This window comes from Macrococcoides goetzii, from assembly GCF_002742385.2.
In the GTDB taxonomy this organism is placed as follows: Bacteria; Bacillota; Bacilli; order Staphylococcales; family Staphylococcaceae; genus Macrococcoides; species Macrococcoides goetzii.
The window spans coordinates 1-57,671 of the sequence record NZ_MJBI02000007.1 but is presented as its reverse complement, the minus strand read 5'-3'; the positions used below and the strand labels follow the sequence as shown (position 1 = coordinate 57,671).

Below are 57,671 nucleotides of genomic sequence, written 5' to 3'. Positions count from 1 at the left end.
TTCTGAAATAATAGGGGCAGTAATCTTCTCATTAATAAAATGATTATGCCATTCAATATGCTCATTTTCATCTAAAAGAATGACACCGATGGGTAATTCACTAATTGCATAACGTTTTCCCTTATCAATAGATGTTGATAAATTTGCAATATAAGATTCATTGTGTCTGATACCATATCTTAAATAGAAAAGACTGATGCACGTGATGACAAAAAGTATGCCGAATGTAACCATCGCTGTCATAGGATGTACCGTATAAAGTATTCCTGTAACAATAAAAGCTGCGAGACACATAACAATAAATGGCATAATTAATGTTTGCTTATTGTACTTCCTATTCATTGTGACACCTCATTAAATTATTTATTACTTAAACTTTTTCGGCACTCTTTTCTTTAAGTTTACCATCAAATCAATAATTCCGAAAAGTTGCGTAATGGGCGCGTATAAAAACGCGATAAAGAATATAAAAGCTTTGACAATCGGATGAATCTTTCTCATCTTTGTAAAATAGCTGTATAAAGATAATCCTTGAATGAATAACATCCACTCTAATACATATCTTAAGTTTATCACGATTCCGAGTGGAACATAATCAGTTTCTGATATTCCAAAATGCGCTAATAGTACAAATAAATAAATAATTAATAGCACTTTCGGCATCTGCCACGTAGATAACGGTCTAAAGTTAGGTGTTGCAATCTTAAACTGGCGTAATGCAGGTAAAGTTATCACCAATTGTAATAAGGCTAATAAAAATAGCGAGAAAATAACAATTCCTGGTACTTGTTTAATCACTTCATTCATACTTGTATTAAACATTTCTAACTGATAAGCAGGAATTGTGCCTTCTTTAACACCTTTAGACAAGTATTCATTATAAATATCAATTGTTGGCTTAAACCACGTCTGTACTTTAGGTAAATAGTCAGTTACCTGAAGGAAGATAATCGATACAAGTGTATACATACTATAAAAAACTGTAAGGATATATAGCATGCGTTCTTTTGATGTACGTTCTATCAATAATTGACCTATGATATACCCGGCAAATATAGATCCCATTATGACCTGCATCGTAAATATCGACATAAAAATAGTAATAAGTATTACGATTAAGCTCATGATATAAAAACTATTACGCGACCTGCAGAACAAATATACAGTCGGTAAAAGCAAAAACGGTGCGATAATAAATGCCATAAATGGCAGGAAATTTATCAGTAACGTTGCCAACATCATAATCATCGTAACGATAATTGTCTTACTTAAATCAAACTTCAACATAAATTCTCACTTTCTAAAAAATATTTCTATAACTATTCTATTTTACAACTTTACTTAAAATACCTCAATGTATGTACATTTTTATTAAAAATACAAAAAAAGACCACCTAATAATTAGGCAGTCTAAAAATTATTAATTAACCTTCGATTGAGAATTCCGCACCAACTTCAAATTTAACGTCTTTACCAACCATAACGCCGCCAGTTTCTAACGCTTGGTTCCAAGTTAAACCATATTTTTCACGGTTAATTGATCCTGATACTACTAAACCAGTCACATCTCCACCAGTCATTGGGTTTTTGTGAACTCCGTTGAATTCTAAATCAAATGTTTCTTCATTTGTTACATCTTTGATTGTTAAGTCACCTGTAATTGTGTTGTTTGTTAATGATTTAGATACGAAAGTGATTTCTGGGTATTGTTCTACATTGAAGAAATCTCCAGATTTTAAATGACCATCACGATCAGCATTGTTTGTATCAATTGAATCAACTTTAACTGATGCTTTAACATTTAAAGAAGATAAATCATTGATATCACCAGTAACTGTTGCATCGAAATCTGTAAATTCTCCCTTAACTTTTGAAACCATCATGTGTTTAATTGAAAAGTCAATTCCTGAGTGTGTTTTGTCTAAATTAAAGTTTGTCATTGTTAAATTACCTCTTTCGTTATTTGTTTTAGTTTTTGTTGCTTTGTCTTTACCAAAAAGCTTTTTAAACATGTGTAATCATTCCTTATTTCTAACTTATATATTTAATATATCAGATATATTAAATATATGCAAGTATAAAAAATATATTATTTTGTTTTTTTTTTTATTTTTTCGATTACCTTATGTTTAAAACAAAAAGACAAGATACCTCTTTTACAGATACCTTGTCTAAATTATTTTAAACAATTTATTTTTTTATCCAGATTATTTAATAACTGTTTGTCCGCCCATGTAAGGAACAAGTACTTCCGGAACAGTAATTGAACCATCTTCATTTTGATAGTTTTCAACAACTGCTGCAAATGTACGACCTACAGCAAGCCCTGATCCGTTTAATGTATTCACAAATTCAGCTTTCGCATCTTTATCACGTTTGAAGCGAATGTTTGCACGTCTTGCCTGGAAATCAGTCATATTTGAACAAGAACTAATTTCTTTATATGCGTTATAGCTTGGTAACCAAACTTCAACATCATATGTTTTTGCTGCTCCAAATCCAATATCACCAGAACATAAATTAATCGTACGATATGGGATTTGTAATTTTTCTAATATTGCTTCTGCATGACGTGTCATCTCTTCTAATGCTGCAAATGAATTTTCAGGTGTTTCAAAACGAACCATCTCAACTTTGTTGAATTGGTGCATACGAATTAATCCACGTGTATCACGACCCGCTGATCCCGCTTCACTACGGAAACAAGCTGTCATCGCAGTAAATTTAGTCGGTAACATATCAGATGTCATAATTTCATTGCGATAAAAGTTTGTTAATGGCACTTCTGAAGTAGGGATAGTATATAATCCTTCTTTTTCAACTTTAAATAAGTCATCTTCAAACTTCGGTAATTGACCCGTACCGAACATAGAATCAGCATTTACAAGTTGCGGTGTCACCATCTCCTGATAGCCATTTTCACGATGAGTATCCAGCATAAAGTTCATTAAAGCACGCTCTAGACGCGCACCATCTTTAGTTAGGAACGCAAATCGTGCACCAGATACTTTAGCTGCACGTTCAAAATCAGCCATTTTTAAATCTTCAACGATATCCCAGTGTGCTTTCGCTTCGAAATCAAACTCACGTGGTGTACCCCATTTACGTACTTCTACATTATCATCTTCATCTTTACCGAAAGGTGTTTCATCACTTACCAAGTTAGGTAAACGTACTAATTTATCACGTAAATCTGTAGATACTGTATTTAATTCTGCATCGATCGTTTTAATCTCATCACCAACTGCGCGCATTGCTTCGATTGCATCATCTGCATTTTCTTTATTACGTTTTTTAAGTGCGATTTCTTCACTTGCTTTATTACGTTTCGCTTTTAATTCCTCAGTCTGTGCAGTCAATTCACGTGTTTTAGAATCTAAATTTAATATTTCATCGACGATTGACGTATCAATACCACGCATTTCTAATTTTTTCTTAACAAACTCAGCATCATTTCTAAATAATTTAATGTCTAACATGTTGATTGCCTCCTAATTTTATTTTTGGGTACAAAAAAATACCACATCCCAAAAAGGGACGTGGTATTTACGCGTTGCCACCCTAATTAATAGTTAAAACTTTCGTCTCAACTATTCTCTCCATTACATAACGGCTCATCACCGGTTTGCCAAACTTTAATTATGGGTAGAATTTCATGTATGTAGTATCATAGCTTTCACCAACCGCTATGTCTCTAAAAATTACCTCAACATTACTTATCCCAAATGACAAATTTATTATCTAATTTGATAATATAGTATCATATGGATATAAGAATGACAACTATTTATGTCATTCTATAGCGAATAAGGATATCACATTATAAGGAGAATGATCATGCAAATTATTGAGTCTATCAGCATTCCAAAACGCAAAGTACTTACACATAAAGGGGATTATGGTCGCATATTGCTCATCGGTGGCAACCAGAATATGGGTGGATCTATTATGATGGCAGCTCGTGCTTGTGTATACAGTGGTGGCGGACTCACAACAGTTGCTACGCACAATACAAATCATACAGCATTGCATTCAAGATGTCCTGAAGCAATGGTGTCTGACATTAATGATATAAAACGTCTGACAAAACTAATAGACAATGCAGATAGTATTTTAATCGGCCCTGGACTTGGTCTGGATTTCCAGGGTAATAATGTTTTAACATTATTATTTCAACACATTCAGGAACATCAAACGTTAATTATAGATGGTGATGCTATTACTATATTAAGCAAATTAAAACATCCATTACCGAAATGTAACGTTATCTTCACACCCCACCAAATGGAGTGGGAACGATTAAGCGGCATTCCTATTGCAGAACAGACACCTGAACGTAACCGTGCTAAAGCTGATGAACTAGGTGCACATGTTATATTAAAGAAACATGAAACAGAATTATATTTAAAAAGCGGTGATTATAAAATTACTGTCGGTAATGCAGCAATGGCGTCAGGCGGTATGGGAGATGCATTAGCAGGTATTATTGCAAGTTTCCTAGGTCAATTCGATACGGAAGAAGCAATTAAACAAGCTGTATTTATTCATAGCTTAATTGGAGATCAATTAGCTCAGGAAATGTATGTTGTACCAGCAAGCCGTATTATCGATGAATTACCATATATGATGAAGAAGTTAGAAGCATAGGAAAGAGGGCTAAGACTTATGTCTTACCCTCTTTTCTATTCGCTTGCTTCAATATCTTTAAGCATTTCCGGATCATTCAAATCATTTTCACGATAATGATTGGTATCCGGCATTTTTAAGATAAAATCTTCCTGCAAGGCAAGTTCAACTTTCACGTCTTCAATCTCATAATCAAATACATGACCACCTTGTGTCTCATCATCACTTAAATAATGTACATGATAACCGCCAACACCAATACCCATTATAAAATGGGGTGTATAAAATCCAAACAACGTCCCTTCTGTATCTTGAATATCAAAATAGCCCTGTTCTTTCACTGCTTCGACTAGTTTTGGATAGGGTTGTTGTTGTTTCTTCACTGATCTTGCTTTAATCAATTTAAATTTACCTGTAATCTTTACTGCATGAAAATAGTTCATACCCTGCATTGCTTTTAATATTTCTTCGTCTAACTGTTCTTTATTTAAACTACCTTTAAAAGTTAATGTCTTTGTCGGATTAAAGTCCATCATACTTGCAAAAGGTGTTGTTTCTTCAGGTGATACAACGCGTACTTTCCCTGTACTTTCGATTAAATATGGTGTGCCGTCCAAAACAATCAGTTCACCATTTAAGCCATCCATTGTTCCGATACCATAATTTCCTGTTGAAAGTAAATCTGACATTTTAAATGTACCTTCAAACATACCTCCTACAAGTGCACCCATTGTTGAATATTGATATAAGTTATTCATCGTTATCCTCCTAGTTTGTAGCGTCTGGTAATAAATCTTCCATTAATTTTGCATTGTTGCTATAATCTACAGGAATATCTACGATAACTGGCCCTTCTTCTGCCATTGCTTTCTTCAGTACATCTTCTAACTCACTAGAGTGATTCACTTTATATCCTTTTGCACCCATAGATTCTGCATATTTAACATAATCAACAGGACCTAAGTCAACTGCTGCACCTTTACCATATTTACTTACCTGCTGGAATTTAACCATATCATAATGGCCATCATTCCAAATAAGTTGTACGATTGGCGCTTTAAGTCTTACTGCAGTTTCAAGTTCCTGACCTGAGAATAAGAAACCTCCATCTCCCGCCATAGAAACGATTTTTTTACCTGGTCGGACAATTGATGCTGCAATCGCCCAAGGCAGTGCTACACCTAATGTCTGCATCCCATTTGAGAACAAGAGATGACGTGGTGCATAACTTCTAAAATAACGTGCCATATAAATATATAAAGATCCTACATCTACAGTCACTGTCGTTTCATCATCAATTAATTCACGTACTGCTTTAACGATATGTTTAGGATTTACTTTCTCAGCATTCATGTAATCTTCAGGTAATTCATATTTCTTTTGAATCATATTTGCAATATTTAATAATATTTTTTGAGCATTTTCATCAAGCTGTATATCACCTGGCTCTAATTTTTCATCTAATCGTTGAATTGTGAGCGCAGTATTACCGATCAATTCTGTTACCGGTGCATAATGATTGTCAATATCACTTTGCACTTCATCAATATGAATAATTGTTTTTTCATTCTCTTTATTCCAAATCACCGGATCATACTCAATTGGATCATAACCTACTGATATTACTAAATCGGCATGTTTTAATAATTCATCACCGGGTTGATTTCTAAATAATCCAATACGTCCGAAGAAATGCTCTTCTAATTCTCTTGAAATAATACCAGAACCCTGGAAGGTTTCTACAACAGGTATCGCATTATTCATCATAAATTTTCTTATTGCTGCAGTATTTTCTTCAGATGATGCACGCATACCAAGTAAAAATACTGGTAACTTGGCTTGTTTAATTCTTTCAGCTAAAGTATCAATTTCAAAATTAGGTGCCGGTCCTAAAACAGGTGGTTCTTTTACTTCTATCGCATCTACCTCCACGTTTTCTGCAGATATAACATCTTGAGGTATACTTACAAAAGCTGCACCTTTACGTCCTTCAACACTGGCACGGAATGCATTTGTAACTGCTTCAGAAATACTGTTTGCATCCTGAACTTCAACTGAATATTTAGAAACGTGACTCATCAGACCAGCGTTATCTAAAGATTGATGTGTACGTTTTAAACTGTCTTCTCGTTTAACATTACCCCCAATCGCAACAACCGGGTCACTTTCAGAGTTTGCGGTCACTAATCCTGTCGCTAAATTGGTTACCCCAGGGCCACTTGTTACAAGCACAACACCAGGTTTACCTGTGATACGACCGATACCTTGTGCAATAAGTGCCGCATTTTGTTCATGACGTGTCACAATGACTTCGGGACCTCTATCTTCTAAAACATCAAATGCTTTATCGATTTTCGCTCCAGGTACTCCAAATACATGTGTCACACCATGATTAATTAATGTATCAACGAATAAATCTCCACCAGATTTTTTCATAATATTAACGCTCCTAATTAAAATTATATTTTTTTACAATTTAAATGCTAGTACGAATGCATGCTTACTTCAAATGATACGCCTTTAAAATACATATAAAACGTTTTCAGTAATATTGAAGCTATTTCAATATTACTTGGGAAATAAAAAGACTAAAGCACAACTTAAAAATTGGCTTTAGTCTTTTTAAATTATTCTGTTTCTTCTTCGTCTTCAAAAATATCATCAAAAGATGAACTTTCTAAAATATCTTTTGGAGCATCGTCTTCTTCATCGTCTACTGTACCGACAACATGACCATCTTCAGCTTCTATATCTTCATTGTTATCTTCTAATGCTTCTTCTGTTAATGTCGTTTCTTGTTTGGCTATCACTTCACCGGGCAACTTATCTTCGTCAATTACATCGACGTCTTCTTCTTTCTCTACTTTTGCAACGGTCGCAACAAGTTGTCCTTCACCTAACTTAATTAATCGTACACCTTGTGCTGAACGACCATTTTGAGAGAATTCCGCAACATCTAAACGAATGATTACACCTTGATTCGTCACTAACATAATATCTTCGTCACCGTTAACTGTTGTGATACAAACAAGATTACCATTCTTCTCAGTAATACTTGCTGTTTTAATCCCTTTACCACCTCGGTTAGAAATACGGTATTCCGCTTCACCCGTACGTTTACCATAACCATTTTCAGTCACGATCAATACTTCATGTTCACCATTAGATTCAATAACATCAAGTCCTATTACTTCATCGCCCTCGCGTAATGAAATACCTTTTACACCAGCAGCTGTTCTTCCGAGTGGACGCAGTTTTTCTTCTTCGAAACGGATGAGTGATGCATTTTTTGTACCGATAATTAGCTGTTTATTACCATCTGTTAAACGTACAGCAATCAGTTCATCGTCTTCTCTAAAGTTAATTGCAATCTTACCGTTTTTATTAATACGCGCAAAATGAGAAAGATTCGTACGTTTAATAATACCTTGTTTCGTCGCAAATATAATAAATGCATCTTCACGTTCTAAGTCTTTCACCGCAATCATCGTACTAATCTTTTCATCTTTTTCCAGTTCTAATACGTTAACGATTGGGATTCCTTTTGATTGACGAGATAGTTCAGGAATTTCATAACCCTTAACTTTATATACACGTCCCATATTCGTAAAGAATAATACATTATCATGAGTTGACGTCGTTACCATTTGACTAACAAAGTCTTCGTCCAAAGTATTCATACCTTGAACACCACGTCCACCACGATGTTGTGTACGGTATGTTGATGCGGGTAAACGTTTAATATAGTTATTATGGCTTAATGTAATAACGATATTTTCTTCATCGATTAAATCTTCATCTTCTAAATGATCAAATCCACCTGCAGTAATTTCTGTACGACGTTCATCGCCATATTTTTCACGAATTTCAATTAATTCTTCACGAATAATTTCCAGTAATTTTTCTTCATCTGCTAAGATGGCTCTCAATTCATCGATATATTTCAGTAATTCCTGGTATTCTTCTTCAATTTTATCACGTTCAAGTCCTGTTAATCGGCGCAGACGCATATCTAAAATTGCTTGTGCCTGACGCTCAGAAAGCTTAAATTGTTCCATTAAGCCTGCCATCGCTTCAGCATCATTTTTTGAACCACGAATTAAAGCAATAATTTCGTCGATATGATCTAATGCAATACGTAATCCTTCTAAAATATGTGCACGATCTTCAGCTTTCTTCAAGTTATATTGCGTTCTACGACGAACTACTACTTTTTGGTGCTCTAAATAATGATAGATTGCTTGTTTGATATTTAAAACTTTCGGTTGTCCATCAACAAGCGCTAACATATTCACACCGAAAGATGTTTGTAGCGGTGTTAATTTATATAAATTATTTAAGATCACATTGGCATTCGCATCACGACGAACATCAATAACGATACGCACACCTTCTTTTAAACTTGTCTCATCACGTAAATCTGTAATACCATCAATCTTTTTATCACGCGCAAGTTCCGCTATCTTCTCTACTAAACGTGCTTTATTCACCTGATAAGGAATTTCTGTTACGATAATTGTTTCTTTACCATTTGGACGTGTTTCAATTAAAGTTTTAGCACGCATAATGACCGATCCACGACCTGTCTCATAAGCACGGCGGATGCCACTGCGTCCTAATATTAAGCCTGCAGTAGGAAAATCAGGACCTTGAATAAATTCCATTAATTCAGGAATCGAAATGTCAGGATTTTTACTTAACTCTAACACACCGTTAATCACTTCTGTTAAGTTGTGCGGAGGAATATTCGTTGCCATACCAACCGCAATTCCTGAAGCACCATTAACAAGCAGGTTAGGAAATCTAGAAGGTAGCACGACTGGTTCACGTTCGTTACCATCGTAGTTATCTGTAAAATCAATCGTATCTTTGTTGATATCACGCATTAATTCCATTGCAATCTTAGACATACGCGCCTCAGTATAACGCATCGCAGCTGCACCATCGCCGTCCATAGAACCAAAGTTTCCTTGTCCATCAACGAGCATATAACGATAGCTGAAGTCTTGTGCCATACGAACCATTGCCTCATAAATTGAAGAGTCACCATGTGGATGATACTTACCCATGACATCTCCTACGATACGTGCAGACTTCTTATATGGTTTATCTGGCGTCATGCCTTGATTATTCATTCCATATAATATACGACGATGTACAGGTTTCATACCATCACGTACATCCGGTAACGCACGAGAAACGATTACACTCATCGCATAGTCAAGAAACGAATCCTTCATCTCTTTGACAATATTCTGGTCTTGTAGTTTTGAATCGTGCTCTAAAGCCATAAATGGCGCCTCCTTAAAATACTATCTTTATACATCAACATTTGCATAAACGGCGTTTTCTTCGATAAATGTACGACGATGTTCAACAACATCACCCATTAACATTTCAAAAACTTCATCCGCTTCTATCGCATCACCTAAAGTTACTTGCAACATCGAACGGTTCTCAGGATTCATTGTTGTCTCCCATAACTGGTCAGCATTCATCTCACCCAAACCTTTATATCGTGCTAATTGCCACTTCGGTGTAGCTGGTAATTCTTCTCTTAATTTATTTAATTCACGTTCATTATAGACGTAATATTTTTTCTTTCCTTGCTCCACTTTAAATAATGGTGGCTGTGCAATATAAATATATCCTGCTTCAAGTAAGGGTCTCATAAAACGATAGAAGAAAGTAAGCAATAGTGTTCTAATGTGCGCACCATCAACATCTGCATCGGTCATAATAACAATCTTATGATACCTTGCTTTAGAAATATCAAATTCTCCACCTATACCAGTACCCATCGCAGTAATCATAGAACGGATTTCATTATTTCCTAAAATACGATCTAATCGCGCTTTTTCAACGTTTAAAATCTTACCACGTAATGGAAGAATTGCCTGTGTCTTAGAATCGCGACCAGACTTCGCTGATCCACCGGCAGAATCTCCCTCAACGATATACAATTCGCTGATAGATGGATCCTTACTTGAACAGTCTGCAAGTTTACCTGGAAGACTAGAAATTTCCAGGCCAGATTTACGTCGCGTTACTTCACGTGCTTTCTTCGCAGCAAGACGCGCACGAGATGCTATGATACCTTTTTCAACGATAATGCGAGCAACTGGTGGATTCTCCATCAAGAATCTTTCAAAGTTTTCCGCAAATAGATTATCTGTAATTTGACGTACTTCTGTATTGCCTAGTTTCGTCTTCGTTTGTCCTTCAAACTGAGGATCACCATGTTTAATAGACACTACCGCAGTAATTCCTTCACGTACATCTTCACCTGATAATTTCTCATCGTTTTCTTTAATCAGTTTATTTTTAGCACCATAGTTATTAATGACACGTGTTAATGCACGTTTAAAGCCATCCTCATGTGTTCCACCTTCATATGTATGAATGTTATTTGCATAACTTAAGAGGTTTGTTGAGTAACCATTGTTATATTGTATTGAAATTTCTACTTCAATATCATCACGCGTGTCATGAATATAAATCGGTTCAGGGAATAATACTTCTTTAGATTTATTTAACAATTCAACGTAAGACTTAATACCACCTTCATAATGGTATTCATCTTCAATCACTTCTTCTTCACGTTCATCACGCACTGTAATCTTAATACCTTTGTTTAAGAAAGCAAGTTCACGTATACGCTTTTGTAAAATCTCGTATTCGTACACTGTTGTTTCCGTAAATATTTCCGGATCTGCTTTAAAGCGTATTTCAGTTCCAGTTTTATCTGTCTCACCAATAACTTTCAAATCGAAAGCGGGTACACCTTGATGATACGCCTGATGATGAATTTGTCCGTCTTTATGTACATATACTTCTAAAGTCGATGATAGGGCGTTAACAACTGAAGAACCTACACCATGTAATCCCCCAGAAACTTTATATCCACCACCGCCGAATTTACCTCCGGCATGCAGTACTGTTAAGATAACTTCTACAGCAGGACGACCCATTTTCTTATGCATTTCAACAGGAATACCACGCCCGTTATCTGTAACTTTAATCCAGTCATCTTTTTCTATCACTACTTCAATTTCATCTGCATATCCTGCTAATGCTTCGTCGATACTATTATCAACGATTTCCCATACTAAATGGTGTAAACCACGTGATGCAGTAGAACCGATATACATCCCTGGTCTTTTTCTAACTGCTTCTAATCCTTCTAATACTTGTATCTGGTCAGCACCATATTGATCTAAATTTTGTTCCAAGATTGTCACCTAGCCTTCAATTAGTCGAAATATGTCCATCAGAAACATTAAATAATTTCGCTCTGTTGATTGTTTCATGTTCAATACCATCCACTGATGTTGTTGTTACAAATGTTTGAACTTTATGTTGAATTGTAGTAAGTAAATGTGTCTGCCTTAAATCATCCAGCTCGCTTAATACATCATCCAGCAATAGAATCGGATATTCTCCCACTTCCAGATTAATCAATTCTATTTCAGCAAGCTTCACTGATAAAGCTGTCGTTCTCTGTTGACCTTGTGATCCGTACGTTTGCACGTCAATATCATTGATGGCAAAAGTAATATCATCACGATGTGGGCCAAATAAACTTTGTGCACGTTCTATCTCACGTTTACTTTCTTTATTTAGCAATGTAAGACAGGCTTCAATCATGGCCTGTGCGTCATCAATATATTCAAGACTTGATACATACTGTAATTTTAAGTTTTCTTTTTGTTTTGTAATGCCTTGATGAATAGGGAGGGCAAGTTCCTCCAGTTTTTCAATGAATGATTTACGTCGCTGCGTAAGTTTTACCGCATATTCCGCAAATTGTTCATTCAATACTTCAAGCATCGTTGTATCAGTATTGCCTGATAATTTAAGTTGTTTCAGATGATGATTCTTTTGTTTGAGTATTCTCTGAAAGTTTGATAAATCATTGAGGTAAACAGCGGAAATCTGGCCGATTTCCATATCGATGAAGCGGCGTCTTATTTGTGGACTACCCTTAACTAAATTTAAGTCTTCCGGCGCAAATAAAACGACATTCATATGGCCGATGTATTCAGTCAGTCGCTTTTGTTCTAAATGATTCACTTTCGCTTTTTTACCTTTTGATGAAATTGTGAGTGATAATGGGATGACGCCATGTCGATATGCTAAGTCACCTTCAATATGACTAAATTGTTCACCCCAGGTAATTAATTCTTTATCATTTGAAGTTCTGTGACTTTTAGCCATCGCTAAACAATATATCGCTTCTAAAAGATTTGTCTTTCCTTGTGCATTAATACCTATCAAAATATTTACTTCATCGCTAAAGTCTAATTTGACGGAATCATAATTACGATAATGCGATAAGGATAATGATTTTAACTTCATTATGCTTCCGTGTAAGTAATCTTGTAAGTTTCGCCTTCAACTTCTAAAAGATCATTCTGATGAAGCTTCTTACCACGTCTGTTTTCTTCTTCTCCGTTCAACATTACCGGGTTATCCTGCAGATACCATTTCGCTTGTCCGCCCGTTGAGATAATCCCTTCTGCTTTTAGAAATTGACCTAACGTAATCTCACTATTTAGTTCGACTATATTTACCATTCACGGTTCACTCCTATTCCATGTCAGTCATTATATAATTATACCTTTAATCTTTAAAAATTGCATGTCTTTTCACATAAATAAAAACGCTGAATGCTTATCATTCAACGTTTTTATTTATGAACATTACATATTGTTTTTAAAATCCTTTATTTTGCATCTGCATTTGATTTTCTAACGAGTAGCATCATCACTGTAATCAACAAAAATGCTGTTCCCGCTAAAAACGGAATTGTGATAAAACCAAAGTAATTCACATACTGTGTACTACACGGGACACCACCAACACAAGGTTTGATTGGTGCAAAGCCAGGAATCTTCTGTTCCATATAGTGAATAACTGAAATGCAAAACCCAATAACTGAGAATGTCATAATCAAATATTTATAGTGATATGCATTTGTAAATGCTGCAAAACCAGCAATAATCACTAAAGGATACATTAAAATCCTTTGATACCAGCATTTTTCACAAGGTACATAATGCATGATTTCTGAAAAATATAAACTACCTAACATCGCCACAAGTGCAATTACCCAGGAAATATAAAAATATTTAGTGTTTTTCATTATTTTAAAGCCTTATCAATAGCTTCTGAAACCGCATCGATATTCATCGGATCAGCAAGTGCTTTACCGTTAACAATGATTGTTGGTGTAGAAGTGATATTGTGTTTTTGATATAAATCGATATCTTTTTGAACAGCAGCTTTCTCACTGTTCGCTTTAATTGCATCAACTATTTTCGCTTCGTCTTTTACACCTGCTGTTTTAAGTGCTTTCTTAACTGCAGACATTGTTAACCATTTATCTTGAGAACCATTATGCGTTTGTAATTTAAATAATGCATCATGGAATGCCCAATATTTATCAGGATCATTTTTTAGTACTGTTTCACCAGCAAGTCCGCCTAAAATTGATTGTTCGGCATGGAACGGTGTATGAATAAAGTAGTAGTTTGCTTTACCTGTATCAAAGTATTTTTTCTTGAGTTCAGGTTTCATGTTGCTATCAAAATACTTACATGCTGGACATTTAAAATCTCCAAATTCAATGACTGTAACTTTCGCATCTTTTTTCCCCATCATCGGTTGACCTTTAACATCCACTTTATCAGTGTCCACAGGACCTTTACCTTGATTGTTATTGACTGTAGAATCAACTGTCGATGTATCGACATTATCTGTCTCAGCTTTATCTTTTTGCTTCATGATAACCATTGCTGCCAAAGCACCTACAACTAGCAATGTAAGAACCATCGTAAAAATTAATGAGCTTTTATTCTTCATCGAATTGACCTCTCTTTATTGTGTATACACAATTTGTTATTTATTTTTATATATTTTTAAAATACATAGTATAAATATTATATTAAATAAAATAACAATGCCACAATAAAATAGTTAATCTTTTGTGAACTATTTTGTTTGCAATGCTCTTTTAAAATTCTTAATCAGTCCTTTATCGTTACTGAATACACTGCCTTTGTATATTTTTGCTGCGATAAAAAACAGTGCAATAATTGTAACGATACAAATAATAATACCAATGATAATCTGAACATCACTCGTTTTTTGAGAAATGGTTCTGAGTAACATTACTTGTGGTGTGAAGAAAGGAATAAAGCTTGTAATCTTAACAAGCATTGTGTCTGGTGTCGTTAAGCTAAACATTGCAATATAGAATGCAGCCATATTTAAAAATGTGACCGGCATTATCGCCTGACCTATATCTTCTATACGGTTTGTAAGAGAACCGACAATCGCACTTAAACTGATATATAGCAATAAGCCCAAAATTAAGAAAATAAGTGCATACATAAGTACACGAACATTTTCCTGTGTAAATTTAAATCCAAAACTTTCAATCGTTTTATTTAAATTAAACACCTGAACGCATACAAGAATTGTAATGGCGTATATGATAATCTGTACTAATGCAACTGCAATGACTCCAATAATCTTAGCCATTAAATGCGTGATCGGTGAAATACTTGTGACGATCATTTCAATGACACGTGATGATTTCTCCTGTGCAATTTCTGTAGCAATTTGACTTCCATAGTTAATCGTAATAAAGAAAATTAAAAAGATTCCTGCATACACTAATGCTGTATTTACTGCTTTACTTTCCTCTGACACTTTATCGTTAGCATCTAATGGTTTAATAACTTCATTATCAACTTTAGCCTGTGATAAAACTTTTGCTAATTTATCAGGCGCAAGATTTAGTGACTTTGCAATATTATTGCTCTGAAAAGCAGTCAATGTTGATTGTATCTGCATCAGTTCATCTGTTCCTAAGCTATCTAGTGTATAAACCTTACTTTCAATTGTTTTATCTGTATTTTCTTTAATATCAATCAATACTTTATATTTTTCATTTTTTATACCTTTTTTTCCCGCTTCAAGATCAACTATCTTTAACTTCTTTTTCTTATCTAATTTTTGATATTCATTTTTAAATACAGTTGATAATGTTTTGTCTTCGGAAGAAATAACTGTAATATCATCTTCGCTTTTATCAAAGAAATCATAAATTTTATCAGCGTTACTTAATGCGATGATCGCTAAGATTACGATCAACGTTGAAATGATAAACGATTTACTCGATACTTTTTTCCAGAATGTTAACCAAAATGTCGGTATAAATTTATTCATGTCTATTACCTACTTTCTCAATGAATATTTCATTTAGAGATGGCTCATTGACCTGGAATCTTGAAACATAGCCCATTTGTTTAACAGCATCGAATATGATAGGTGCTACCTCTCCATTAGCAATTTGAATACGCACATCATTTTTATTTTGACTAAATTTTGTTACACCGGGAATATTCGCTAACGTACTAAAATCATGCTGTCCTTCAATAATGATTTCTTTCTTGCCGAAATCATGTTTCACTTGTTTTATTTCTCCTGAAACAACCGTCTTACCTTTATTCAAAATACATACATGTTCACACATCTCTTCTACATGTTCCATGCGATGCGAACTAAATACAATCGTAGCACCATTTTCATTGATTTCTTTAACAGCTGATTTTAACAGTTCTACATTCACTGGATCAAGACCGCTAAAAGGTTCATCAAGAATAAGTAAAGAAGGGCTATGTATAATGGCACCAATCAATTGGATTTTTTGTTGATTACCTTTAGATAAGTCTTCGATTTTCTTATTTTTATTTTCTGGTACATCGAAACGATCGAGCCAATAATCCAGAGCTTTATCAATTTCCTTTTTGTTCATACCTTTTAACTGGGCTAAATACTGAATTTGTTCACTTACTTTTAATTTTGGATTTAAGCCACGCTCTTCAGGTAAGTAACCTATTTTGTCGGTGACGGAATAATCAATCGGTTTACCGTTATATGTGATTGTTCCTGTCGTCTTAGATAGAAGACCTAAAATTATACGAAACGTTGTCGTTTTTCCCGCACCATTTCCGCCTAAGAAACCAAGCATCTCACCAGCAGGTACAGAAATATTAACGTTGTCTACTGCTTTGAAATCATTAAATTCTTTACTAACATTCTCCAGAATTAGCATTTTGTTACCTCCATCATTGTTTTTGAGGATTTCCATACTTTAAGAAAATAGTATTATCTCACTTAAAATTGTAATATATTGCATATTTTATGACAAGTATATTTGTCAAAATAAAAACTTTATTTGTCAAAACAAAAAGCTTAAACCAGAATTTGGCTTAAGCTTTTAAATTAATATGTTCTTATCGGTAAAATAAGCTGAACTAAATTTTCATCTTCTTCGGGCTTTAGGATGAATGGTCGCATCGTTCCAAAGAACTCGATTTGAACATCATCATTATCAATGGCACGTAGTGCATCCATCATATATTTTGAGTTAAAGGAAATTTTGATACCTTCTCCTTCAAATTTATTTGTCTTAACATCTTCTTTCACCGTACCGATTTCAGGCGAAGTAGAAGATAATTCTACTGCATTCTCTACAGCGGATAATTTAATAACGTTATTTCCTCCTTCACGTGCGAGTAATGAAGCACGATCAATCGCGTGGAAAAAGTCTCCGTTATTAATAGATAATGCCGTCTCATAGCTTTCCGGGAATAGACGTGAAGTATCTGGATAATTTCCTTCAAGCAGACGTGAGATAAAGTTAATATTTCCAACTTTGAATAATACTTGGTTTGATGCAAAGAAAATATCGATTGTTTCTTCAGTATCATCAATAATTTTATTTAACTCACTTAATGCTTTTCCTGGAATAATGACATTGATTGTTTCAATGTTCGTGTTTTCCAGTTGCAACTTTCTTAAAGCTAAGCGATGTGAATCTGTTGCAGTACAGTTTAATATACCATCACTTATCATCCAGTTCACACCCGTTAACACTGGTCGTGTTTCTGACGTGGACACTGCAAAATTAGTTTGTTTGATAATATTTTTTAATACTTTAATTGGCAAAGTTATTGCTTCTTGTTCACTTACTTGTGGCAATAATGGATATTGATCTGAATCAATCCCTGATACATTAAATTCTGATTGTCCTGAAGTAATTTTTGCCTGGAAGTTATCGTTTGTTTCAATCGTTACAGTATCTGCAGGTAATTTTTTAATGATATCTACAAAGAAACGACCGGGTAATACGATTGATCCTTTCGTATCAACAGATAAAATTTCATTGTCTCCTTTTTCAGTAGGAATCGTAATTTCAATCGATACTTCTGAGTCTGACCCTGTTAATACTAATTTGTTATCAAAAGCATCTAATTTAATACCCGTTAACACAGGTAAAGTTGTTCTTGGAGAAATGGCTTTTAATGTATCATTCAATTGAGTAATAAAGTGATCTCTTTGAATTGTAAATTTCATAATGAATAAGCTCCTTAAAATGATATTTATATATATATTTTATCTCTTTTAAAATCGTAATAATAGTAGTAAGGGCTGTGAATAGGTGGATAAGTCTATTGAACTGAGTGAAGCGTAGATATCCACATGTGCATAACTTGTTTATATGTCGCGAAAAGTTATGCACAATTTTAACATTAACCCTTGATATCTTTTTCGATATTTTTTAAATCACTTTTTAAACTATTATCATGTTCTAATTCTTTTCTGATCTTTTCATGCGCATGTATGACAGTGGTATGATCTCTTCCACCAAATTCTTCACCAATTTTAGGTAAAGAGAAATCAGTCAGTTCACGTGCTAAGTACATTGCAATTTGTCTAGGAAATGCAATAGATTTAGTTCGTTTTTTTGCACTGAAATCCTCTAGACGTATATTATAGTATGCACCAACAGCTTCCTGAATATCCTGAATCGTTACTTTCTTTGGTTTACTAGAAGCGATAATATCTTTTAAAGCTTCAGCTACTAAATCAGAGTTTAATTCACGGTTTACTAATTTAGAATAGGCAACAACTTTTGTCAGAGCGCCCTCAAGTTCACGAATATTTGATTGAATTTGAGTGGCGATATAAAGCATTGCTTCATTTGGTATCTCTATATTTTCTTCTTCTGATTTTTTACGTAATATAGCAATGCGTGTTTCAAGATCAGGTGGGGTAACGTCTGTCGTTAATCCCCATTCGAATCGTGAGCGTAAACGTTCTTCTAAAGTAGGTATTTCTTTTGGAGCACGGTCACTTGAAATTACAATTTGTTTATGGTTTTGATGAAGTTCATTAAATGTATGGAAAAATTCTTCTTGTGTAGACTCTTTTCCTGCTAAAAACTGGATATCATCAATGAGCAGTACATCAACATTACGATATTTTGATCTGAATTCTTCAGTTTTGTTGTCTTTAATAGAATTGATGAATTCATTCGTAAACTTTTCACTTGAAGTATATACGACTTTTGCATTTTCCTTATGTTCCATCACATAATGTCCGATAGCATGCATTAGATGCGTCTTCCCTAAACCTACGCCACCATATATAAACAGCGGATTGTAAGCTTTAGCCGGAGCTTCAGCAACTGCTAAACTTGCTGCGTGACTAAAGCGATTACCACTTCCAATGACGAAAGTGTCAAAAGTATTATCAGTATTGAGTTGGCTAGGTAAAATTTCTTGAGAAGCCGGTTTTTCAGCAGGTTTATTTGTCTGAAAATCAGTTTCGGAATCATCAAATTCATCAGAAATTACTTTGATATTTAAATGTTCCCCAATAGTTTCTTCTATAACTTCCTGAATTAAGTTTAAATAATTTTTTTTCAGCCAGTCTGCATTGAAAGAAGTTGGTGCTAAAATAACGATTTGATTGTTATCTAGAGATTTAATCTTTGTTTCACTAAACCAAGTATCGTAACTTGCGTTCGTTAGTTTTGTCTGTAATTTTTTTAAAACTTTATCCCATATCGTATCGATTCCACTCATAATGTTCCTCTTTCTTATAAAAAAATTTCAAAGTTATACACAGTATTAAAAATGTGAATAAACATAAAACACAGGTTTGTATATTTTATCCACAAGCTATACACAAAATGTGGATAAAAATAATAAACCAATTCTTTATCCACAAGAAATATATCAAAATCTTATCAAAAAAAGATTATAATATCAAGTGTTACATCGACTTATCCACAAACATATACTTAATCACAATGCACTTTAAAAGTAATGTTGAATATGTGATTTAGGATGTGAATAACTATGGAATAAGTAAAATACGATATATAACTATCCACAAAAATTTGTGAATAAATGTGGATAAGTGGATATCTTTCTTTCAATCTGTTGTTAGAAACAGGTTGATTTTAGCCGTCGCTTTTGATATACTTCAATAGTTACTGTAAATCACTAGACGAAATTCGATAGATGAAATATAAATTAATGGAGGTGTTTTTAGTGGTAAAACGTACTTATCAACCAAATAAACGTAAACATAGTAAAGTTCATGGATTCCGTGCACGTATGAGCACAAAAAACGGCCGTAACGTATTAGCGCGTCGTCGTCGTAAAGGCAGAAAAGTATTATCAGCATAAGATCACTGAACAATTCAGTGGTCTTTTTTATTTTGTTTAAAACAGGTCTGTATTCTAGTATAATGAATGAAAGTATCTATTTTAGTGATAGAAGTTGGTGTATCGTGGAAAAAGCATATCGAATCAAAAAAAATGATGATTTTCAAAAAGTTTATAAACAAGGTAAGTCAGTTGCTAATAAACAATTTATCATCTATAGACTAAAAAATCAGGAAAATGAGCATTTTAGATTAGGCATTTCAGTGTCAAAAAAAATTGGAAATGCAGTGACACGTAATCGTATAAAAAGAGCGATTAGAGAAAGTTTTACGCGCCATAAACAAGATATCATTAAAGATGATTTTATTGTTATTGCTAGAAACCCTTCAAAAGATATGACAGTTGATGAGATTCATAAGAGTCTGGAGCATGTCATGAAGATTGCGAAAGGTTTTAATAAAAGAATCAGTTAATCTTATGATGGAGGTATGCCTGTGTTAGAGAAAAATTATATTGCGAGTACTGTTGAACTTGCGATTCAACAAGGACTTGATGAATTAAATCTGCAAGAAAAACAAGTAAAGATTGAAGTTATCCAGCCAGGAAAGAAAGGCTTTTTTGGTATTGGCAAAGCTGATGCAGAAGTGAAACTTACTGTAATTGATCCTGAATTAAAGAAACTTCCTACTATTGAAGCTGTTAAAAATAGGAGTGAACACTTTTCTCAGAAAACAGAAGCACACACGATTAATACAGAGCGTGTACAATATGAGCAACCGGATAATAAAAAGGTTATTGAAACAGATGTAGTTATAAATGCTACTACTGAAAAAGAGTCAGTATCAAAAAAACACGCAAAAACAGATGCACTGAATCAAACTGAAAAATATATCACTGCTATTATTCAGGAGATGGGACTTAATGTTTCTGCAACAAGCACATTTAAAAATAATAGTGAAGTAGTGATTAATTTAGAATCAAGCGAAGCTGGAAGAATTATCGGAAAGCGTGGGCAAGTATTAAATAGTCTGCAGTTGCTTGCTCAAAATTATTATAATCACATTGAAAAAGGTTATATGACTGTGACACTGGATATCGAGAATTACCGTGAGAAACGTAAAGAAACGTTACAAAATCTCGCATTAAATATGTCAAAAAAAGCAGTTGCTACACGTAAGCCGGTTAAATTTGAACCGATGCCGAACTATGAGCGAAAAATTATGCATCAAATATTGACGAATATTGAGAATATCGAAACATATTCAGAAGGTCGTGAACCGCATCGTTATTTAGTCATTAAAGCACGCTAATTGTATAACTCTGACTAACTCTAAAAACATTAAGTTTTTAGAGTTAATCTGTTTATTTAAAGCAAAAGTGTTTTCATTTTTAGCATTTCAAACTACAATCAACAAATGGATATTTAAAGGAGGATCAATGTATGGAATTCGACACAATTTCAAGTATTTCAACACCAATGGGAGAAGGCGCGATTGCTATCGTTAGACTTTCTGGAGATGAAGCGATAAATATTGCAGACAAGATATATAAAGGTAAGCATAAATTAATCAATGTTGATTCACACACGATAAATTACGGCCATATTATTGATCCTGAGACAAATGACGTTGTTGAAGAAGTAATGGTGGCAGTAATGCGTGCACCTAGAACCTATACAAGAGAAGATATTGTTGAAATCAATTGTCATGGTGGTATTATGACGGTTAATCGTGTATTAGAACTAACATTATCTAATGGTGCAAAGTTAGCTGAGCCAGGAGAATTTACAAAACGTGCATTTTTGAACGGTCGTATTGATTTATCTCAAGCAGAAGCGACTATGGATTTTATTCGTTCTAAAACAGATCGCGCCTCAAAAGTTGCAATGCAGCAAATTGAAGGTCGACTTAGCACACTTATTAAAGGATTACGTCAATCAATCCTGGAAATTCTAGCACAAGTAGAAGTTAATATTGATTATCCTGAATATGATGACGTAGAAGAAGCTACGAATCAATTCCTATTAACAGAAGCTGAAAAGATAAAGACGAGCATTGAGTCTTTATTACAAACTGGTACGCAAGGTAAAATCTTACGTGAAGGATTATCAACAGTTATCGTTGGTAAACCTAATGTAGGTAAATCATCAATGTTAAATAATTTAATTCAAGATAATAAAGCAATTGTTACGGAAATCGCAGGAACAACACGTGATGTATTAGAGGAGTATGTAAACGTACGCGGCGTACCTTTACGTTTAGTAGATACGGCAGGTATTCGTGAAACAGACGATATCGTAGAAAAGATTGGTGTTGAACGTAGTCGCGAGGCTTTAAGCAAAGCTGATTTAATTCTTTACGTATTAAATTATAATGAAGCATTAACAGAAAGTGATTATCAGCTTGCTGAAGTCATTAAAAATGAAGATGTTATCGTTATTATTAACAAAACTGATTTATCACAAGCATTAGACATTGAAGCGGTGAAACAAATGGTTGGAGTAGATACACCAATTGTGATGACATCGATGGTTGACCAAAGTGGTATAGAACAGTTAGAAGAAAAGATTCGTGATCTATTCTTTGAAGGTACAGTATCGAATCAAGATATGACGTATGTTTCAAATGCACGACACATTAGTTTATTAAAAGACGCTAAACAATCAATCAGTGATGCGATTATGGCTGCTGAAAGTGGCGTACCGATAGATATGATTCAAATTGATTTAATAAAAACTTGGGAGTTACTTGGAGAAGTAATTGGTGAGTCTGTTGCAGACGGCTTAATCGATCAGTTATTTAGCCAGTTCTGTTTAGGAAAATAAGGAGGAAACATTTTGGAACAAAGATATGATGTAATTGTTGTTGGTGCCGGTCATGCCGGTGTTGAAGCGGGACTCGCTGCAGCTAGAAAAGGGGCAAAGACTTTAATGCTAACAATTAATTTAGACTCAGTCGCTTTTATGCCATGTAACCCATCTGTAGGTGGACCAGCAAAAGGGATTGTTGTTCGAGAAATAGATGCTTTAGGTGGCCAAATGGCTAAAACAATCGACAAAACGCATATTCAAATGCGTATGTTAAACACAGGTAAAGGTCCAGCAGTGCGTGCATTACGTGCTCAAGCAGATAAAGTACTTTACCAACAAGAAATGAAGGATGTTATTGAGAATACGGACAACCTAGATATTATGCAAGGTATGGTTGAGCGTTTAATTATAGAAGACGATAAAGTAAAAGGTGTCGAAACAATTATTGGTACAACGTATTATGCAGATGCTGTTGTATTAACAACAGGGACATTCTTACGTGGAGAAATTATTTTAGGTAAAATTAAATATTCTTCAGGACCAAATCACCAAATGCCATCAATCACATTAGCAGATCACTTACGTGAAATCGGCTTTGATATTGTGCGCTTTAAAACGGGAACACCACCTCGTGTGAATGGCAATACAATTGATTATTCTAAAACTGAAATTCAGCCTGGTGATGAAGTACCACGTGCATTCAGTTACGAAACGACTGAATTCATCTTAGATCAGTTACCTTGCTGGTTAACATATACGAATGCTGCAACACATAAAGTGATTGATGATAATTTACATTTATCAGCGATGTATTCAGGCATGATTAAAGGAACAGGTCCACGTTATTGCCCATCGATTGAAGATAAATTCGTGCGTTTCAATGATAAACCACGTCATCAAATCTTCTTAGAGCCGGAAGGACGTAATACGAAAGAAGTCTATGTACAAGGATTATCTACAAGTTTACCTGAGCATGTGCAACTTCAAATGTTACAATCCATTCCTGGGCTAGAAAAAGCAGACATGATGCGTGCGGGTTACGCGATTGAGTATGATGCAATTGTTCCAACACAATTATGGCCAACACTTGAAACAAAAAAGATAGATGGCTTATTTACTGCGGGACAAATTAACGGAACAAGTGGATACGAAGAAGCGGCTGGTCAAGGTTTAATGGCCGGTATTAATGCTGCAGCGAAAGTATTAAATCACGAACCGTTAATTTTAGGGCGTCACGAAGCATACATTGGTGTATTAATCGATGACTTAGTAACGAAAGGCACAAATGAACCATATCGACTACTTACAAGCCGAGCAGAACATCGTTTGTTATTACGCCATGACAATGCAGATTTACGCTTAACGGAAATCGGGAAAGAAATTGGATTGATAGATGAAGCGCGTTATGCTAAATTTATTGCAAAGAAAGCTGCTATTTCCGAGGAAATAAAACGTTTAACCGATACGCGCATTAAACCAAATGCGTTGACACAAGATATGATTGCATCTCGTGGGGGTACTGCATTGAAAGATGGTATTTTAGCGATTGATTTATTACGTCGCCCTGAAATGGATTATAATTCTGTTGCATCACTTATTGACAGTGATATTACAGTGGATGAAGCGGTAGCTGAACAAGTAGAAATCCAAACGAAATACGAAGGTTACATTCAAAAGTCATTACAACAAGTTGAAAAAGTAAAACGTATGGAAAATAAAAAAATTCCAGAAAATATTGATTATGATGATATTCATTCATTAGCAACAGAAGCTCGTCAGAAATTAAAGGAAGTTAAACCTTTAAGTATTGCTCAGGCTTCAAGAATTTCAGGTGTGAATCCTGCAGATATTTCAATTTTATTAGTCTATATTGAACAGGGAAAAATTAAAAGGGTGAACTAGATGAACGAGACGCAATTCGTACAAAAATTACAGGAAAAAGGCTTTACTATCACTGAAAAACAACAAAAACAATTTGCAATTTACTATGAAACTTTAGTAGAGTGGAATAAGCTAATGAATTTAACTGCTGTAACTGAAAAAGAAGAAGTATACTTAAAGCACTTTTTTGATTCAATTACACCAAGTTTCTATTATGATTTTACGAAGGTTCAATCCATTTGTGATGTTGGTGCAGGTGCTGGATTTCCAAGCATACCATTAAAAATTATGTTCCCTCATCTTGAAGTGACAATCGTTGATTCATTAAATAAACGCATCAACTTCTTAAATCATTTAAGTGCAGAACTTGATTTGACGAACGTTCGATTTATTCATGATCGTGCTGAAACGTTTGGTAAGGGCGAGTACCGTGAATCATTTGATGTAGTAACAGCACGCGCAGTTGCTCGTCTTTCAGTACTTAGTGAATTATGTCTACCTCTTGTTAAAAAAGGTGGTCATTTTATAGCGTTAAAAGGTGCACAAGGTGAAATAGAAGTTGAAGAAGGTTTATTTGCAATTTCAATTTTAGGTGGAGAAGTCATTCATAATCATCCTTTAACGTTACCAGAAGAAGATAGTATGCGTTATATTTTAGATATTGAAAAGAAACGTCAAACACCTAAAAAATATCCACGCAAACCAGGCACACCGAATAAAGAGCCTTTATTAAAGTAAGATACTAAATTGTTATCGTATTTTGAAGTGAAAGTGAGTCGATTGATATGAAAAAACCCTTTTCTAAATTATTTGGACTAAAAGATAAAGAAGAAGATGTTGAGGTACAACGTCAGAACGGTAATGTAGTTACAGTTCCAGTAGAACGCATTGTACCGAACAGATATCAACCAAGACAAATTTTTGATGAAGAAAAAATTAAAGAATTAGCAGAATCTATTCGTTCATATGGTTTATTACAACCAATTGTTGTACGTCCAATTGAAGAAGGTATGTATGAAATTATTGCCGGAGAAAGACGTTTCCGAGCTTTAAAGTTCAATAGTACTGCTGAAACTGAAGTAATTGTTAAACAAATGAATGATAAAGAAACAGCTGCGATTGCTTTAATCGAAAATATTCAACGTGAAAATTTATCAGCTGTCGAAGAAGCGGAAGCTTATAAGAAGTTATTAGACTTAGATGGTATTACGCAACAGGATCTTGCGACAAGTTTAGGTAAAAGCCAGTCATTTATTGCGAATAAGTTAAGACTATTACGCTTATCTCAACCGATTTTAGATGCATTGAGCAAGCAGCAAATTACAGAACGACATGCCAGAGCATTACTTGCTTTAGATGAAATTGGACAAAAAAAGATGCTGGACATTATTAAAAGCCAAAATTTAAATGTGAAGCAGACAGAAGAACGTGTTAAGCGTATGTTGGGTGGAGAAGATGTGAAACCTAAACGCATTGGCTTTACGAGAGACTTAAAGCTTGCGTTTAATACAATCGGTGAAAGTTTAAAAGCTGTAGAAAAAAGCGGCGTAAAAGTAAAACGTAAAGATACCGAGTATGAAAATTTCTATGAAATTTCTATAAAAGTATTTAAGAATGATATGAATCAATAAAGTGGATGATACTTTCATCCGCTTTTTTCTGTTCACGGATTGTCTGTGCAGAATTTCGATAAAATTGTTATAATCGTTACTATATGAAAAACATGAGTAGGAGAGAATATTGATGACAAAAATATTGGCCATCGCAAATCAAAAAGGTGGAGTTGGTAAAACGACAACTTCAGTTAACTTAAGTGCTGCATTAGCGGAACTTGGTAAAAAAGTTTTATTAGTAGATACCGATCCTCAAGGTAATGCCACGAGTGGTGTTGGTGTAGATAAAAATAACGTAGAAAATTCAGTGTACGACATGCTTGTTGAAGATGTAAATATCAATAAATGTGTTTTGGAAACAGCGGTTGAAAACTTATATATTATTCCAGCTAATATTGCGTTAGCTGGTGCCGAGATTGAGTTAGTTTCTGCGATGAGCAGAGAAGTACGTTTAAAATATGCATTTAAAGAGTTAGAAACTGATTTTGATTATATTATCATTGATTGTCCACCTTCTTTAGGTTTACTTACAATCAATTCATTTACTGCAGCGAATGGAATCGTAATCCCTGTACAATGTGAATACTATGCACTAGAAGGTTTGAGTCAATTACTGAACACAATTCGTTTAGTACAACGTCATTTAAATCAATCGCTTGAAATTGAAGGTGTATTATTAACGATGTTGGATGCTCGTACGAATTTAGGTAATGATGTGATTGCAGAAGTAAAAGACCACTTTGGTGAAAAAGTATACGATACAATTATTCCGCGTAACGTCCGATTATCAGAAGCACCATCTCACGGACAACCGATCAATGTATACGATGCACGTTCAACGGGAGCCAAGACGTATAAGAGCTTAGCTGAGGAGGTTGTACGCCATGGCTAGAGGATTAGGTAAAGGATTAGGAAGAGGCTTAGATGCACTTTTCCAGGAGAACCAACAGGATGAATTAGTAGAAGATATCAGTCTTTCAGAATTACGTCCAAATCCATATCAGCCGCGTCATGAATTTGATGAGCAGGCATTGAACGAATTAAGTGAGTCGATTAAGATGCATGGTGTACTGCAACCTATCGTTGTACGTAAGTCAGTGAAAGGTTATGACATTGTTGTAGGTGAAAGACGTTTTAGAGCAAGCAAATTAGCAGGTAAAGTAAAGATTCCGGCAATCGTTAAACAATTAACTGATACACAAATGATGGAACTTGCAGTGATTGAGAATTTACAGCGTGAAGATTTAAATCCACTTGAGGAAGCGAAGAGCTATCAATTTCTAATGGATAAATTAAATTTAACACAAGCTGAAACAGCTGATCGATTAGGTAAATCAAGACCCTATATTGCGAATATGCTGCGTCTTATGAATTTACCACAGGCGGTTAAAGATTTAATTGATCAGAAGAAAATTTCTGGCGGACATGGACGTACACTACTTGGACTAAAATCAGAAGAAGAAATGATTTCAGTTGCTAAAAAAGTAATTGCTGAATCGATGAGTGTACGTGAACTAGAAAAATATATTAAAGATTTAAATCATACAGAAGCTAAGCCGAAGAAAGAAAAGAAAAAACCAGTGTTTCTTGTGAAACATGAAGAAAACTTAAAGCGCCATTTAGGGACAAAAGTTGAAATTTCTAAATCGCGTAAAAAAGGAAAAATTGCAATTGAGTTTACTTCTGAAGAAGAGTTTAATCGTATTATTGCATTGTTAGAGAATACACAGTAGGTGAATGTTTTGAATGAGATTATGAATGAAATTGAAAGTACCTTTTTCGATTCGAAACTATGGATTAGTATTGGAACAGATATTTTATGGTCGATCATATTATTATTAATTGCCGTTGTTGTCATTAGAGTCGTACATAAATTCATTGAACAATTTTTCAGAGTGAGGCGTAAAACAAATTTTTCACAATCAACGAAACGCGACACAACATTGATTAAACTACTGCAAAATATTGCATCGTATGTAATTTGGTTTATCGTATTAACGACAATACTGAGTAACTTTGGTGTGAAAGTTGAAAGTATTATTGCTGGTGCTGGTATTGCTGGTATCGCTATTGGTTTTGGTGCACAAACTTTGGTCAAAGATGTTATTACTGGTTTCTTTATTATCTTTGAAAATCAATTTGATGTTGGAGATTATGTTAGAATAAATACAACAGGTACTACTGTTGCAGAAGGTACTGTTCAATCTATTGGTCTCCGTTCAACGCGTATTAAATCTTTTACAGGTGAACTTACGATCTTGCCTAATGGCACAATGAATGAAATTGTAAACTTCTCAGTGAATAACTCGATTGCAATCTTCGATATTTCCGTATCAAGTGAAGAAAATATTTCGCATATAGAATCAATATTGCAGCCGTATTTATTAACATTACCTGAGAAATATGCTGATTTAGTTAAAGCGCCTGAAATGTTAGGTGTTGAAATGGTCAGTGCAGGAGAAACAAAAATAAGAATGTCGGCAGAAACATTACCGAATAATCATGTGAAAGTTTCAAGGGTATTACGTGGTGATATTAAAGAGTTTTTAGATCAAAATGGTATTCACGTGCCTATGCCACGTGTTGTTATGTATAATCAACCAAATAAGGGTGATCACAATGCAAAATGATTATGAATTAAATACAATTGTTGAGATGAAGAAACCACATGCGTGTGGAGAGAAACTTTTTAAAGTAATTCGTTTAGGTGCAGATATTCGCATTAAATGCGAAGGTTGTGGTCGTAGTATTATGTTGCCAAGACAAGAATTCAATAAAAAAATTAAAAAGATAACGGCACATGCCGAATAAGGAGAAGAAATTATGGCTTTAACAGCAGGAATTGTAGGATTACCAAACGTAGGAAAATCAACATTATTTAATGCAATTACGAAAGCAGGAGCACTTGCAGCGAACTATCCGTTTGCTACGATTGATCCTAACGTTGGTATCGTTGAAGTACCAGACGTACGTTTAGATAAGTTAACTGAATTAGTAACACCTAAAAAGACAGTACCAACAGCATTTGAATTTACTGATATCGCTGGTATCGTTAAAGGTGCTTCTAAAGGTGAAGGATTGGGAAACAAATTCTTATCTCATATCCGTGATGTTGACGCGATTTGTCAAGTTGTTCGTGCATTTGAAGATGAGAATATCACGCATGTATCAGGAACAGTAAATCCTGTGGATGATATTGAAGTTATTAACATGGAGTTAATCTTAGCAGACTTAGAATCTGTTGAGAAACGTTATACTCGTGTTCAGAAGATGGCAAAACAAAAAGATAAAGAAGCAATGGCTGAAGAATCAATCTTAGCAATTATTAAAGAAGCTTTAGAGAATGAACGTCCTGCAAGAAGTATCGAATTCTCTCCGGAGCAAGAGAAAATTGTTAAAGGCATGCACTTGTTAACTGCAAAGCCAATGTTATATGTAGCAAATGTATCTGAAGATGATTTAGTTGCAGGTGAAGAAAATGAACATGTAAAAGCAATTAAAGCATATGCTGATAATGAAGGTTCACAAGTAATTGTTATCAGTGCACGTATTGAAGAAGAATTAGCAGCATTAGATGAAGAAGATAAAAAAGAATATTTAGCAGATTTAGGTATTGAAGAATCTGGATTAGATAAATTGATTAAAGCTTCATATCATTTATTAGGTCTTGCTACTTACTTTACAGCTGGTGTACAAGAAGTGCGTGCGTGGACGTTTAAACGTGGTATGACTGCATCTCAATGTGCAGGCATCATTCATACTGACTTTGAACGTGGATTTATCAGAGCAGAAACTGTAAGCTATGATGATTTAATTGAACATAATGGTATGACTGCTGCAAAAGAAGCGGGTCGTGTACGTTTAGAAGGAAAAGATTATATCATGCAGGATGGCGACGTTGTTCATTTTAGATTTAACGTATAATTAAACAAACAGGAGCATAGCATGCAACCATTAAAACGAATCATATACTGTATCAAAGTTATTATTAAGTCTGAAGATAAAGTAAACCCGATATATCATGTTACATATCATTATTTAGTACAGGCAGTATCATTATCTGAACCGGTGAAACTAAATGATTCAATCTATAATAAAGTCTCATTTCCAAAGACTGCGATACGCTATTTAGACATTATCGAAACAGATGAAATAAATCCTGATGATTCAGATTATGAAGAATATGTATACCTGCATCGCACTGGTGATATTAAATTATTCTATTCAAAAGAAATGGTAACTTATCAGTTAAATGAAGTTCATCAGTAATTTATAAAACAAATGATTGATGAAAAAAGTAAACTATGCTATAATTCTCTATTGTGAGTAATGAAAATTATTCCTTGCTTTATTAAATAATAAAGCCGCATAGACCATAAGGAGGTGTAAAAGATGAGAAAATACGAAATTATGTATGTCGTACGTCCGAACATTGAGGAAGATGCTAAGAAAGCTTTAATCGAGCGTTTCGAAGAGATTCTTACTTCTAACGGAGCGGAAATCATCGAATCAAAGGATTGGGGTAAACGTCGTTTAGCTTACGAAATCAACGATTTTAAAGAAGGTTTCTACCAAATCGTTAAAGTAAACTCAACTGATGCTGCTACAAACGAATTCGATCGTTTAGCAAAAATCAACGATGACATTATCCGTCATATCGTTATACGCGAAGAAGAAAAATAAACCTAACATGTGGGGGCGATTTATTTGCTTAACCGAGTTGTATTAGTAGGTCGTTTAACAAAAGATCCAGAATACAGAGTCACACCATCAGGCGTGTCAGTAGCTACATTTACATTAGCAGTTAATCGCACATTTACAAATGCGCAAGGAGAGAGACAAGCTGATTTTATCAACTGTGTCGTTTTCCGTAAACAAGCAGAAAATGTGAATAACTTCTTAAACAAAGGTAGTTTAGCTGGGGTAGATGGCAGATTGCAATCACGTAGTTATGATAATCAAGAAGGCCGTAGAGTATATGTAACGGAAGTAATTTGTGATTCAGTACAGTTCTTAGAACCGAAGAATGCAAATCAAAACCGTTCAAATAATGACCCGAGTCAAGACTATTCTAGTTATGATCAAGGTGATTATGGACAACAATCTCAAGGGCAAAATTATCAATCAAATTATAATAACAACAATCAACAACAGTCTAATACATCAGCACCATCAACGAATCCATTTGCAAATGCAACTGGACCGATTGATATTAGTGATGATGATTTACCGTTCTAATAAAGAAAATTGTAAGTAAGGGAGGCAACAATCATGGCAGGTGGACCAAGAAGAGGCGGTCGTCGTCGTAAAAAGGTTTGTTATTTCACAGCAAACGGAATTACACATATCGACTATAAAGAAGTAGAAATGCTTAAAAAATTCATTTCTGAACGCGGTAAAATTTTACCACGTCGTGTAACAGGAACTTCAGCTAAATACCAACGTATGTTAACTGTAGCAATCAAACGTGCACGTCATATGGCATTATTACCATATGTTAAAGATGAACAATAAGATATAATTCATAAGCTGCAATCCATTAGGATTGCAGCTTATTTTTTATGTTTATCAAATATTCAAAAAATTTATATTTAATTCATATTTATTATAAAAATTTAATGTAAATCGTAGTGTCATTTTACAATTAAAATGTTGAAATTGTTATAAAAAGTAAATATAATAAATTTTGTAATTATTAATATCTTTTGATAATTACATAAAATTTAGGGAGGGAGGTTGAGCGATATGAACAATTGGCTGGATACAAATCATTCATTTGAATTGAATCCATTTAACCGATTGATTTTGTACAAAATCTATCAAATCTTAGAAAAGCTTGATCCACCAAATGCTGAAATGCATCGATTACATCAGAAGATTGTGAGAGATGGTCTTGACACTCAAAGTCATATTCTGCTGGAAGAACTGGCATTAGAATATGAAAAAATACCTTCTTATGTAACAGAATTTGTGGAAACAGTAATTTCTATGTATGCACATATGACAAAGTCATATATGGCACTTACAAAAAGTGAGATTGAAGTATTAAAAGAACATCCTTATTTTTCTTTCTTAGGATTTAATCTTAATGAAGAAACAGATTACGAGTTATACGCATTCTTTTATCTTCATGAAATGCGTCATTATGAAGGAAAGATAGATTTATCACTATTTAGCACGCTTCCAAAAAAACCGTTAAGCCTCAAAGCTTATCAAGGTATGTTAGATGTTTATGAGCATCATAAAATAAACTCGTACCTTTCATTTGAAGTGCTATGTAAAATATTAAAGTAGCTATACATAATCATAAAAATAAGAGATATATAGATGTTGTCTATATATCTCTTATTACATTTCAGCTAATAAATGATCGATTGTTTTAGGATCAATATTATTACATTGAATATATTTAACACGATAAATATGTTCGATTGCTGTTCGTGCCTCTGTTTTATTGCTTGTTTTTAAATACAAATTCATTGGTACAGGATTGTCTTCATGTAGACCGGGTTGATGATAATTGAAGTTTGTTTTTGAAAAGCCAAATTTCTTATAAAATGAGTCAAGGGGACTATTACCATCAGCATCTTTTTCACATTCGAGCATAATGTGTTCGAGTACAGTACCATTATTCTCACAAAGTTTCACCATAATATCTTCAGCCTCATCCATAAGCTGACGCGCTATTTGTTTACCACGTACTTCTGGATTTACGACAAGATATACGATGTAGCCAATACGATATGTTACTTCTAAATGGAATGCAATAAACCCATACAATGTATCATCCTCATAAGCAGCGATAAAATGATAACGTTCTTCATCTTTTCTTTTAACGTTAAAAGATTGTGTAAATACTTCAATAGGTTCTCTGATTTCATAATCAAATTCAGCATTATATAAATCCATACATTGCTGAAAATAATGATCCGGTTCTGTAAGATGTAAAAATTTCATTTTAATACTCCATTTACATTATTTAATATTCTCATTGTATCACTTCAGCTCATTTAAAGCACTTTTAGAAATTCTACATAAAAAAAGAAAAGCCCCGAAGGACTTTTCTAAAGATTTATATGTTGTAATTAACGACGGTCAGTTAAGTCGTTATCTAAATCGTTACGACGGTGTGCATTTGTATCGTCGATTTCAACTTCTTCACGACGAACTTCTTCTGAAACATGCTCAGTGTCAGTTACACGATTTTTCTTGATTAATAATTCTTCAGATACTACGTTTTCTTTTTCGATAGATACGCGTTCTTCAGTTAATGGAACACGGATAGTTTCTTCATCTAAATCATTATCGAAGTGACCATCAGCTGCAGTTTCGTTAACTTTACGACGTTCGATTGTAACTTCATCGTGAGATACTGGTACATCAAATTCTTGACGCTCAGATACTACATTTTTGTCGATTGTAACTTCACCAGATTGAACTACATCTTTGTTTACACGTAAACGTTCTTCGTGTAATTGGATTTTTTCGTCATCTGAAATGTCGTTACGATCTCTTAAATCACTATCTAAATAGTTTAAACGCTCTTCTCTTGATAAGTTGTTGTACTCTTCATAGCTTAATCCACTGTTATTGTAATTGTTATTGTTATTCATATTTACTACTTCCTCTCCATTGTTTAAGTTGTTTGTTCTGTGTAAATCTGCATGATCTGCATCTGAATCAGGATTTCCTACTAAGCCAGGTGTGTTATCGTTGTAGTAAGCATCGTTATCTACATAAAGTAGAATTTTTCCGCTGTCTACAGCATTATCATACTCTACACGTTCTGATTCACTTAATTCTAATTTGTCAAACACGCGATGTTGTGGGTCTTCTCCAGTGAAGAATGCTGCCACTTTATCACCGAAAGAACCTTCAGCATCTTTAAATTGTACATCTGTGTAATCTAAAGCTGAACCATCTAATTTGTTTTTAGAAATGACATGTAAGTCATGCTCTGCAATACCTTGTGATTTTAGTTGGTCGATTCTACGTAATAAACTTTCTTCATTTAAAAATGTTTCTAAGTTTCTCATTTTCATCGTACCTCCAAATTGTTTGTATTGTCGTTGCTTGATGACTGTTGTTTTGTTGTTATGCTAAATAGATACCCGTGAACTTAAAAGGTAAACACAAATAAAAAAGAATTTTTTCTAAATTTAGAGAATTAATAGAGACATATATATAGAAGAAAAGCATATTTTTTTCATAAAAAAAATTAAAAATCTTTTAAAAAATCTTAAGTTTTAGTGGGAATTTCATAGTAAACACGGTTATTATGGCCATTAAAAACATTAAATAAAATAACTAATTCAATATAAATACATACTGATTATTTTGAATAATGCGTCATTTTGAAGTGGTATTGCTAATTGCTTATAACTTTGATATTATCTATAAAATATTATAAATAAGAATAACTCATATAAATTAAAGGATATGGCTTTAGCGTTTCTACCACATTACCGTAAATGATGTGACTATGAGTAATAAAAGTTGTATTTATTTATATAAATACACGTATTACTCATCTTAAATTTTATTTAAGATGAGTTTTTTTTATATTCTTTTTCAATTTTTAATAAAGTGATGGAGGTCATTATGGAATTATTACAACAAAAAGTTAAAGAAGACGGTGTAGTAATTGATGGAGGAATACTAAAGGTTGATTCATTTTTAAATCATCAAATCGATGCAAAATTGATGCATGAAATTGGTAAGACGTTCTATGAAACGTACAAAGATGAGAACGTTACAAAAATCCTGACTATCGAAGCATCAGGTATTGCACCAGCCATTATGGCAGCATTGCATTTTGATGTTCCTTGTTTATTTGCAAAAAAGGCACAGCCTAGTACTCTAACAGAAGAAGTTTATCAGACTGATATTCATTCTTATACGAAGAATAAAACGAATCATGTTATTATCTCTAAAAAGTTTTTAAATGAAAATGACCGAGTATTAATCATTGATGATTTCTTAGCAAATGGTGAGGCGGCACTCGGATTATATGATTTAGTAGATCAAGCAGGGGCAAGTTGCGCGGGTGTTGGTATCGTAGTTGAAAAAAGCTTCCAAAAAGGATACCAAAGACTAATAGATAAAGGATTAAGTGTCACAAGTTTATGTAGAATCGCTTCTTTAGATAATAATCAAGTGACATTGGTAGGCGAATAAGATGAAAAATTTATTATTAAGTATTCAGCATTTGCTCGCAATGTATGCCGGTGCAATTATTGTTCCAATCATCGTCGGGCATGCATTAGGATTTAGTGCACAAGAAACGGCATATTTAGTTTCTGTCGATATCTTTATGTGTGGTGTTGCTACATTCCTTCAAGTATATAAAGGTATCGGGATTGGCTTACCTGTAGTACTTGGATGTACCTTTACTGCCGTAACCCCAATGATAATGGTAGGTTCAAAACACGGAATAGATGTCCTTTATGGATCACTCTTTGCTTCAGGGATTATTATCGTACTTATTTCACCGTTCTTTTCATACCTGGTAAAGATATTCCCGCCAGTAGTAACAGGTAGTGTTGTAACGATTATCGGTATTACGTTAATGCCGGTAGCGATGAATAACCTTGCTGGTGGACAAGGTAGTAAGAACTACGGTGCTCCGCTTAATATTTTGTTAGGTTTAATCACTTTAATCATTATATTAGTTATTCATAGATTATCTACTGGATTTATCCGTTCAATCGCGATATTACTCGGTTTAGTCATCGGTACAGTAATTGCTTCATTCTTTGGATTAGTAAATTTAAATGCCGTACATGAATCGAACTGGTTCGAATTACCGAAACCATTTAGATTTGCAGGATTTAAGTTTGAAATAGGTTCAATTTTATTATTTGTTATTGTAGGAATCGTCAGCTTAATTGAATCAACAGGGGTTTATTCAGCACTGAGTGAGATTACAAAAACAAAAATAGATAGAAAAGATATCTCTAAAGGCTATCGCGCAGAAGGGATTGCAATTGTATTAGGTTCTATCTTCAATGCATTTCCTTATACGGCATATTCACAAAACGTAGGACTCGTTTCATTATCAGGTGTGAAATCAAATAAAGTGATGTATGGCATGGTCGGTTTACTATTGTTATGTGGTTCTATTCCGAAACTTGGTGCAATTGCGACGATTATTCCGACATCTGTTCTAGGTGGGGCAATGATTGCCATGTTCGGTATGGTCATGGCATATGGTGTAAAGATGCTTGGTGCAATTGATTTCACAAGACAAGATAATCTGTTGATTATTGCAGTATCTGTCGGTATTGGATTAGGGATTACAACCGTTCCAGAAGCGTTCAGTAAGTTTGGTAGTGACTATGAATGGTTGACACAAAATGGAATTGTTATCGGTACATTTACTGCCATTATCCTTAATTTATTTTTTAACGGATTAAAAGATAAACAAATACGTGAAAATGTGAAATAATAGAACTACTAAAATTTTAAAAATATATGGAGGTCAAGTTAATTATGTGGGAAAACAAGTTTCAAAAAGAAGGTTTAACATTTGATGATGTATTATTAGTGCCAGGTCATTCAGAAGTATTACCACACACTGTAGATTTAAGCGTTTCTTTATCAGAGCGTTTAAACTTAAAGATTCCAGTGTTATCAGCAGGTATGGACACAGTTACAGAAGCAAAGATGGCAATTGCAATGGCGCGTCAAGGTGGTCTTGGTGTTATTCATAAGAATATGAGTATCGAACAACAAGCTGATGAAGTTCAAAAGGTTAAACGTTCAGAAAACGGTGTTATTACAAATCCATTCTATTTAACACCAGATGAGCAAGTATTCGCTGCAGAACATTTAATGGGTAAATACCGTATTTCAGGTGTGCCAATTGTGAATAGTGAAGAAGAGATGAAACTTGTAGGTATTTTAACGAACCGTGATTTACGCTTTATTGAAGATTATTCGATTAAAATTTCAGATGTTATGACAAGTGAAAATCTAGTAACTGCGCCAGTAGGAACAACATTAGAACAAGCTGAAAAAATGTTACAACAACATAAAATTGAAAAGTTACCGATTGTTGATGAAACAGGTCATTTAAAAGGTTTAATTACAATTAAAGATATCGAGAAAGTCATTGAATTCCCAAATGCTGCAAAAGATGAGCACGGCCGTTTATTAGTAGCAGCAGCGGTAGGTATTGCTAAAGACACGATTACACGTGCGACTAAACTTGTTGAAGCGGGAACTGATGCTTTAGTTATCGATACAGCACATGGTCATTCTAAAGGTGTACTAGAGATGGTTTCTGAACTTAAGAAGCATTTCCCTGAAGTAACATTAATCGCAGGTAACGTTGCCACAGCTGAAGGCACACGTGCATTAATCGAAGCAGGCGCGGATGTTGTTAAAGTTGGTATTGGACCAGGTTCAATTTGTACAACACGTGTTGTAGCTGGTGTTGGTGTACCACAAATTACTGCAATTTATGATGCAGCAACAGAAGCGAAGAAACATGGAAAAGCAATTATTGCAGATGGTGGTATTAAATTCTCTGGAGATATCGCGAAAGCATTAGCTGCCGGTGGACATGCAGTAATGTTAGGATCATTACTTGCAGGAACTACTGAATCACCTGGGGATACTGAAATCTTCCAGGGCCGTCAATACAAAGTATACCGTGGCATGGGGTCACTTGGCGCGATGGAAAAAGGTTCTAAAGACCGTTACTTCCAGGAAGATAAAGATGCGAAGAAATTTGTACCAGAAGGTATTGAAGGACGTATCGCGTATAAAGGTGCTTTACAGGACACTGTATACCAATTAATGGGCGGTTTAAGAAGCGGTATGGGTTATACTGGTTCAAAAGACTTAGAAGCTTTACGTGAAGAAGCAATGTTTATTCGTATGACAGGTGCTGGATTAATCGAAAGTCATCCACATGACGTTCAAATTACGAAAGAATCTCCAAACTATTCAATGTAAGAATATCTTCAAACGACAAATTACATTATAATAAACTTAACTTAACTAAAAGGAGAACAAACTATGGAAATGGCATTTGAACAGGAACTTATATTAGTTCTTGATTTTGGAAGTCAGTATAATCAGTTAATCACACGTCGTATACGTGAGATGGGTGTTTATTCAGAACTTCACGATCATGAAATTTCAATCGAAGAAATTAAGAAGATGAATCCAAAAGGTATTATTCTTTCTGGTGGACCAAATTCAGTTTATGAAGAAGGCTCATTTACAGTTGACCCTGAGATTTTTAATTTAGGTGTACCTGTATTAGGTATTTGTTATGGTATGCAGTTAATGACAAAATTATTAGGCGGAACTGTAGAACGTGCCAATGAACGTGAATACGGTAAAGCAATCATTACTGCAGAAACACACTCACTATTTACAAAATTACCAGAAGAACAAACTGTCTGGATGAGTCATAGTGATAAAGTAATTAATATTCCTGAAGGATTCAGAATGATCGCAAATTCTCCAAGTTGTAAATACGCAGCGATTGAGAATGCTGAGCGTAATTTATATGGTGTTCAATTCCATCCTGAAGTACGTCATTCAGAATATGGTAATGACTTATTACGTAACTTTATCCGTGAAATCTGTAAATGTACAGGTGAATGGACAATGGAAAACTTCATCGATATCGAAATCGAGAAGATCCGTGAAAAAGTTGGAGATAAAAAAGTATTATGTGCGATGAGTGGTGGCGTAGATTCATCAGTAGTTGCAGTATTAATCCATAAAGCAATTGGAGATCAGTTAACATGTATCTTCGTCGATCACGGTTTATTACGTAAAGGCGAAGGCGATATGGTTATGAAGCAGTTTGGTGAAGGATTCAACATGAATATTATTCGTGTTGATGCGAAAGAACGCTTTATGAGTAAATTAACAGGTGTATCTGATCCAGAACAAAAGCGTAAAATTATCGGTAATGAATTCGTATACGTATTTGATGATGAAGCATCGAAACTTGAAGGTGTGGATTTCTTAGCACAAGGTACACTTTATACAGATATCATTGAATCAGGTACAAAGACTGCACAAACGATTAAATCTCATCACAACGTGGGTGGATTACCGGAAGATATGCAGTTTGAGTTAATCGAACCGATTAATACATTATTTAAAGATGAAGTACGTGCGTTAGGTATTGAATTAGGAATCCCTGAACATTTAGTATGGCGTCAACCATTCCCTGGTCCGGGTCTTGGAATTCGTGTATTAGGTGAAATTACTGAAGAAAAGCTTGAAATCGTACGTGAATCTGATGCGATTTTAAGAGAAGTAATTGCTCAGGAAGGACTTGAAAGAGAAATCTGGCAATACTTCACTGTATTACCTGACATCCGTTCAGTAGGTGTTATGGGAGATTACAGAACGTATGACTATACAGTAGGTGTACGTGCCGTAACAAGTATCGATGGTATGACAAGTGACTTCGCTAGAATCGATTGGGAAGTACTTCAAAAAGTATCAAGCCGTATCGTAAACGAAGTAGCACACGTTAACCGTGTTGTTTATGATATTACATCTAAGCCTCCAAGTACAATTGAGTGGGAATAGAATAATAAATTTAAGAGACCTTACAGCCATAATGGTTGTGAGGTCTTTTTAGGCGTTTACCTAATGGTACTGTGATTAAAAAATACAATTAGTTCTGGAATCTGTAAGTATTTAAGCAGGTTGTTTTAATTATATTAAAAGGGGGTAAAGTGCATTATAGTCAATAATGACTGTAATGATAAAGTAATTTCAGCCAATCGTTATATTTATTAGAGGAGTGATTGAAATGAACGGTATCTTTAAAGTACTTGGTGCATCTGCAATTGCTTACGGTACAGTGTTATGTGCTGAAGCGATTAATGAAATTGCCACAGACATTCAAACAGAAGAATAATTATCTACAACTTAATATAATATGAGGATGGGATTTTAAATCTCATCCTTTTTTATATTATATTGCAGGCTTTCATATAAAGATTTTTTAAAAATTAAAAAAATTAAATGAAAACAAAATATATAGAGTAATATTAATTTATTCGGGGTATAGGAACGATAAAAGAAATGATTGGAGCGATGTTATGGATACTCCTGAACAAGAAGTTTATACAGTATATAAAAAATTGTATGAAGCGATGATTGAAAGAGACACTGATACAATTGATGGTTTATTGATGGATGGTAGTGTATTAGTGCATATGACAGGTGTCAGGCAGCCGAAAAGAGAATGGTTACGAGCGATAGAAGATGAGTCGATGAAATATTATTCTACAAAAGAAGAAAATATCGAAATTATATTAAAAGAGAAAAAAGCAACATTAGTAGCACAAAATAAAGTAGACGCAAGAATCTATGGCTCAAGAAATACATGGCCGCTTGAATTAACGATGAGTATGGTGAAATTTGAAAAGGATTGGAAGATTTCACACGTTGAAGCCTCTACATATTAATTTTTTTAATATTTCTTAGTAAATATTATTGACAGTATTATGAGTTTATTATAAGATTGATATTGTCTTATTTGGAGGAATACCCAAGTCCGGCTGAAGGGATCGGTCTTGAAAACCGACAGGGGCTTAACGGCTCGCGGGGGTTCGAATCCCTCTTCCTCCGCCATTATTTAGACTAATTACATCGTTTTATATATATTAAATGACTCAATTAATTTTGAGTCATTTTTTTATTTTCTGATATAATTATAGAATATTCAGAAAATTTATGGGGTGATGGGATGATTATTGAAGATATCGTTATTAAACGACAAATTTCAAAACTCAAAAAGCCGTTCAAAACTGCACTTCGTGAAACAGATGTGATTGAAAGTATCATTGTATTTATTAAAACTGATATTGGGGCGATAGGAGTAGGAGAAGCGGTACCTACTCCTGTTATTACCGGTGATACGGTTCAAAGTATTGTCGCAGCGATACAGTATTTAAGATCAAAACTCGTTGGACAAAAAGTATCAACAGACTTATTGCCAATTATCCAGACCGGTATTGTGAATAACACGAGTGCCAAAGCGGCACTGGACATGGCAATTTATGATTTGCTGGCAAAAGAAGCAAATTTACCGCTCTATCAATATTTAAACAAAGGTGCTAGTGCACATAAATTAACTACAAGTCATACTGTAAGTTTGAATGGTATAGGAGAAATGACGCATGATGCTGTTATGTATGCTGAAGAAAAATTCGAAGCTTTAAAAGTGAAGCTTGGTAATGATGTAGATCTAGATATGGCGAGGATACACGCTATTCGCGATGTAGTGCCAGATTTAAAGTTAGCGATTGATGCAAATCAGGGATGGAGTAAAGAGGATACTTTCCGTTTCATTGATTATTTAAAGCATGAACATATTGAAGTAGATTGTATTGAGCAGCCGATGTATAGAAAAGATTATTTAGAGATGTCTAATATAGCACAATCAAGTGATATACCCATTATGGCAGATGAAAGTTTGTTTGATGTCTATGATGCAGCGTTAATCTCAGAGCTTAGTAGTGTATCGTGGTTTAATATTAAGCTCATGAAGTCAGGAGGTATATACGGTGCACTTCAGATTCATCAAGTGGCACAAGCTAAAGGTATTCAGTGTATGCTTGGATCGATGATGGAGTCACATATAGCACTTACAGCAGCAATGCACTTAGCACTCGCGCTTAATATAGAAAAGATAGATTTTGATGCACCTTGTATGTTGAAAGAAAAAACAATCTCAGGCGGTATCACATATGATGGACCGAAAGTAAGTTTGAGTGAAGGAAACGGTTTAGGTATCGATAATGAAAAACTATTGGAGGCGTTAAGAGATGCAGAAAGTTTGTAAAGTACCGGTAAGTACAGTATGGCGTAGTATAGGTAAAGCTAGAGATATCGATTCTGAGGCAACGGATTATCCAGTAAACATTCAAAAGTGGTTACTCAAATTAAATTTAGAACAGAAATTATCGTTTTGTGATGATTCTAGAATTGATACGCAACTTTTGTACGGAGAACCGCTTGAAGTGATTGAAGAGAGTGATGAATGGTGTAAAGTTGTGTGTGTGGAACAAGCATCAGAAAGTGATAATCGTGGTTATCCTGGATTTATTCCAAAATCTCATATTGGTGAAATAGAAGTAACAGATAATATTCAATATGCACGTGTTATTGTGCCGAAGACATTAAGTTATAAAGAAGATATGCCTTTCTATGTGCTACCATTCAACACAACATTACCTATTAACTACATAGAAGATGACGATGTATATGTTAATAGTCCGGACGGTCAATTAAAACTAAAAAAAGATGCCGTCGCAATACAGCAACATAGGGTTCCTGAGCAGAACCCAAGTTTTCGCGAACTGTATCGAGCATCTTCAATGTATATTGATCTAGGTTACTTGTGGGGTGGCATGTCTAGTTACGGTTATGATTGTTCAGGTTTTGTTTATCATATGTATCGTCATGTTGGTTTTATCTTACCACGAGATGCGCATGAACAGTATTTAGCAACGAAAGCAATCGATAAACAAGATTTAATACCAGGAGACTTAGTATATTTCTCTAATGCTAAAGATATCGATAAAATATCGCATATCGGCATTTATATTGGCAACGGGTTTATGATTCATTCACCGAATACACCGAATGCAATTGAAGAAAGAACAATTGAATCTGGTTTATACTCAGATATATATGTGGGTGCAAGCCGAGTCTATGACTTTATTAATGATTGAAAGTATAAACCTAGGTCATGGAATGCCTGATGAATGAATTGAGCATCATCATGATCTGTTAAGACAACAAAGATAATTTCGTTGTCTTTAAATCTAACAATCCCTGCATCGTGATGCACATTATCGAAGTCACCTGTTTTTGTTCCAAATTCTATTGTTTCATCTGTTAAATACATCAAAGTCTTATCTTTTAAAAGTTGCTGTTTCATAATTTGAAACATCGCTTTAAATTGCTCATGCGATTTTATGAGTGACAGCGTTTGGAATATATCGTTTGCAGATGTAAAGTTATCATATCCAAGTGCACGACGCTCAGTATCCATCATCTTTCTTTGCAGTTTCGTATCACCAAGATTATTGCGCAGGAAATATGCATTTAAAAAATCCATACCAATCCATTCAATCAATGTATTTGTTGCACGATTATCACTCACAATAATCATTAACGTAACTAAATCGTGAACAGTATATTCAGTTTGTGATAAATAAGGCGTCACACCAGCACCTTCCACTTTTTCATCGATTGGAATGATTGTCTCTAAATCATGCAAACGCTGATCGAAGATATATAACATGATTGGTAATTTGATTAAACTTGCAGAGGGAAAAACCTGCTTCTCATTAGATTTGTACACTATTTCACCGTTCAATGACATTAAAGTGCTGCTGAAATTATTATGCTGCAATAATACTGGATTATTATCCATGTCATTCACATCTCCTTCGTTACTTGTATATCAATATCATACATCTATATCGGAATAAAATGTGTAAAAAAATAATATTTAAATAAAAATTTTAATGTTGAAAACCTTTTCAGAAAACCTTTACATACTTGTATAGACAGTGTACAATGAATGCATATTAAAACAAAGGAGTTGACCAGAATGGCAGTCAACAGACAAGAAGTAAAAGACATTATTGGTGCAATTGGTGGTAAGGATAACGTATCAGCAGCAACGCACTGTGTTACAAGATTACGTTTAGCATTAAAAGATGAATCAAAAGTAGATAAGGCAGCTTTAGATAAAATCAATTTAGTGAAAGGATCTTTTGCAGCGAATAACCAGTTCCAAATCGTTATTGGACCAGGTACAGTTGACGAAGCTTACAAAGTATTCGTTGATGAAACAGGTGTTGGAGAAAGTTCAAAAGATGATGTAAAAGCAGCAGCAGCAGAAAAGATGAACCCGTTACAACGCGCAATTAAAACGTTAGGTGATGTATTTATTCCAATTTTACCTGCAATCGTAACAGCCGGTTTATTATTAGGTTTAAACAACGTATTAACAGCGGGAGGATTATTCGGTAAGCAATCTTTAGTGGAAATGTTCCCACAATTAAAAGATTTAGCAGAAATCATTAACTTCATTGCAGCAGCACCATTCATCTTCTTACCAGCATTAATTGGTTGGAGTGCGATGCGTGTGTTTGGTGGTAGTCCGTTATTAGGTTTAGTACTTGGACTAATTCTTTGTCACCCTGGACTTGCTTCTCAATACTCGTTAGGTAACGCAGAAACAGGTGAATTAACAAAGATTCCTCAATGGGATGTATTTGGTTTGATGATTAATAAATTAAACTATCAAGGTCAAGTCTTACCGGTATTAATCGCGGCGTGGGTTTTAGCTAAAGTTGAGAGATGGTTAAATAAACGTGTTCATGATTCAATTAAGATGTTAGTTGTAGGACCTGTCTCATTATTATTAGTTGGTTTCTTATCATTTATCATTATTGGTCCAGTAGCATTATGGTTAGGTACACAAATCACTGATTTCATTCAAATGATTTTTGAATCAGCTGGATGGTTAGGTGGATTAGTATACGGCCTGGTATATGCACCACTTGTAATTACAGGTTTACACCATATGTTCTTAGCAGTTGACTTCCAGTTAATGAGTTCTCCGTTAGGCGGAACTTACTTATGGCCAATCTTAGCAATCTCAAATATTGCTCAAGGTTCAGCAGCATTTGCAGCTTGGTTCTTATATAAACGCAAAAAAATGGTTAAAGAAGAAGGTTTAGCATTAACTTCTGGTATCTCAGGTTGGTTAGGAGTTACAGAACCAGCAATGTTCGGTGTTAACATTCCATTAAAATATCCATTTATCGCAGCAGTGATTACGACAGGTATTGTTGGCGCAATTTTTGGTTCTCAACAAGTATTAGGTAAAGTTGGTGTCGGAGGTGTTCCTGGTATCATCTCAATCAATGATGGTTTCCGTGGTACATTCTTAATCGGTATGATTATTGCAATCGTCTTACCTATCGTATTAACATTAATCTTCTCAAACTTCGCTAAGAAAAAGATGGGTGAAGATGTAGCGGAGCCTATTGTATCAGATAAAAATATATAAAAATTCATAGTTAATAAATTAACCAACGAGCAACTTGTACTTACAGGTTGTTCGTTGTAAAATTATATTATCAAAAAACGTTAGGAGTTTTAATAATGGCAGTTACTGATTGGAGAAAGTCAGTTGTATATCAAATTTATCCAAAGTCATTTAATGATACGACAGGCAATGGTCAGGGAGATATTAACGGTATTATTGAAAAGTTAGATTATTTAAAGACGCTTGGTGTAGATTATTTATGGTTAACGCCGGTGTATCGTTCTCCAATGAATGATAATGGTTACGATATTAGCGACTATTATGAGATTAATCCAGACTTCGGTACGAAAGAAGACTTTAAACGTTTATTAGATGAAGCGCATGCACGTGGCATTAAAATCATGTCTGATATTGTTATCAATCACACGAGCACTGAACATAACTGGTTTGTCGAGTCACGTAAATCAAAAGATAATCCATACCGCGATTATTATATTTGGAAAGACGGGAAAGATGGTCTTCCTCCGACGAACTGGGAATCAAAGTTTGGTGGTAATGCATGGCAATTAGATCCTGTGACGAATCAATATTACTTACGTTTATTTGATGTAACTCAGGCTGATTTAAACTGGGAGAATGAACAGTTACGTAAAGAAATCTATGACATGATTAATTATTGGATTGATTTTGGTATGGATGGTTTCCGTTTCGATGTAATCAATTTGATTTCTAAAGCGGAATATAGAGATTCAGAGAAAATCGGTAAAGAATTTTATACTGATGGTCCGCGTGTTCACGAATTCTTAAATGAGTTGAACCGTAACACATTTGGTGATAAAGAAGGGTTTATGACGGTTGGAGAAATGAGTTCTACGACTTTAGAGCATTGTATTAACTACACGCGCGAAGATCGTCATGAATTAAGCAGTGTCTTTAACTTCCATCATCTTAAAGTAGATTATAAAGACGGCGAAAAATGGACTAAAATGCCGTTTGATTTTATTGAATTGAAACGTATTTTATTCGACTGGCAAGTTGGTATTTCTAAAGGTGGCGGCTGGAACGCAATCTTCTGGTGTAATCATGACCAACCCCGTGTTGTGAGCCGTTTCGGAGATGATTCTACTGAAGAGCGTCGTGTAAAAAGTGCGAAGATGTTAGCGATAACATTACATTTCTTACAAGGCACACCTTATATTTATCAAGGTGAAGAAATAGGTATGACCAACCTTTATTTGGACGATATTAGTCAATACCGTGATATAGAATCTACAAATGCCTATCAAATCATGTCAGATAATGGGTTTACAAATGGTGCAATATTAGATATATTACAAGATAAATCACGAGATAATTCAAGAAGTCCGGTACAATGGGATAATAGTGAAAATGCAGGATTCACATCTGGAACGCCTTGGATTGATGTGGCTAAAAATTATAAACAAATCAATGTAAAACAAGCACTAGCAGATAAAAACTCTGTATTTTATACGTATCAAAAGTTAATTGAATTAAGACATAACTTAGATATTATCACTTACGGAGAGGTGAAACCTTTATTAGAAGAGCATCCGCAAATTTTTGCGTATGAAAGAAAGCTTGATGATAAGTCTATCCTTGTATTAGCGAACTTTACAGATGAACCAGTTGATGTGCCATCTTCAATAGATATTGAAGGTAGCATCTTAATCAACAATGGAACGTATCATTCAAATGTACTGGAACCTTATCAAGCAATTGCCATTCTTCGATAAACTTTCCGATTTTTTGATGCTAATTGACTCATAAAGTATAGGGGTGGCATGATGAACAGTAATAAGTATCGAAAGATTTATCAGGAGTTAAGTGGAAAGATTATTAATGATGAGTACAAGCATGGTGAGCAGTTACCATCTGAGAACTTACTTGTAAAAAAGTATGGCGTATCACGTGAAACAGTAAGAAAAGCATTAAGTTTATTACAAACGAATGGATTTATCCAAAAGCTGAAGGGCAAAGGGTCGGTTGTTATTTATGATCAATCATTGAACTTTCCGGTGTCGCAATTGATTAGTTTCGAAGAGATAAAACAATCACTTAATATGGATTATCATACTGTAGTGGAAAGTTTTGAAACAGTTGTGGCAAAAAATCATCCGAAAGTACAGGAAGCGTTAAATATTAGTGAAGATACAAAGTTATTTAGAGTTGTTCGTTCAAGAAGAAAGAATGATCTTGTTAACATCGTAGATACTGATTATTTTATTCAGGAAATGATGCCAGCACTTTCTAAAGAAATTGCTGAGCAATCAATCTATGATTATATCGAACGTCGTTTAGGCTTAAAGATTGCATATTCTAATAAGGTGATTACATTTGAACCGATGTCTGAATATGAAATAGATTTATTTGTTGAAGCAACACCACCGTATGCAGCAGTCGTGCGATCAATTGTACATCTTGCTGATGCGACACCATTTCAATACAACGTTTCTAAACATAGAGCAAGTGAATTTAAGTTTGTAGATTTCTCGAGAAGAACGATTAGTAAAGAGAAGTAGAAGTTTATTGTTGCATTATATAGTTAGATTTAGTATTATAAATATTACCGTGCTAAGTGGGGAGGTAGCGGTTCCCTGTACTTGCAATCCGCTTAGGCAAGACCTAATCCCTTTGCCTCGGGTAACAAGTTGTGAGGTCTGACCCGAATACGTAGTGTTGAGAGATCGGTCCTAGCCAATATAAACCCATGAATCATGTCAGGTCCGGAAGGAAGCAGCATTAAGTGGTACTTTGTATGTGACTGGGGTAGCCGGTTTTGAGCTGTCGACTTGGGTAACGCTTGTGTTTGTTATTCAAAGCAAAGGTGCACGGCTTTAATTATAAATTAATAGCGTTTTTATAGATGAACACGTCATATGGCGTGTTTTTTTATTTCATTAAAAATAATCATAATTGTAAAAATTGTGTAGTACTTGTAAATAATATGGATATTTTGTATCAATTTGATTATAATGTAGAAGATATCAATATTATTGAAAAAGGGGCGAATTTAATGAAAGTATCAAAGTTATATTCTACAAGTATCGCAGCTGCACTTTTATCGACAACAATTTTAACTGGGGTAGCGAGTGCTAATCAACCAGCTAATACTACAATACAAACTGCAACAGGAAATACTAGTACCAATACGCCTACTGCAAAACAAAGTTTAGAATCTGCAGTAGAAAAAGCAAAAGCTGAATTAACAAATTCTAAAACAGTATTAGGTGAGACGGATGCAACTTACAAGTCTTTAGCAGAAGCAATCACAAAAGCGGAAAACTTGTTGAAATCTACAGATACTAAAGATGAAGCATTCTCTGCAGAAAGCAAATCATTATCAGAAATAACAACAAAAACAAGAGATGCACGTATAGCAAAAACAGCTGCAGATACTAAAGCTTTGAGTGATGCAAAAAAAGCATTGAATGCTGAAATTGAAGTAAAAGTTTCAACAGGTTCTAAACCTACTAAGTTAGTTGCAGATTATGTTGCTAAGAAGAAAGAAGCGGTCAGAGTATATGGAGATGCTGCTTCTAAAGTTGAAGATTTAAATAAAGCAAAAAATGCATTGGTTAGTGCACGTGAAGCTGTTGTTAATTCGCCTAAAGTAATTAAATTATCAACTGGAACTGATGGTAAATTAACGATCAATTTTAAAACGTTAGACGGACGTACTGATTTCCCTAAGTCGACAGGTAAATTGACTTCTACTGGTACAGTTACTGCAGAAAAAGGTACTGACTATATTGAAGTTTATGATTTACGTGACTTAACAAAAAAATATCAATTAACTTTACCACAAGGTTTTGAAATTAATAACCCTGATAAAGTACCTGCAAATGCAGAAGAAATCACGAATATTGATTTAAAACAGACACCTGGTTACCAATTTGATGAAGCTTTAGTGACATTTACTTTAAAACGTGATGGTCAAGTTATTAAATCAGCGATTCCTTCATTCACTGTATTACAAGAGACTGGTTATGATAACCGCTATTCAGATGTAACGACTAAACTAACTGATGAACAATTAAAAGATATCAAAGCTTATTATTTAAAAGAAGGATATATTGTAGATCCATCTTCTAAATTTACATTCAACAAAGATAATTTCTATCAAACAGCTGAAATTAACTTTATTAAGAAGCCGGCTGAAATGCCTGTAATTGATGGTCCTGGTATGTCTTCATTCAATGGCTATCAATTTAAAGCAGGTCAAAAATATACATTACCTGTATATGTTGAGTTATATGAACAACCGAATAGTAATGTTCAAATGAATAATAAAGATTTCAATATTCAAGTAATGAGCGTTACACGTGCTGGAAGTAAAAAGAAATTATCTGTTAAAGATAATAAGTTTACATTCACAAAACCTGGTAGCTACACAGTTAAATTCGCTATCCGTGGTAAAAACGGAGAAAAATTAAGAGACTATAAAGGTAAAGAAAGAAGCTACATCTATGTTTCTAACACTGCAACTGTTGTAGACTCAGCACCTGTTATCTCTGGTGTTAAAAATACAACTTACAGCAAAAAGACATTCTCTTATACTAAAGGTATTAAAGCTTATGACTATGTAGATAAGAAATATGTTAAAGTAACATACAAAGGTAAAGTTAATCCAAGTAAAAAAGGTAAATACAAACTTTACTACTCTGCGACAGACAGCAAAGGGAACACTGCTAAAAAGACGCGTTATGTCGTTGTAAAATAATAATTTAAAGGTTTCAAGGCTTGGGGTTTTTCCTCAAGCTTTTTTTGATGCTTTTAATAGGACGGTTTTCCGTTCAATGTTATAATAAGATTACTAATTTTTGTTGGAGGGGACTCACTTGAGTTATCAAGCTTTATATCGTGTGTTTCGTTCACAGTCTTTCGAAGAAGTTGTGGGGCAGAAGCATGTTACGACAACTTTAAAAAATGCAATTCAGAAAAATAAAATCTCTCATGCTTATCTTTTCAATGGTCCACGTGGTACAGGGAAAACGAGTATCGCTAAGATTTTTGCGAAAGCGATTAACTGTACGGAAAGTGATACGGGTGAACCTTGTAATCATTGTCCGACTTGTGTGTCGATTACAAACGGAACGAATTCTGACGTAATAGAAATCGATGCGGCGAGTAACAATGGTGTAGATGAGATTCGTAATATTCGTGATAAAGTCAAATATGCACCGGGTGAATCAAAGTATAAAGTATATATTATCGATGAAGTGCATATGCTTACTACGGGTGCTTTTAATGCGTTGTTAAAGACGTTAGAAGAACCACCAGCACACGCCATCTTCATTCTTGCGACAACAGAACCGCATAAAATTCCTGCTACAATTATTTCGCGTTGTCAACGATTCGACTTCAAAGCAATTGCTTTACCTGATATTAAAGACCACTTAGCATTTGTTTGTAACAAGGAAGGTATCGAATATGAAGATGCGGCACTTGAATTTATTGCTACGAGTGCTGAAGGTGGTATGCGTGATGCATTAAGTATTTTAGATCAGGCAATCGCATTTGGTGAAGCGAAGTTAACGTTAAATCACGTCTTAAATGTAACGGGTAGTGTCGGTCGTGATGATTTAATGTCACTTATGGATAAAGTGATTGTACATGACGTTAAAGGTGCTTTTGAACAGTATCATCAATTACTTGCGGATGGTAAGGAAGTTACCCGTCTAGTAAATGATTTAATTTATTTTCTGCGTGATGTTATTGTGGAATTTGCGACAGATCAAAAAGGCGATGCTGCGATTTATTCATTAGCATTACCTACGATTTATGAAATGATTGATAAGATTAACGATACACTAGTAGCGATGCGTTTTTCTGTCAATTCGAACGTACATTTTGAAGTACTGATTGTTAAACTGTCTGAGCTCGTGAAACAAAGTGAAGCGGGTGCACCTCAGCAAAGTGTACAAAGCAATGCTGGTGCACCAGGGATAGATACAAGTCATATTGAAGCGCGTATCAATGCTTTAGAATCTCGTATCAATCAAGGTGCTACTCAAGCATCAGCACCTCAGAAAACTAAAAAAGAGCCTAAGAAGAACAAGAATGCTTTCTCAATGCGTCAAATAGAAACAGTTCTTGATAATGCGAATCGTGAGGATTTAAACTTCTTGAAGAGTAATTGGGGAGAGTTGCTTGCTCACGTTGAATCACAAGGGCAGCGTTCATTAGTGAGCTTGCTGAAACATTCAGAGCCTGTCGCGGCAAGTAGTACGCATGTGCTTATTAAATTTGGTGAAGAGATTCATTGTGATATGGTCAATAATGATGATGCAAAAAGAGAACAGATTGAAGCAATAGTATACACAATTATTAAAAAACAAGTTAAAATGGTAGGAGTACCAGATTCTCAATGGCTACAAGTTCGACATACTTATATTGAGAATAGAAAACAACCAAAACAGGAAGAGAAACCTGTAGAAGTTGATATTGTATCAGAAGCGGCAAATTTATTTGGTGAAGATGCAATTAATATTATTGATTAAACTTAGGAGGAAATGAATATGCGCGGTGGCGGAAATATGCAACAAATGATGAAACAAATGCAAAAGATGCAAAAGAAAATGGCTGAAGAGCAAGAAAAATTGAAAGAAGAAAGAATTGAAGGAACAGCTGGTGGCGGTATGGTTACTGTTGTTGTTTCTGGACATAAAGAAGTACTAGATGTCATCATTAAAGAAGAAGTAGTAGATCCGGAAGATATCGAAATGTTACAAGACTTAGTATTAGCTGCAACAAACGATGCATTAGCAAAAGCAGATGATGTTACTGCACAACGTTTAGGACAACATACTAAAGGATTAAACATTCCAGGAATGATGTAATATGCATTATCCTGCACCAATATCGAAACTTATCGATAGTTTTATGAAGTTGCCTGGTATAGGTCCGAAGACTGCAAGTCGTCTTGCCTTTCATGTTTTAGATATGAAAGAAGATGACGTGATGAATTTTGCGAAAGCATTAGTAGACGTGAAACGCGAACTGACATATTGCTCAGTTTGTGGTCATATTACTGATACGGATCCTTGCTATATTTGTAGTGATACAACACGTGATCGTTCTATGATTTGTGTTGTTGAAGAGACGAAAGATGTTATTGCAATGGAAAAGATGCGCGAATATAAAGGGATGTATCATGTGTTACATGGTGCAATTTCACCGATGGAAGGTGTAGGTCCGGAAGATATTAATATTCCATCACTTTTAACGCGTTTAAAAGATGAAGAAGTAACGGAATTAATTCTGGCAACCAACCCAAATATTGAAGGTGAGTCTACTGCAATGTATATCTCAAGACTCGTTAAACCGATTGGTATTAAAACAACGCGTTTAGCACATGGTTTACCTGTGGGTGGCGATTTAGAATATGCAGATGAAGTAACTTTATCTAAAGCGATATCTGGTAGAACAGAGATATAACGTTCATTCAAAATAATAAGCATCCTCAATCATTGATTGACGATGCTTATTTTTATATCTATTAATATTAATGATTAAACTAGTCTTTTTCGAATAGCACTTGATAAAGTATCGACGATAATAACCATAATGATGATACCGATTAATATCATTCCGACACGATCCCATGTGCGTCCCTGGAGTGCAAATATTAGTGGGGTTCCAATGCCACCTGCACCGATCAATCCTAAAATAGAGGTGCTTCGTAAGTTAATCTCGAAGCGGTACAACACGAATGATAAGAAAGCAGGTAATATTTGAGGGACAACGGCAAACATTAAAGTTTTTGTTTTATTGGCACCAGTTGCCATTAAAGCTTCTGATGGTCCCATATCTAAATTCTCCATATCTTCAGCAAATAACTTTCCGAGCATTCCTATAGAATGTGTACCTACGGCAAGTACACCGGCAAAAGCACCTGGTCCTACTGCTTTAATAAATAGTAGCGCCATAATAATTTCAGGGAATACTCGAATTAAACTCAAGAAAAATTTACTTACTTCAGATAAGAATCGATTCGAAATATTTCGGGCTGAAAGAAAAGCTAGAGGAATACATAGCACAGCCGAAATCATCGTTCCTAAAAAAGCGATAGCAAACGTTTCTAATAAGCCGCGTAATAAATCTTCTCCTTCAGGCATGTAGATGTAACCTGTATCAGGGTGGATAATGCCATTCCAGATATTTGATAAAATTTCAAAAGACTTTTCTTTAATTTCTATTTTAGGCATTCCACTAAACGCCCAAATATAGAGAGCAAGTAATATTATGATAATAAGAACTGTACGAATAATAGTGGGTACGGATGATTTAGGTTTCAAATAATCGTAGTTTTTGCTCATAGTAAACGCTCCCTTACTTTCGTACTCACATAATCGATGACCATAACAATAAGTAACGTAAATATTATAATAGTTGTTACTTTTGGATATTCAAAGTAGCCAAGTGTCTTATCGTAAAATAATCCGATACCACCAGCCCCTACTAAACCAAGTACAGCTGCAGCACGAATGTTAATTTCAAATGTAAATAGTACAAATGAGAGATACGGCGCAATAGCTTGAGGTAATACTCCGAAAGTTAACCATTTTGATTTATTTGCACCAACAGCAGTCATCGCTTCTAACGGACCATCATCGATATTTTCTAAAGATTCATAAAATAATTTTGCCACAATACCGAATGATAATACGGTTAAAGCAAATATCCCGGGTAATGCGCCGATACCAAACACTGCAACGAATATCGAAGCGAGTAATAAATCGGGGATTGTTCGAATGACATTGAGCACTAAACGTACTGGTATATTAATCCACTTTGATTTAAATACATTACTTGCAGATAATAGTGCTACAGGAATAGCGAGTAATGATCCAAATGTAGTACCAAGAACCGCCATACGAATAGTGTCCAGCATCGGATAAACAATTTCTTTAAAGTAACTCCAATCTGGTGGCGACATTTCTCGTATTAAGTTCATCATTTCTGGCGCACCTAAGGCTAGCCCGGACAAACTGAAGTTGGTCTTCCATCCGCTCCAGATAATCAATGATAATATCAGTAGTATTGTAAATGTCGCTTTTATGTGACCGGTAGATTTTATGTCGAGATTTTTCATTATTTAACCCCCATCAACTCTTCGTCTTTAATGTCTCTACCATAGATATGTGAAAATGCATTGTCGGTTGCTTGTTCTACCGGTCCGTCAAACACAACTTTACCTGCACGTAATCCAATAATACGTGTAGCATATTCCCTTGCCAAATCTACAAAGTGCAGATTAACGATAATAGTTATGCCTAGTTCTTGATTAATACGCTTTAAGTCATCCATTACTTGTTTCGTAGTAAGTGGATCTAATGATGCAACAGGTTCGTCAGCTAATATAATCTTTGGTTCTTGAGCTAAGGCGCGTGCGATAGAGACACGCTGCTGTTGTCCACCGGATAGTTCGTCTGCACGACTATATGCTTTTTCAACGATATTTACTCTATCTAAAGCTTCCAATGCAATTTGTTTATCTTTCTTCGGGAATAATCCAAGCATCATTTTCCATGTTGGATGATATCCGACACGACCACTAAGTACATTACGAATAACAGAAGAACGTTTTACTAAATTGAAACTTTGAAAGATCATCCCAATATTCCTGCGCATCATTAACAATTTATTACCTTTTGCCTGAGTGATGGAAACACCGTCAATTGATATATCACCTGATGAAATTTCGTGTAATCGATTAATCGAACGCAATAAAGTAGACTTACCTGCACCCGATAGACCGACAATGACAATAAATTCTCCTTTATTGATTTCGAGATTGACATTATCCAAACCAACATGCCCATTGGGATAAACTTTATTGACGTCTTTAAAAATAATTTGTGTCATTGTAATGCTCCTTTACAGAAAAAGCTAAACTCATCAATTGAGTTTAGCTTAATTTAATTATTTAAATTAACAAAAAGCATTTTTATATAAATTATTCCTTACTTTGTGCCTTAACATATTTTCGAATTGTGTCGTACGATTTATCATTCGTTGGTGCATATCCATCATGAGAATATATTTCTTTAATAATTTTTTTAGATGCTTTATCTTTTGAAAGTTTTATAAATGCACCTTTAATATCTTCTTTTAATTTTTTATCTAAATCAGCTTGCACTGATATCGTATCATTTGGAATTTTTTTCGTTACAGCAATGATACGTGTTTCTTTTTTAACACGAGGATAGTCTTTCTCTAAATAATCACGCGCATCCTGGAAAGTTGCTGCGACATCCACTTCGTAATTGATAAGTGCAGTAATTGCTTTATCATGACCTTTTACCATCACTGTTTTTAAATCTTTTTCGATATCTATTCCTTTATCTTGTAATAATCCAACTGGATAAAGATAACCTGATGTTGAAGTAGATTCCTGTAATGCGATGCGTTTATTTTTGATATCTTCAATATTCTTGATTTTACTATCACGATTAACAACAAATTGTCCTCTGTAATAGTCTGTAACTGATTTTTTACCATTTACTTCAGTTTCGTGGAGTGATTTTAGAATCACATCTGCAGCGCCTTGGTCGTGAGCCATAACATATGCAGTAGGTGGTAAGAAAGCAACATCAGCTTGTTTAGAACGCATTGCTTCTACTATAGTATTATAGCTTGTGGCGATTGATACTTTTACAGGCATATTCAGTTCTTTAGATAGTAGTTTACCTAACGGCTTTGCTTTTGCTTCCAAAGTTTCGGCATTTTGAGAAGGTACAAACTGAACCTTTAATGTTTTTGGGTGATAGGTTTCTTGCGTTTCGTTGTTACTACATCCAAATAGGACTAAAAGAAGTAACGATAATAATAAATATTTTTTCATTGATTTGCTCCTCGAGTTTAATTGATATATTTTTATTGCTATTTTAATGTATTAGAAAATTGTTGCTTCTACAATAAGAAATTTTCTATATAGCCTGTTATAATTATTAAATATAATGAGGTGAATAAAATGACGACTGGATTAGTATTAGAAGGCGGCGGTATGAGAGGGATATATACTGCGGGAGTATTAGACTGTTTTTTAGAACATGATATTCAATTTAACTATGTAATCGGTGTTTCAGCTGGTGGAAACATGGCAGCATCTTATCTTTCTAAACAGAAAGGAAGAAATAAGAAAGTATCTTTAGATTTTTTAGATGATAAACGTTACTTATCTCTTTCTAACTATATAAAGAATAAAGAGATGTTTGGAATGGATTTTATCTTTGATGAAATCCCGAGAGAGCATGTGCCGTTTAATATGGAAGACTTTCTTCAATATAAAGGCGAATATGTCATTGCGTGCACAAACTGTGAAACAGGAGAAACGGAATACTTTAATAAAGCATATTTAAGGAAAGACCTAATGACGATTCTGCGTGCATCAAGTTCATTACCTCTAATGGCACCCATTGTAGAATACGATGGTAAGAAGTTATTAGATGGTGGTGTTACAGATCCAATACCTTTAAGAAAAGCACAACGTGATGGCATGATCAATAATGTTGTTGTACTTACGAGACCGAAAGGATATGTAAAACGTTCGAGTCGACTTTCTAAATACTTTAAAGTGAAAGGTTATAAGAAAGTAGATGAAGCGATGCAAAAACGTCCTGCAGTTTATAATGAAACACTGCAATATGTCGATAACCAGGAAAAGAATGGTCATGCAATTGTAATTCGTCCATCTAAAGATTTAAAAGTTGATCGTATGGAAAAGAATCGAGATAAGCTTTCAGCAATGTATGATTTAGGTTATCAAGATGCTTTAGAACAACTGCCGAAGATAAAAGAATGGCTTAATACAAAAGAAAATTAAAAAAAGTTTAAAAAAAGCAGCAAAAGTGTAATTTTTATGCTTGTTATAGTGTTTGAAACCCTGTATAGTTATATCTTGTCCGGTAGAGATAACTCATACGGGGCAAGCACTTCGAAAGACAACAAAAAACTTTTTTAAAAAAGTTGTTGACTTTCAAAACACAAGAGAGTATAATTAAATCTTGTGAGACAGAAAGACAAGCACAATGAACATTGAAAACTGAATGACAATATGTCAACGTTAATTCCAATAATTTGAGTGAACTTAGTTCACTCCCAAGAGTGATTGCCATAAGCAATCAAAG

General features: G+C 34.5%; 56 protein-coding genes, 1 tRNA gene, 1 other RNA gene, 1 riboswitch and 1 other annotated feature (1 of these 60 running past the window's edge). Of the genes, 35 read left to right on the top strand and 23 right to left on the bottom strand.

Annotated features, from left to right (window positions below):
- The 4 genes from BFS35_RS11610 to serS all read right to left on the bottom strand — a co-directional run.
- Positions 1-342, bottom strand: partial view of a DHH family phosphoesterase gene (locus tag BFS35_RS11610; protein ID WP_099581673.1) — the start only. Its footprint begins 1,626 nt before the window's first position; 342 of the gene's 1,968 nt are visible here — the first part of the coding sequence; its start codon is at positions 340-342; its stop codon lies off the left edge, out of view.
- 24 nt (positions 343-366) lie between these two features.
- Positions 367-1,287 carry a DUF2232 domain-containing protein gene (locus BFS35_RS11605; RefSeq protein WP_099581671.1) on the bottom strand — a complete coding sequence of 307 codons (921 nt, stop codon included), beginning with the start codon at positions 1,285-1,287 and terminating at the stop codon, positions 367-369.
- Positions 1,288-1,424: 137 nt separating this feature from the next.
- Complete coding sequence (locus BFS35_RS11600) at positions 1,425-1,940, bottom strand: YceI family protein (protein WP_099581686.1); 516 nt, start codon at positions 1,938-1,940, stop codon at positions 1,425-1,427.
- 267 nt (positions 1,941-2,207) lie between these two features.
- Positions 2,208-3,479 (bottom strand): serine--tRNA ligase, encoded by a 1,272-nt coding sequence (gene serS / locus BFS35_RS11595; RefSeq protein ID WP_099581670.1) that lies wholly within the window; start codon positions 3,477-3,479, stop codon positions 2,208-2,210.
- A gap of 51 nt (positions 3,480-3,530) precedes the next feature.
- Positions 3,531-3,738 (bottom strand) — a binding site (T-box leader).
- A gap of 99 nt (positions 3,739-3,837) precedes the next feature.
- Here serS and BFS35_RS11590 point away from each other — a divergent pair.
- Positions 3,838-4,647, top strand: a complete 810-nt coding sequence (locus BFS35_RS11590) for an NAD(P)H-hydrate dehydratase (protein WP_099581668.1) — start codon at positions 3,838-3,840, stop codon at positions 4,645-4,647.
- 35 nt (positions 4,648-4,682) lie between these two features.
- Here the strand turns inward: BFS35_RS11590 and budA are convergent, their stop codons facing one another.
- The 12 genes from budA to dnaA all read right to left on the bottom strand — a co-directional run bounded on the left by budA (position 4,683) and on the right by dnaA (position 19,568).
- A complete protein-coding gene (budA, locus tag BFS35_RS11585; protein ID WP_099581666.1) occupies positions 4,683-5,384 on the bottom strand; it encodes an acetolactate decarboxylase in 702 nt (233 codons plus the stop codon).
- 10 nt (positions 5,385-5,394) lie between these two features.
- Positions 5,395-7,062: an acetolactate synthase AlsS gene (gene alsS, locus BFS35_RS11580; RefSeq protein WP_099581664.1), complete on the bottom strand. Its 1,668-nt coding sequence runs from the start codon at positions 7,060-7,062 to the stop codon at positions 5,395-5,397.
- A 191-nt stretch (positions 7,063-7,253) separates the two neighbouring features.
- Entirely contained in the window at positions 7,254-9,917 is a 2,664-nt protein-coding gene (gene gyrA / locus BFS35_RS11575) for a DNA gyrase subunit A (protein WP_099581662.1), read from the bottom strand.
- A gap of 27 nt (positions 9,918-9,944) precedes the next feature.
- Entirely contained in the window at positions 9,945-11,867 is a 1,923-nt protein-coding gene (gene gyrB / locus BFS35_RS11570; RefSeq protein ID WP_099581660.1) for a DNA topoisomerase (ATP-hydrolyzing) subunit B, read from the bottom strand.
- Positions 11,868-11,874: 7 nt separating this feature from the next.
- Entirely contained in the window at positions 11,875-12,984 is a 1,110-nt protein-coding gene (gene recF / locus BFS35_RS11565; protein ID WP_099581658.1) for a DNA replication/repair protein RecF, read from the bottom strand.
- On the bottom strand, positions 12,984-13,202 hold the full coding sequence (yaaA, locus tag BFS35_RS11560; RefSeq protein ID WP_099581657.1) for a S4 domain-containing protein YaaA: 219 nt from the start codon (positions 13,200-13,202) through the stop codon (positions 12,984-12,986). The genes recF and yaaA overlap by 1 nt, the downstream gene beginning before the upstream one ends.
- 149 nt (positions 13,203-13,351) lie before the next feature.
- Positions 13,352-13,771: a disulfide oxidoreductase gene (locus BFS35_RS11555; protein WP_099581655.1), complete on the bottom strand. Its 420-nt coding sequence runs from the start codon at positions 13,769-13,771 to the stop codon at positions 13,352-13,354.
- A complete protein-coding gene (locus BFS35_RS11550) occupies positions 13,771-14,490 on the bottom strand; it encodes a DsbA family protein (RefSeq protein WP_099581653.1) in 720 nt (239 codons plus the stop codon). The genes BFS35_RS11555 and BFS35_RS11550 overlap by 1 nt, the downstream gene beginning before the upstream one ends.
- Positions 14,491-14,619: 129 nt before the next feature.
- A complete protein-coding gene (locus BFS35_RS11545; RefSeq protein WP_099581651.1) occupies positions 14,620-15,861 on the bottom strand; it encodes an ABC transporter permease in 1,242 nt (413 codons plus the stop codon).
- Positions 15,854-16,750, bottom strand: a complete 897-nt coding sequence (locus BFS35_RS11540; RefSeq protein WP_099581649.1) for an ABC transporter ATP-binding protein — start codon at positions 16,748-16,750, stop codon at positions 15,854-15,856. Before BFS35_RS11540 ends, BFS35_RS11545 begins: the two co-directional genes overlap by 8 nt.
- A gap of 170 nt (positions 16,751-16,920) precedes the next feature.
- Positions 16,921-18,057 (bottom strand): DNA polymerase III subunit beta, encoded by a 1,137-nt coding sequence (gene dnaN / locus BFS35_RS11535; protein WP_240628436.1) that lies wholly within the window; start codon positions 18,055-18,057, stop codon positions 16,921-16,923.
- 173 nt (positions 18,058-18,230) lie between these two features.
- Entirely contained in the window at positions 18,231-19,568 is a 1,338-nt protein-coding gene (dnaA, locus tag BFS35_RS11530) for a chromosomal replication initiator protein DnaA (protein WP_099581646.1), read from the bottom strand.
- 471 nt (positions 19,569-20,039) lie between these two features.
- On the opposite strand from dnaA, the gene rpmH reads away from it, so the two are divergent.
- The 17 genes from rpmH to BFS35_RS11445 all read left to right on the top strand — a co-directional run bounded on the left by rpmH (position 20,040) and on the right by BFS35_RS11445 (position 32,753).
- On the top strand, positions 20,040-20,177 hold the full coding sequence (gene rpmH, locus BFS35_RS11525) for a 50S ribosomal protein L34 (RefSeq protein WP_041636245.1): 138 nt from the start codon (positions 20,040-20,042) through the stop codon (positions 20,175-20,177).
- Positions 20,178-20,281: 104 nt separating this feature from the next.
- Positions 20,282-20,629: a ribonuclease P protein component gene (gene rnpA / locus BFS35_RS11520; protein ID WP_099581644.1), complete on the top strand. Its 348-nt coding sequence runs from the start codon at positions 20,282-20,284 to the stop codon at positions 20,627-20,629.
- Between the two features lie 21 nt (positions 20,630-20,650).
- Positions 20,651-21,466 carry an RNA-binding cell elongation regulator Jag/EloR gene (gene jag / locus BFS35_RS11515; RefSeq protein ID WP_099581642.1) on the top strand — a complete coding sequence of 272 codons (816 nt, stop codon included), beginning with the start codon at positions 20,651-20,653 and terminating at the stop codon, positions 21,464-21,466.
- A gap of 131 nt (positions 21,467-21,597) precedes the next feature.
- Positions 21,598-22,980, top strand: a complete 1,383-nt coding sequence (gene mnmE / locus BFS35_RS11510; protein WP_099581640.1) for a tRNA uridine-5-carboxymethylaminomethyl(34) synthesis GTPase MnmE — start codon at positions 21,598-21,600, stop codon at positions 22,978-22,980.
- Between the two features lie 12 nt (positions 22,981-22,992).
- Positions 22,993-24,867, top strand: coding sequence for a tRNA uridine-5-carboxymethylaminomethyl(34) synthesis enzyme MnmG (gene mnmG, locus BFS35_RS11505; RefSeq protein ID WP_099581638.1), 1,875 nt, complete (start codon positions 22,993-22,995; stop codon positions 24,865-24,867).
- Positions 24,868-25,584, top strand: coding sequence for a 16S rRNA (guanine(527)-N(7))-methyltransferase RsmG (rsmG, locus tag BFS35_RS11500; protein WP_099581636.1), 717 nt, complete (start codon positions 24,868-24,870; stop codon positions 25,582-25,584). It abuts the gene before it with no gap.
- A 47-nt stretch (positions 25,585-25,631) separates the two neighbouring features.
- Positions 25,632-26,477, top strand: coding sequence for a nucleoid occlusion protein (noc, locus tag BFS35_RS11495; RefSeq protein WP_099581634.1), 846 nt, complete (start codon positions 25,632-25,634; stop codon positions 26,475-26,477).
- Between the two features lie 112 nt (positions 26,478-26,589).
- On the top strand, positions 26,590-27,351 hold the full coding sequence (locus BFS35_RS11490) for a ParA family protein (protein WP_099581632.1): 762 nt from the start codon (positions 26,590-26,592) through the stop codon (positions 27,349-27,351).
- The gene (locus BFS35_RS11485; protein WP_099581630.1) at positions 27,344-28,192 is read left to right on the top strand and encodes a ParB/RepB/Spo0J family partition protein; all 849 of its coding nucleotides are present in this window, start codon (positions 27,344-27,346) and stop codon (positions 28,190-28,192) included. Before BFS35_RS11490 ends, BFS35_RS11485 begins: the two co-directional genes overlap by 8 nt.
- The gene (locus BFS35_RS11480) at positions 28,193-29,089 is read left to right on the top strand and encodes a mechanosensitive ion channel family protein (protein ID WP_407943228.1); all 897 of its coding nucleotides are present in this window, start codon (positions 28,193-28,195) and stop codon (positions 29,087-29,089) included. It abuts the gene before it with no gap.
- Positions 29,079-29,270 carry a DUF951 domain-containing protein gene (locus BFS35_RS11475; protein ID WP_099581628.1) on the top strand — a complete coding sequence of 64 codons (192 nt, stop codon included), beginning with the start codon at positions 29,079-29,081 and terminating at the stop codon, positions 29,268-29,270. Before BFS35_RS11480 ends, BFS35_RS11475 begins: the two co-directional genes overlap by 11 nt.
- Before the next feature lie 12 nt (positions 29,271-29,282).
- Positions 29,283-30,383, top strand: coding sequence for a redox-regulated ATPase YchF (ychF, locus tag BFS35_RS11470; protein WP_099581626.1), 1,101 nt, complete (start codon positions 29,283-29,285; stop codon positions 30,381-30,383).
- Positions 30,384-30,404: 21 nt separating this feature from the next.
- A complete protein-coding gene (locus BFS35_RS11465; protein WP_099581625.1) occupies positions 30,405-30,728 on the top strand; it encodes a hypothetical protein in 324 nt (107 codons plus the stop codon).
- 123 nt (positions 30,729-30,851) lie between these two features.
- Complete coding sequence (gene rpsF / locus BFS35_RS11460; RefSeq protein ID WP_096077769.1) at positions 30,852-31,142, top strand: 30S ribosomal protein S6; 291 nt, start codon at positions 30,852-30,854, stop codon at positions 31,140-31,142.
- Positions 31,143-31,166: 24 nt separating this feature from the next.
- Positions 31,167-31,697 (top strand): single-stranded DNA-binding protein, encoded by a 531-nt coding sequence (gene ssb, locus BFS35_RS11455; protein ID WP_099581623.1) that lies wholly within the window; start codon positions 31,167-31,169, stop codon positions 31,695-31,697.
- A gap of 33 nt (positions 31,698-31,730) precedes the next feature.
- Positions 31,731-31,973 (top strand): 30S ribosomal protein S18, encoded by a 243-nt coding sequence (gene rpsR, locus BFS35_RS11450; RefSeq protein WP_096077771.1) that lies wholly within the window; start codon positions 31,731-31,733, stop codon positions 31,971-31,973.
- A 231-nt stretch (positions 31,974-32,204) separates the two neighbouring features.
- Entirely contained in the window at positions 32,205-32,753 is a 549-nt protein-coding gene (locus tag BFS35_RS11445; RefSeq protein WP_099581621.1) for a YfbU family protein, read from the top strand.
- A gap of 54 nt (positions 32,754-32,807) precedes the next feature.
- Here BFS35_RS11445 and BFS35_RS11440 read toward each other — a convergent pair whose 3' ends face one another.
- Positions 32,808-33,416: a GNAT family N-acetyltransferase gene (locus BFS35_RS11440; RefSeq protein ID WP_099581619.1), complete on the bottom strand. Its 609-nt coding sequence runs from the start codon at positions 33,414-33,416 to the stop codon at positions 32,808-32,810.
- Positions 33,417-33,544: 128 nt separating this feature from the next.
- Positions 33,545-34,501: a YsnF/AvaK domain-containing protein gene (locus BFS35_RS11435; RefSeq protein ID WP_240628434.1), complete on the bottom strand. Its 957-nt coding sequence runs from the start codon at positions 34,499-34,501 to the stop codon at positions 33,545-33,547.
- A 359-nt stretch (positions 34,502-34,860) separates the two neighbouring features.
- Positions 34,861-34,962: riboswitch (purine riboswitch) on the top strand.
- A gap of 98 nt (positions 34,963-35,060) precedes the next feature.
- Here BFS35_RS11435 and xpt point away from each other — a divergent pair.
- The 8 genes from xpt (at position 35,061) to BFS35_RS11395 (ending at position 43,183) form a co-directional block, all read left to right on the top strand.
- Positions 35,061-35,636, top strand: coding sequence for a xanthine phosphoribosyltransferase (xpt, locus tag BFS35_RS11430; protein ID WP_099581617.1), 576 nt, complete (start codon positions 35,061-35,063; stop codon positions 35,634-35,636).
- Position 35,637: 1 nt separating this feature from the next.
- A complete protein-coding gene (locus BFS35_RS11425; protein ID WP_099581615.1) occupies positions 35,638-36,906 on the top strand; it encodes a nucleobase:cation symporter-2 family protein in 1,269 nt (422 codons plus the stop codon).
- A 44-nt stretch (positions 36,907-36,950) separates the two neighbouring features.
- Positions 36,951-38,420, top strand: coding sequence for an IMP dehydrogenase (gene guaB / locus BFS35_RS11420; RefSeq protein WP_099581613.1), 1,470 nt, complete (start codon positions 36,951-36,953; stop codon positions 38,418-38,420).
- A 63-nt stretch (positions 38,421-38,483) separates the two neighbouring features.
- Positions 38,484-40,025 (top strand): glutamine-hydrolyzing GMP synthase, encoded by a 1,542-nt coding sequence (gene guaA / locus BFS35_RS11415; protein WP_099581611.1) that lies wholly within the window; start codon positions 38,484-38,486, stop codon positions 40,023-40,025.
- Positions 40,026-40,543: 518 nt separating this feature from the next.
- Positions 40,544-40,912 carry a nuclear transport factor 2 family protein gene (locus BFS35_RS11410; protein ID WP_099581609.1) on the top strand — a complete coding sequence of 123 codons (369 nt, stop codon included), beginning with the start codon at positions 40,544-40,546 and terminating at the stop codon, positions 40,910-40,912.
- 73 nt (positions 40,913-40,985) lie between these two features.
- A tRNA-Ser gene (locus BFS35_RS11405) sits at positions 40,986-41,078 on the top strand.
- A gap of 115 nt (positions 41,079-41,193) precedes the next feature.
- Positions 41,194-42,291 (top strand): dipeptide epimerase, encoded by a 1,098-nt coding sequence (locus BFS35_RS11400; protein ID WP_099581607.1) that lies wholly within the window; start codon positions 41,194-41,196, stop codon positions 42,289-42,291.
- Complete coding sequence (locus BFS35_RS11395; protein ID WP_099581605.1) at positions 42,275-43,183, top strand: C40 family peptidase; 909 nt, start codon at positions 42,275-42,277, stop codon at positions 43,181-43,183. The genes BFS35_RS11400 and BFS35_RS11395 overlap by 17 nt, the downstream gene beginning before the upstream one ends.
- Here the strand turns inward: BFS35_RS11395 and BFS35_RS11390 are convergent.
- The gene (locus BFS35_RS11390) at positions 43,162-43,890 is read right to left on the bottom strand and encodes a serine hydrolase (RefSeq protein WP_099581603.1); all 729 of its coding nucleotides are present in this window, start codon (positions 43,888-43,890) and stop codon (positions 43,162-43,164) included. The genes BFS35_RS11395 and BFS35_RS11390 overlap by 22 nt on opposite strands.
- Positions 43,891-44,070: 180 nt before the next feature.
- On the opposite strand from BFS35_RS11390, the gene treP reads away from it, so the two are divergent.
- The 8 genes from treP (at position 44,071) to recR (ending at position 52,977) form a co-directional block, all read left to right on the top strand.
- Complete coding sequence (treP, locus tag BFS35_RS11385; RefSeq protein ID WP_099581601.1) at positions 44,071-45,540, top strand: PTS system trehalose-specific EIIBC component; 1,470 nt, start codon at positions 44,071-44,073, stop codon at positions 45,538-45,540.
- A gap of 95 nt (positions 45,541-45,635) precedes the next feature.
- Positions 45,636-47,273 carry an alpha,alpha-phosphotrehalase gene (gene treC, locus BFS35_RS11380; RefSeq protein WP_099581599.1) on the top strand — a complete coding sequence of 546 codons (1,638 nt, stop codon included), beginning with the start codon at positions 45,636-45,638 and terminating at the stop codon, positions 47,271-47,273.
- A gap of 51 nt (positions 47,274-47,324) precedes the next feature.
- On the top strand, positions 47,325-48,059 hold the full coding sequence (gene treR, locus BFS35_RS11375) for a trehalose operon repressor (RefSeq protein WP_099581597.1): 735 nt from the start codon (positions 47,325-47,327) through the stop codon (positions 48,057-48,059).
- 47 nt (positions 48,060-48,106) lie between these two features.
- An RNA gene (gene ffs, locus BFS35_RS11370) (signal recognition particle sRNA large type) lies at positions 48,107-48,372 on the top strand.
- A 181-nt stretch (positions 48,373-48,553) separates the two neighbouring features.
- Positions 48,554-50,260, top strand: a complete 1,707-nt coding sequence (locus BFS35_RS11365; RefSeq protein WP_158554313.1) for an immunoglobulin-like domain-containing protein — start codon at positions 48,554-48,556, stop codon at positions 50,258-50,260.
- A gap of 118 nt (positions 50,261-50,378) precedes the next feature.
- Entirely contained in the window at positions 50,379-52,040 is a 1,662-nt protein-coding gene (dnaX, locus tag BFS35_RS11360) for a DNA polymerase III subunit gamma/tau (protein ID WP_099581593.1), read from the top strand.
- Positions 52,041-52,058: 18 nt separating this feature from the next.
- Positions 52,059-52,379, top strand: a complete 321-nt coding sequence (locus BFS35_RS11355; protein WP_096077802.1) for a YbaB/EbfC family nucleoid-associated protein — start codon at positions 52,059-52,061, stop codon at positions 52,377-52,379.
- A gap of 1 nt (position 52,380) precedes the next feature.
- Entirely contained in the window at positions 52,381-52,977 is a 597-nt protein-coding gene (gene recR, locus BFS35_RS11350) for a recombination mediator RecR (protein WP_099581592.1), read from the top strand.
- Between the two features lie 74 nt (positions 52,978-53,051).
- Here the strand turns inward: recR and phnE (BFS35_RS11345) are convergent, their stop codons facing one another.
- From phnE (BFS35_RS11345) to BFS35_RS11330, 4 genes are all read right to left on the bottom strand, one after another.
- The gene (gene phnE / locus BFS35_RS11345; protein WP_099581590.1) at positions 53,052-53,858 is read right to left on the bottom strand and encodes a phosphonate ABC transporter, permease protein PhnE; all 807 of its coding nucleotides are present in this window, start codon (positions 53,856-53,858) and stop codon (positions 53,052-53,054) included.
- Entirely contained in the window at positions 53,855-54,634 is a 780-nt protein-coding gene (gene phnE / locus BFS35_RS11340) for a phosphonate ABC transporter, permease protein PhnE (protein ID WP_099581588.1), read from the bottom strand. The genes phnE (BFS35_RS11345) and phnE (BFS35_RS11340) overlap by 4 nt, the downstream gene beginning before the upstream one ends.
- On the bottom strand, positions 54,634-55,407 hold the full coding sequence (phnC, locus tag BFS35_RS11335) for a phosphonate ABC transporter ATP-binding protein (protein ID WP_099581586.1): 774 nt from the start codon (positions 55,405-55,407) through the stop codon (positions 54,634-54,636). The genes phnE (BFS35_RS11340) and phnC overlap by 1 nt, the downstream gene beginning before the upstream one ends.
- Before the next feature lie 91 nt (positions 55,408-55,498).
- Positions 55,499-56,386: a phosphate/phosphite/phosphonate ABC transporter substrate-binding protein gene (locus BFS35_RS11330; protein ID WP_099581584.1), complete on the bottom strand. Its 888-nt coding sequence runs from the start codon at positions 56,384-56,386 to the stop codon at positions 55,499-55,501.
- 129 nt (positions 56,387-56,515) lie between these two features.
- Here BFS35_RS11330 and BFS35_RS11325 point away from each other — a divergent pair, with 129 nt between their 5' ends.
- The gene (locus tag BFS35_RS11325) at positions 56,516-57,367 is read left to right on the top strand and encodes a patatin-like phospholipase family protein (RefSeq protein ID WP_099581582.1); all 852 of its coding nucleotides are present in this window, start codon (positions 56,516-56,518) and stop codon (positions 57,365-57,367) included.
- The last annotated feature ends 304 nt before the right edge of the window (positions 57,368-57,671 follow it).

Bases quoted from the DNA above. Each gene is read 5' to 3' on its own strand.
- recR (WP_099581592.1), top strand. From the start codon at position 52,381: ATGCATTATCCTGCACCAATATCGAAACTTATCGATAGTTTTATGAAG.
- BFS35_RS11600 (WP_099581686.1), bottom strand. From the start codon at position 1,940: ATGACAAACTTTAATTTAGACAAAACACACTCAGGAATTGACTTTTCA.
- guaA (WP_099581611.1), top strand. From the start codon at position 38,484: ATGGAAATGGCATTTGAACAGGAACTTATATTAGTTCTTGATTTTGGA.
- serS (WP_099581670.1), bottom strand. From the start codon at position 3,479: ATGTTAGACATTAAATTATTTAGAAATGATGCTGAGTTTGTTAAGAAA.
- phnC (WP_099581586.1), bottom strand. From the start codon at position 55,407: ATGACACAAATTATTTTTAAAGACGTCAATAAAGTTTATCCCAATGGG.
- BFS35_RS11555 (WP_099581655.1), bottom strand. From the start codon at position 13,771: ATGAAAAACACTAAATATTTTTATATTTCCTGGGTAATTGCACTTGTG.
- BFS35_RS11395 (WP_099581605.1), top strand. From the start codon at position 42,275: ATGCAGAAAGTTTGTAAAGTACCGGTAAGTACAGTATGGCGTAGTATA.
- noc (WP_099581634.1), top strand. From the start codon at position 25,632: ATGAAAAAACCCTTTTCTAAATTATTTGGACTAAAAGATAAAGAAGAA.
- ychF (WP_099581626.1), top strand. From the start codon at position 29,283: ATGGCTTTAACAGCAGGAATTGTAGGATTACCAAACGTAGGAAAATCA.
- budA (WP_099581666.1), bottom strand. From the start codon at position 5,384: ATGAATAACTTATATCAATATTCAACAATGGGTGCACTTGTAGGAGGT.
- rsmG (WP_099581636.1), top strand. From the start codon at position 24,868: ATGAACGAGACGCAATTCGTACAAAAATTACAGGAAAAAGGCTTTACT.
- BFS35_RS11355 (WP_096077802.1), top strand. From the start codon at position 52,059: ATGCGCGGTGGCGGAAATATGCAACAAATGATGAAACAAATGCAAAAG.
- phnE (WP_099581590.1), bottom strand. From the start codon at position 53,858: ATGAGCAAAAACTACGATTATTTGAAACCTAAATCATCCGTACCCACT.
- BFS35_RS11490 (WP_099581632.1), top strand. From the start codon at position 26,590: ATGACAAAAATATTGGCCATCGCAAATCAAAAAGGTGGAGTTGGTAAA.
- treC (WP_099581599.1), top strand. From the start codon at position 45,636: ATGGCAGTTACTGATTGGAGAAAGTCAGTTGTATATCAAATTTATCCA.
- treR (WP_099581597.1), top strand. From the start codon at position 47,325: ATGAACAGTAATAAGTATCGAAAGATTTATCAGGAGTTAAGTGGAAAG.
- BFS35_RS11325 (WP_099581582.1), top strand. From the start codon at position 56,516: ATGACGACTGGATTAGTATTAGAAGGCGGCGGTATGAGAGGGATATAT.
- yaaA (WP_099581657.1), bottom strand. From the start codon at position 13,202: ATGGTAAATATAGTCGAACTAAATAGTGAGATTACGTTAGGTCAATTT.
- BFS35_RS11605 (WP_099581671.1), bottom strand. From the start codon at position 1,287: ATGTTGAAGTTTGATTTAAGTAAGACAATTATCGTTACGATGATTATG.
- BFS35_RS11440 (WP_099581619.1), bottom strand. From the start codon at position 33,416: ATGAAATTTTTACATCTTACAGAACCGGATCATTATTTTCAGCAATGT.
- BFS35_RS11475 (WP_099581628.1), top strand. From the start codon at position 29,079: ATGCAAAATGATTATGAATTAAATACAATTGTTGAGATGAAGAAACCA.
- mnmE (WP_099581640.1), top strand. From the start codon at position 21,598: ATGGAATTCGACACAATTTCAAGTATTTCAACACCAATGGGAGAAGGC.
- BFS35_RS11550 (WP_099581653.1), bottom strand. From the start codon at position 14,490: ATGAAGAATAAAAGCTCATTAATTTTTACGATGGTTCTTACATTGCTA.
- dnaA (WP_099581646.1), bottom strand. From the start codon at position 19,568: ATGAGTGGAATCGATACGATATGGGATAAAGTTTTAAAAAAATTACAG.
- BFS35_RS11540 (WP_099581649.1), bottom strand. From the start codon at position 16,750: ATGCTAATTCTGGAGAATGTTAGTAAAGAATTTAATGATTTCAAAGCA.
- xpt (WP_099581617.1), top strand. From the start codon at position 35,061: ATGGAATTATTACAACAAAAAGTTAAAGAAGACGGTGTAGTAATTGAT.
- treP (WP_099581601.1), top strand. From the start codon at position 44,071: ATGGCAGTCAACAGACAAGAAGTAAAAGACATTATTGGTGCAATTGGT.
- BFS35_RS11390 (WP_099581603.1), bottom strand. From the start codon at position 43,890: ATGGATAATAATCCAGTATTATTGCAGCATAATAATTTCAGCAGCACT.
- guaB (WP_099581613.1), top strand. From the start codon at position 36,951: ATGTGGGAAAACAAGTTTCAAAAAGAAGGTTTAACATTTGATGATGTA.
- alsS (WP_099581664.1), bottom strand. From the start codon at position 7,062: ATGAAAAAATCTGGTGGAGATTTATTCGTTGATACATTAATTAATCAT.
- BFS35_RS11445 (WP_099581621.1), top strand. From the start codon at position 32,205: ATGAACAATTGGCTGGATACAAATCATTCATTTGAATTGAATCCATTT.
- BFS35_RS11465 (WP_099581625.1), top strand. From the start codon at position 30,405: ATGCAACCATTAAAACGAATCATATACTGTATCAAAGTTATTATTAAG.
- BFS35_RS11410 (WP_099581609.1), top strand. From the start codon at position 40,544: ATGGATACTCCTGAACAAGAAGTTTATACAGTATATAAAAAATTGTAT.
- phnE (WP_099581588.1), bottom strand. From the start codon at position 54,634: ATGAAAAATCTCGACATAAAATCTACCGGTCACATAAAAGCGACATTT.
- rpsF (WP_096077769.1), top strand. From the start codon at position 30,852: ATGAGAAAATACGAAATTATGTATGTCGTACGTCCGAACATTGAGGAA.
- BFS35_RS11330 (WP_099581584.1), bottom strand. From the start codon at position 56,386: ATGAAAAAATATTTATTATTATCGTTACTTCTTTTAGTCCTATTTGGA.
- BFS35_RS11485 (WP_099581630.1), top strand. From the start codon at position 27,344: ATGGCTAGAGGATTAGGTAAAGGATTAGGAAGAGGCTTAGATGCACTT.
- BFS35_RS11425 (WP_099581615.1), top strand. From the start codon at position 35,638: ATGAAAAATTTATTATTAAGTATTCAGCATTTGCTCGCAATGTATGCC.
- BFS35_RS11400 (WP_099581607.1), top strand. From the start codon at position 41,194: ATGATTATTGAAGATATCGTTATTAAACGACAAATTTCAAAACTCAAA.
- rpsR (WP_096077771.1), top strand. From the start codon at position 31,731: ATGGCAGGTGGACCAAGAAGAGGCGGTCGTCGTCGTAAAAAGGTTTGT.
- recF (WP_099581658.1), bottom strand. From the start codon at position 12,984: ATGAAGTTAAAATCATTATCCTTATCGCATTATCGTAATTATGATTCC.
- BFS35_RS11365 (WP_158554313.1), top strand. From the start codon at position 48,554: ATGAAAGTATCAAAGTTATATTCTACAAGTATCGCAGCTGCACTTTTA.
- BFS35_RS11545 (WP_099581651.1), bottom strand. From the start codon at position 15,861: ATGAATAAATTTATACCGACATTTTGGTTAACATTCTGGAAAAAAGTA.
- BFS35_RS11590 (WP_099581668.1), top strand. From the start codon at position 3,838: ATGCAAATTATTGAGTCTATCAGCATTCCAAAACGCAAAGTACTTACA.
- gyrA (WP_099581662.1), bottom strand. From the start codon at position 9,917: ATGGCTTTAGAGCACGATTCAAAACTACAAGACCAGAATATTGTCAAA.
- BFS35_RS11435 (WP_240628434.1), bottom strand. From the start codon at position 34,501: ATGAAAATGAGAAACTTAGAAACATTTTTAAATGAAGAAAGTTTATTA.